The sequence below is a fragment of the Colwellia sp. SU-HH01172 genome (assembly GCF_057553355.1).
The window spans coordinates 1038089-1095759 of the sequence record NZ_BAAJMB010000001.1 but is presented as its reverse complement, the minus strand read 5'-3'; the positions used below and the strand labels follow the sequence as shown (position 1 = coordinate 1095759).

Here is a 57671-nt window from a genome sequence, read left to right as displayed (position 1 = left end):
CTTTTTCGCTTAGATAAAACGACTGAATGCCTTCTATGGCAAAAATAAACCCGACCACAAGTATTGCCGATGCGAAACCGCCAATGGCGGCAAGTAAGCACAATTGCCACGAGGTTTGTGGTAGCGCTAGGCGCTTTTTTAGTTGGGTTATTGTTTTCATAGTTGTTATTTAAACCGAGCGAACTCACAGGCTTTTTGGATATCATAATACTTTTCAAATGAATTGGTTAGCAAAAATAAATCTCAGTACCGTGGTGACACGTTTAGGCACTTTTCGTTCTGCCATTCTTCTGCTCATGATTATCATTATTTCATTGTTTTGCGGTTATCGTCTTGGCAACTTTTATCATGGTTACCAAGTGCAAACACTCGAGCAGCAAAAATCTCGACTAGATGCGCTTTATCAAAAGTTAGTCGAAAAATCACAGCGCATTAATACCTTGGAAGTAGAGCTTGAAGTTGAACGTTTGGCCAACCACAGTAGCCAAAAAACACTTAAATTGATCGAGCAAGAACACTTTCAAGTGAAAAAAGAGTTGGCATTTTATGAAAAAGTTATGGCGCCTGAAAAGCAAGCTAATGGCCTAGTTATTGACGGCGTGAGCCTAACTAAAACAGAAAGTCCAAATCATTATCGATTTCAAGTGGTCTTAGTTCAACAGTTGTTACGTAAACGTTATGCCAAGGGCTATGTTGAGCTATCGTTAACTGGCAGCCTAAACGGTAAGCCAACTAACATTTCTTTAACTAAACTTTCATCGCTCACCAAGAAAGATTTATCGTTTAGTTTTCAATACTTTCAAATTATTAGCGGTGAATTAACTTTACCTGAAAATTTTATTGCTGAAAAAATTAATGTTTCAGCTATTTTGCCTAAAGGTAAATGGCAAGAATATAATCGCATAGATGAGAGTTACCCTTGGCAACAAACATTGGAAAACATTGCGCAGAGTTCACCATAATACTTGATTAAAACAGTCAAGTTTAAGATAATTACGTTAGTTCCTTCGTATTAAGTAGAGTTTTATGTCAAATCCTGAATTACCGATTAAATTTTCTGATGCTGCAGCGACAAAAGTATTGTCGTTGATCACGGAAGAAGAAAACCCAGACCTAAAACTACGAGTATACGTCACTGGTGGCGGTTGCTCTGGCTTCCAATATGGCTTTACCTTTGATGAAAAGGTGAACGATGGAGATATGACCATAGTAAAGAAGGGCGTAACTATGGTGATTGACCCGATGAGTTTGCAATATTTAGTTGACGGAGAAGTCGATTATATTGAAGGTTTAGAAGGTAGCCGTTTCTTGGTTAATAACCCAAATGCAAGTACCACTTGTGGCTGTGGATCTTCTTTTTCGATCTAATGATTAATAATCATATCGCATAACTTATTAATAAGAAGCCGGCAAAATGTCGGCTTTTTTGATCTTAGCTATTGATACTGCTTGCAAACGCCTAATAATGCTAAACCTAGTCAGGCTCATAAGTTAGGATCTTTTTTGAATAAGCGTTAAGTGTTAACAAAGCCATTTGTATCTAACGGAGAATGTGACTATCTGAATAATAAAATTAACCTTATAAATTAATCAACCAACACTAAAGAGTCTAAAATACCTTGGCCGCTATGAATGCCGCCTTCATTCTCACTTGCAGGTTTGCTGCGAATTAAATACCCAGCATATCCACCAAGTTCAGTTGCAGGTTTGCCGTCATAATAAGCGGTAAATAATCCTATCTCGCTGACTAAGTTATCTACCTGTACTGGCTTACTATCTCTCACCGCAATTGTAGGTACGTCACGTTCATGAGGAAATAAACGTTGCATGAATGTCCATGCATCATATTCATGAGGTTTCAGTTGCGTTAATTTATCACTTATATCATCACCAAAAACACAATGCCCACCTCCTTCACCTTGGTTTTTTAGAACCCATGCTTGTTTATTTGCCTGAGTATTGAACCAAGATATGGTTTCTTGATTGATTGGTTTCATATCAGCAAGAACATTTTTCACTAAGTTTGCTTCTTCTCGTGTTAGCCCCCAACGAGTAAAGTCTTTGGGCGACATTAAGCTCAGCAGCATTTGCGTTGCTTTGCTTGTGGCAAGTTGTTGGCTAAATGTCGCATTAATCGCGACATGGTGTTGTTCGATGAATAGCCTAGTTTGGCTCAACGTTTGGCAACAAATTTTGTCATCCTGTTTTGGTGAGTAGTAATCGCTGTACTGATATCCTGCTCGTAAGTAAACGACATCAATTGCTCCTATTCCCGCTAACATTAACCGCTTATTGTGTCCCGTTGAAAGCTGAGTGCTTAGTTGTTTAAATGTACGCCTTATGGTTCGTAAACCAAGTTTTTGCAAAGCTATCTCTAATAAATGTTGGTCATAAACATTATCTTCATTCTCTTGTATTACCATCAAGAAGGTTGGTCTACGATCTTCCTCTTGCAACGTAAAAGAAGCTTTAACCTTGTTAGCCGCTTGCGAAATTGCGTAAGCCAATTGTTCTAAGCCCGCATTATCTGCTGGCGTAGATTGAGGCTCTTCTAGCCACTGTTGATATACATTAGACCATTGATGATTTATATATGCATGAAACTCTGTTGCTCGCTGTCCAAAAGGCGCCATGCCTGCAGCAATACCGTTGAACTCAATAATTTTTGCACCATGCTTGCGGTCATCCATAAAGTCAGTACGCATTAATAGCAAAGGCTTTCTTGCTGGCTTGAGTCGGTTATTCACCTCTCCATGTACTTGTTGATGCAAAGCGAGTATACGAGCAAAAAAAGGATCTGCTTGTGCTATTTCGGCAAGTGAAGTTTGCAAGAAATCATGATCTTCGGCAATGTTGTTTATCAACTTAGTGATAATTGGTGTTACTTGCTGTAGCTGCTGGAATACTTCCTGTTTCATTGATATTGGAGCTATGCTAAACGGACAATGTTTCGCGGTATTATTAGCTTGACGAAATGCTACGCCATGCATGATTGCCCATTCAATGATGTCATCTATTATTTCAGATGAAATTAAAGGCTTGGTATTACTTATCATGCTGCCTCCTAGTAAGTTTATAATGGTTAAAATATGTATGAATATAAGAAGCCAGTAGCAACTGCCATTGACACTCTTACTGTTAGAGATGCTGCAATCATTTGATTTTTAAAATAGATTTCAATAGCACAACTTCAGTTAAGCTTGTCCCAGCGCTACTAATAATTAACGCCATTACAGCACTAAGCTCCATGCCTTTTGCTGCTAATGTCACACTAAGACGGATAACAGCTTCAGCACGTATGTACAGAGGAATGCCTATTAAGGTAAACATGTTGAAGGTATCAAGTACCATTTGCTGAGAGATGTTCATAACAAATATGTTTTCCATATTTCCGGATTTATCGAATTATAGGTGTAAAATTATCTCTGTCAATATATTTCTGGTAATATCGAATTATAAAATCAAAAAAGAAATTTGTATGGAAATTGAAATTATAGCCAAAGCCTTTAAATAATTGGGGCATCCAACTAGGCCCGCTATTTTTAAACGACTCGTAAAAGTAGGTAAGCAGGTTTTTCGGTTGGGGCTGTTCCAGAATAATTAAAAGAGCCGAGCTCAACATTATCACAACATATTTCTGGATTGGCATCTATAGGCTTAGTTAAGCACAAGCGTGAAGGAAGAACACTTTCTTGTGTTGGAGAGTACGAAAAAGTTACTGTTAGTTATTTTATTTCTACAAAATGAATACTTCAAACCAAAGCTTGCATGATAAAGTTAACTCAGCTAACAAATTCCCCAATTTTTGTCGTTGAATTCATTATGCTTTGCCGCTACATAAGGTGGGTAGTTCTTTTAAAGCACCAGGCAAAAAACGGTCGAAAGGTCTAGTTTTACTTATCATGACCTAATTATAAGTAACGGGGGTAAATACTATGTGGTGTTTACGTTTTGTTGCAAAGCTAAACAAGACCTGTTGCTAATTGCACTGTATTATTAGCTGTAATATGACCAACAAGTGTCAGTTTTTTAAAAATATTTAGGAAAAATTATGAGTACCGCAAGTCAACGTCGCCAATGGTTCGCTGAGCGTCCATACATTATTGCGATTATTATTACACTACTATTGGTGTTATGGATGACCTCGGGATTGATGCAGGCTCAAGAAGTCCCCAATGAGAAAAGTGAGCACAAGGTTATCGTACCAAAAGTAAAAGTTGAAACTATGTATGGCCAAATTATTAGCGATACGGTGGCACTTTACGGGCGAACTGAACCTGACCGCGTAACAACATTGAAAGCTGAAATTTCAGGAAAAATTGCACAAGTGTTAGCTAAGCGTGGCGCTACAGTTAAACAAGGGCAAGTTATTGTAAAACTGGAAATTAATGACTTAGAGTCACAACTGGCTCAAGCAAAAGCGTTAATGAGACAGCGAGAAATTGAACATCAAGGTGCGTTAAAGTTAAGCGCTGATGGTTATCAAGGTAAAGTACAAGTTAGTAGTGCCGCAGCAAACTTAGCCGCGGTAAAAGCACAAATAAAACGACTTACTATTGATATTGCCAATACTGTGATCCGTGCGCCCTTTGATGGTGTGCTAAATACACGTTATGTCGAGCAAGGTGACTATGTGCAAAGTGGTGACAATATTGCCATGATTGCCGATTTAGACCCTCTTATTGTTCGAGCACATGTCAGTGAAAACAATATTGGCCAACTTGAGGTTGGGCAAGAAGCAAAAATTCGCTTATTAAACCAAGAAAATTTATCTGGGCAAGTGCGTTATATTGCTAGTGTTGCTGATGATGCGACCAATACTTTTAAAATTGAAATAGCCATTGCCAATAATGATAGTAAGTTACTGGCTGGCTTAAGTAGTGAAGTAAATATTGGTTTAACTGAAGTTGCCGCCATTAGAGTTTCACCAGCCCTGTTGGCACTAGATGAACAAGGTAATATTGGCGTTAAAACCGTTGAAGATAGTCATGTGAAATTCACTGCAATAAATATAGTTAAAAGTGAAAAGGATGGTATTTGGTTATCAGGCTTAGGCGAGAAAACCGACATCATCACGCTTGGGCAAGGTTTTGTTAGAGCCGGTGACAAGGTTGAAGCTATTTTCGCTAAAACAACTAGTGCAGCACTCGCAAGTAAAAGCGAATAGGGCGGAGAATTATGCTTACATTAATTGATGCAGCATTAACCCGAACACGATCGGTGTTAATGGTGTTTGCTTTGTTGCTGATTTCTGGCGCAATTACTTATGCAAATATTGCTAAAGAATCTAACCCTGATATTACTATTCCTAATATCTATGTTTCAATTGTGCACGATGGTATCTCACCAGAAGATGCCGAGCGGATGCTGATCCGTCCAATGGAAAAAGAATTAAAGTCGATAGCGGGCATCAAGGAAATGTCAGCAACGGCGAGTGAAGGTCATGCCTCTATTAATCTCGAGTTTATTGCCGGTTTAGACCCTAAAGAAGCGTTAGCGGATGTGCGTGATAAAGTCACTTTAGCGAAAGCGAAATTACCATCAGAATCAGAAGAGCCAGAAGTACATGAAGTGACTATGGCCAACCAAAACCCAGCGATTACTGTTATTTTATCGGGTGCAGTTACTGAGCGCGGTTTGATCACAATTGCTCGTGATGTTAAAGACAAAATTGAAGCGCTACAAGAGGTTTTGGAAGTTGATATTGGCGGTAATCGTGAAGACATGGTGGAAATCATTGTCGATCCGTTATTAATGGAAAGTTACGGCTTAGATCAAAACGATATCTACAATTTAGTTGAGCGCAATAACCGTCTTGTACCCGCAGGTACTATGGATACAGGTAAAGGTCGCTTTGCCATTAAAGTGCCGTCAGTTTTTGAAACCATACAAGATTTACTCGAACTACCAATTAAGGTTGATGGCGACAAAGTTATTACCTTTCAAGACGTTTCAACCGTGCGAAGAGCGTATAAAGATCCTAACTCTTTTGCTCGTTTAAATGGCGAACGCTCGGTGGCGATTGAAGTTAAAAAACGCTCCGGTGAGAATATTATTAACACGGTAGCGAAAGTTAAAGCGTTAATAGAAGTTGAGCGTCAACGTTGGCCGAATCAAGTTTTTGTTGATTATGTCGGCGACCAATCTATTGATGTGCAAGATACTTTGAATGATCTGCAAAATAATGTCCTTTCTGCGGTACTACTGGTTGTTATTGTTATTATTGCCACCTTAGGTTCAAGAACGGCATTGTTAGTTGGTTTAGCCATTCCAGGGGCATTTTTAACCGGTATTTTAGTGCTAGCCATTGCCGGTTTAACGGTGAATATCGTGGTATTGTTTGGCTTGATCATGGCGGTTGGTATGCTGGTTGACGGCGCTATTGTTGTCACTGAATTTGCCGACCGAGAACTCAACGAAGGTAAATCTAAGCGTCAAGCTTATGGTTTAGCTGCTCGACGCATGGCATGGCCTATTATTGCCTCAACCGCTACCACCTTGGCGGCATTCGCACCGTTAATGTTCTGGCCGGGTATTATGGGTGAATTTATGAAATATTTGCCGATTACTTTAATCGCGGTGCTAACAGCATCTTTAGCAATGGCATTAATATTTGTTCCGACCATAGGTAGTGTTATTGGCAAATCTCGAAAAATAAGTGGCAAAGAGCAAACACAAATCGAGCAAGCTGAACAAGGTGATTTAACACAACTAACCGGTTTTACCGGCAAATACGTTCGGGTATTAAAAACGGCAATCAATCATCCTTGGAAGATACTTGCAGGTACCTTGGCGATGTCAGTATTTGTGATGTTTATTTATGGCGCTTCGGGTTTAGGGGCAATATTCTTCCCCGAAATTGAGCCGTCCAGTGCCACCATGGTAGTACGCTCTCATGGTGACTTGTCGATAAAAGAAAAAGACGAAATTATGGTGGCGATTGAAGACCGTATTTTGGATTTAGCTGAAATTAAAACGCTATACACACGTACTGGCGGTAACGACCAAATAGGTACCTTCCAAGTTAACTTCACTAACTGGCAGTATCGACGACCGGCTGATGAAGTGGTGGCTGATATTCGCGAACGCACCAATGATCTTGCCGGTGTAGAAATCGAAGTAAGAAAAAATGAAGACGGCCCGCAAAGCGGCAAAGACTTGGTTATTGAACTCAGTTCTCGTTTTCCTGAAAAACTAAATGAGTCAGCGCGTATTATTAGCGCGGCATTGCATAATCACGATAAATTTACCGATGTCGAAGATTCTGGTTCGAAACCCGGTATCGAATGGCAATTACAAATCGATCGTAGTTTAGCGGCGACTTATGGCGCGGACGCAGCGTTGGTTGGTTCAACGGTACAAATGGTAACTAACGGTTTGAAGTTAGGTGAATATCGCCCTGATGATGTTGACGATGAGTTAGATATTCGTGTCCGCTTTCCGGAAGACAAACGTAATATTTCTCGTCTAGACACCTTGCGCTTAAAAACATCCGCCGGCTTAGTGCCAGTAAGTAGTTTCGTCGAGCGCAGTGCAGCACCGAAAATTGATAGCATTCGCCGCATGGACGGTAAGCGCGTGGTTAGCATTAAAGCGAATTTAATACCAGGTGCGCAATTAGTAAAAGAACTGCCATTATTACAAGCTCAGTTTCCTGAATTGGGTATCGACCCTTCGGTTGAAATTGCCATTAAAGGTCAGAATGAAGACCAACAAGAATCTGAAGACTTTTTAGTGAAAGCCTTTGGTATCGCTCTGTTTGTCATGGCTATCATTTTAGTGACGCAGTTTAATAGCTTCTACCAAGCTTTCTTGATCCTAAGTGCGGTTATTTTCTCAACCGTTGGTGTCTTCTTAGCATTATTTTTAGTACAAAAACCTTTTGGTATTGTGATGGGCGGCATTGGCGTTATTTCTCTGGCGGGTATTGTTGTTAATAACAACATAGTGTTAATTGATACCTACAATGTTTTACGCCGTGAAGGTTATGCCGTTGTTGATGCTATTTTAAGAACCGGCGCGCAACGTTTAAGACCAGTAATGCTAACCACAGTAACCACCATTTTAGGTTTATTGCCTATGGTGTTGCAGGTTAATTTAGACTTCTTTAATCGTACCGCGGTTGTTGGCGCACCATCAACGCAGTGGTGGAATCAGTTAGCAACTGCCATTGCGGGTGGTTTAGCATTCGCGACGGTATTAACGCTTATTTTAACGCCGTGTTTGCTCGCGCTGCGAGATATTCGTAAAGTGAAAAAGCAGGCATTGCAACAAGCTGAGCCCGTGGATATTAAAGCGATTGATTCTGCTGCCTAGCAAATTTTTGCAGTTAAAGAGCGCATAGTGAAAGCCTGTAATTGGACGTTACAGGCTTTTTTAGCACTAGCGAATGGGCGGTATTTTTACGAGAACAATAAATGAATAGCACAATATTGGTGAACGTATCTGGGAGAATTGATTGCAAGTTATTCTGCTTTTATAGATACTTAACAGCAATATTAAATTGGTTCGAAAAATAATAAGTTTAAGGGAAAGCATGACCGTAAAGTCAAAAATAATTACTAGCACTTGTCTAGCATTAGGCCTCAGTATTACTAGCTTCTTTGCTTCGGCGCAGCAATTAAATAGCGATCAGCAAGAACAATTGCAGCAGCTAAAAGATACCGCATTAAAATCGGATTTGTCTTATCAGTTAATCGAGTCGTTAACCACGGAAGTTGGTCATCGTTTAATGGGCTCAGAAGGTGACAAAAAATCGATTGTTTGGGCGGTTGATAAAATGAAGTCACTCGGTTTTGACAAAGTTTGGACCGAAGAAGTGACGGGGAGTTACTGGCTACGAGGTGACGCTGAAGCTAAAATTTTAGCACCTTATCCCCATGATGTTGTGGTGTTAGCACTTGGTGGCAGTATTGGTACATCACCAGCAGGCCTTACCGCTAATATTGCTCATTTCGAAACCTTTGCCGATTTAAAAGCAGCACCAGATAATAGTTTAAATGGCAAAATCGCTTTTGTTTCTTACCAAATGGAACGTCATATTGATGGCAAAGGCTATGGCCCTGCGGTTGGTACACGTGTTACCGGAGCCACAGTTGCTGCGCAAAAGGGTGCATCAGCGTTAGTTATGCGTTCAGTGGGCACTGACAATAACCGTACCGCTCATACCGGCGTGATGCGTTATAAAGAAGGTGTCAAGAAAATTCCAGCGGCGACTTTATCAAACCCAGATGCTGATTTATTAGTTAATCAGTTAAAGCGCGGCCAAGATGTCAGTATGTTTTTGAAAATGACAGCGAAAACGGATGCTGAAGTTATCGCCAAATCTGCCAATGTTATTGGTGAATTTACCGGTAGTGAATTACCTAATGAAATTGTTGCTTTGGGGGCACATCTTGACAGTTGGGATGTTGGCACCGGAGCGTTAGATGATGGCCTAGGTATTGGCATGGTTGTCGCTGCAGCGCATCATATTGGTCAGTTACCTCAGCGACCAAAGCGTACCATTCGGGTGATCTTATTTGCTGCTGAAGAAGTCGGTTTACTGGGCGCTAAAGAGTATGTGAAAGTGCATAAAGATAACATGGCTAATCATGCCATTGGTGCTGAGTGGGATTTTGGCATTGGCCGAATTTACAAAATGACACCAGGTGTTGGTGCGCAATCGCTGAATGCGATTCGTGAGTTAGCACAATACTTAGCACCTTTAGGAGTCGCGTTGTCGCCAGAAAACAATGCCAAAGGGCAATCAGATATGAGCGCCTTAAGTAACTTAGGTATGCCAAGCATTAATTTCTCTCCTGATGGTTCAAACTATTTTGATTATCATCACACTGAAAATGATACTTTGGATAAAGTTGAGCCGGAAGCATTAAAAGTAAACACCGCGATTTATACTATGTATGCCTACTTTGCTGCGCAAGCTGCGGTTGATTTTAGAAAGTAACCTAAGTTAGCGGGTAGCCGTCACTGGAAAATTAGCATCCGACATATATTGTCAAAAACCGCACATGCTGCCTCGGCATAGTGCGGTTTTTTCTTGTTATGAAAGGCAATAACTTCTCTTTGCTAGCCTTCCATTAATAAGAACTCGATAATTCTATTCATATCAAGGTTAAATTGACTGGCTTTCACGCCCCGAATAATAAAGTCCGCTTCGGTTGCTAGGTCAATGTCTTGTGCCATGGTGTAATTATGTTTGTCGATATTATAAAAACTTCTAACTTTTGGGTTGATCGGATCATCTTGGTTTCTACTTTCCACAATGGCTAAGCGATGAGAGTTCAGCTCCACCAAGGTACCAACAGGGTAGACACCTAAGCACTTTATAAACAGATCAACTAACCTCGGCATTAGCTTTCCTTCAACGGCTAATGTTCTTAAAATACTAAAGGCCTTGATGTGGCAATAACTGTCTCGGTAACAGCGATCAGATGTTAGTGCGTCAAAGACATCACAAATGGCAATCATGGCGCCATAGTTAGATATTTCATTTTGCTTTAGCTGCAAAGGGTAGCCTGAGCCATCAAGTCGTTCATGGTGTAAGGCCGCCACTTCAAGGCTTAATTCTGAAATATTTGCCGTTGCTTTAATAATTTTAATGGAGTGATTAACGTGTTCTTGAATAATTTTATATTCGTCAGCGTTAAGTTTTCCCCGTTTATTCAAAATAGCATCAGGCACCATTATTTTGCCAACATCATGCAGAAATGCGCCAATGGCCAGTTGCTGAATAATTTTTCGCTCAATCTTCAAAAATCGAGCGAATATGGTCATTAGGATCGAAACAGAAACTGAGTGCTCTAATAAATATTCATTTTTATTGCGAATATTGATCACACAGCTTAAGGCATCTGGATTCTTAAAAATGGCGTCGATAGTTTGCTTTGTTGCATCAATGACAGGGGCGATATTAATTTGCCGGCCTTGTTGGATATCAAGAAATATCTGTTGCTGAATTTTTTTTGACTCATTAAACAGTTTCTTGGCTTTGGTGACCTCTAAAATTACTGGACCAGGCTTTTCCATAGCTTCTGGGTGCTCAACATCACGTGCTTCGTCGATTGTTTTTGTGGTATCAACCAGCACTGATTCCACACCTTTTGTTTTAAGGCTGGAAATTACCTTGTTATTTTTAATATGACCGGCGCGTGTTAAATTGTAAGTCCCGTGTTGCTTAACAATGTCGACAACAAAGTGGCCTTTTTTTAGTTCGCTGATATTGACTTCAATGATCATAACTAAGTGTATTAGTACCGATATTATTTGGTGTTAGTTGTTGAACTATCAATCTTAAATTTAAACAATGTCCCTGTTCTTCAATGCCGCAATATAGCTGAAAAGTAATTTTAAAAGCCGTATTTACAGCCGCTAATTAAAATATAGTGTATTTAGCTGAATTAAGTGAAATTTATAATTTAAATACCATGCCAGTACTGGCCTTTTTATTCGCATATAGCTTTTGATCGGCACTTTTTAGTAGCTCATCCATACTTTGCTGGCCATCACTGGCAGCGGCACCACAACTAATAGTGATCGGTAGGCGTTTGTGCTGATATGGCATCGGATTATGCTGAAAAAATTGGCATAAACGCTCACTTGCCTGCTCAGCTTCTGGCAATGTTTGGCTAGCGAGCACCACAACAAACTCATCTCCAGCATAGCGGAAACATTTGTCATTTTCGCGCACTAGTTCTTGTAATTGAGTGGCCACATACGCGAGTACTTTATCACCACAATCATGGCCGTAGGTATCATTGATGGCTTTGAACTTATTGCAGTCTATAAATAATATTGAAAATGGCACACCATAACGGCGCTGGCGAATAAGTTCTTCACTAATGCAGACTTCCATTAAGCGTCGATTAGCTACGCCGGTTAGACGATCGTAATGTGCCATATATTCGAGTTGTTCGCGAATCAGCACGTTAGACAAACAAAGACTGACTTTTACCGCTAATTGCTCTAAATGAAATGTACCTAGTTTGCTATGAAAACGAGAAGGCGCTTTATCGGTAAACAACAAACTACCAAATAGTTTTCCTTCAAGAGATAACGGGGTTAATGCCGCCGATTTAGCGTTGAGCAGTAAGTTGTCAGGAATAATATTTTTTAACTGTTGAAAGTCATTGGTCAAAAAAGGTTTTCGAGCAACGTGCAGTTTAGCTAGTTTTTTTGCCGAAATTCGTTTGGTATTGGCTTGATGCCAATTTGATTGCAAGTTGCCGTTGATCAAATAGCTAAGCGGCGTAGGCTCTACCATAAGTAATGATATACCTGATAATTGAAATTTTTCTTGGATCAGGCCAAGCAACCTTTGCAGCAATTCTTCGCTCGATTGACAAGCGAGAACTTCTGTTTCAATTTCAAATAGTTTTCGAGCAATGTTCTCGTTAACTTTTGAATTTTCGATCAACTGGTGAATCTTTGACATCCGACACCTGCTCTGTTCAAATCTTGGCCATTGTGAGGTTTTCTATCTGATAGTGCAAGCATGTTATTAACTTTGATTTAACAGCTTGAGCACCTGAAATGGCGGGTGGTAATTGGTACTATACTTGCTTCAAATGTAACGATTGATGTTAGGTTTCTAATAACGTCAAAAATAAAACAACAAAGTATTTAAGTTATTGTTAGCTAATGACGATATAGCTAACAAGTTAGTTTGAATAAATTCACTATGCAAAGAGGCAATATGCAACGTCTAATTAGCGCTATTTTATTAGCATCGATTCAGGTTTTTACCGTGTCAGCTGCTGAATTAACGGCGGTACAAATATATAGCGACAACGTTTTGCTTGACCTAATAAAAGAAAACAAGCACTTAAGCCAAGTGGTTATAGATGATTGCCAACTAGTACAAGATATTGAAGCTCGTGCGGTAAAGTCGAAGATGCCGTCTTATCAATTTCTTTGGGGTGACATGTTGGCTTATGGTGTTTGTGTTAAGAAAGATGTCGCGCTTGGACTGCATTTTATGCAAGAGTCGGCAGATCAAGGTCTTCCCGAAGCACTAGAACAAATGGGGCGGTATTATCATATTGGTAAGTTTGTTCAGGTCGACGTAAGTCAAGCAATCACATTTTTAAAAGAATCAGCGGCATTGAGCAACTTAAAAGCGCAATTGCGACTAGCCGACATTTACCTTGCGGGTCACGGTAGCCCATTAGACTTTCCTCAGTTGTACGCGCAGCTTCATCAATCGGTAACGGATGATAAAAAAGTACATAAGAATATTGCTATGCATTTGGCAAAATTGGCGAATAAAATGCCTGAGCGGGTGGTGAATGCCGCCAAAAAAGGCAAATATTAACCGCATCAGCATTTGTTGCTCGATGAGTTGTTTTGACTTTTATATTAACCACAATACTTGCTATGTGTTGAACGAGTGCCGTTATGGCGTTTGGGGTTATAGTTAATCTGGGATATACTTAACAAAAAACCACTATTGAATAGATGTGACCGAAAACGACCCGCACCAACAGCGAGAAGCTGATAAATATGAAAAGCCAGTAGCGAGCCGCGAGCTACTATTGTCGATGATTGAAAAATCGAATACTCCGCCAACCTTTAAAGCCCTAGTTAAGCAACTTAATTATCATGATGAAGACATGTTGGTTGGCTTAAAACGTCGTTTGCGTGCCATGGAAAATAGTGGCCAAATTGTTTTCAATAAATTCAAACAATATGCTATTGCTTCACGGCGTAATGTTTTAACCGGTAAAGTGATTGGCCATCGCGACGGCTTTGGCTTTTTTGCCCCCGACAACGGTGGTAAAGATCTCTTTATTTCTTCACATGAAATGCAACGGGTTATTCATGGTGATGTCGTGGAAGCGATTTTACTTGATCGCACCGATCGTAAAGGCCGCAAAGAAGTTAAAATTCTCGATGTTATCGAACCTAGAAAATCGGCTGTTGTTGGCCGTTATTATGTTGATCACCATATTGCATGTGTTGTGCCTGATGACGCAAGAATTCAGCAAGATATTTTGATAAAACCCGACAAAAAATTCGGTGCTCGCCATGGTCAAGTGGTGATGGTGGAAATAATTCAAAGACCGACCAAACGCTCAAATGCTGTTGGTAAAGTGATTGAAGTACTGGGTGAGCATATGGCGCCGGGCATGGAAATTGAAATTGCTTTGCGTGAACATGATCTTCCGTATCAATTTTCTGCTGAAGTCAAAGCAGAAGTTTCAGCGATTGCCGATGAAGTGGAAGAGTCAGCAAAAGCGCCACGGGTTGATTTACGCGATTTACCATTAGTGACTATTGATGGTGAGGATGCCCGCGATTTTGATGATGCGGTTTATTGCCAACCTAAACCTAGCGGTGGCTGGCGTTTATGGGTAGCCATTGCCGATGTTAGTTATTATGTTCGTTCAAAAACCGCATTGGATGACGAGGCCATTGCGCGCGGTAACTCAGTGTATTTTCCTAGCCAAGTGATTCCAATGTTGCCGGAAAAACTTTCTAACGGTTTATGCTCACTAAATCCTGATGTTGACCGATTATGCATGGTTTGTGAAATGACCATTAGCGCCGCAGGTAAGTTGTCAGGTTCAAAATTCTATCCGGCGGTAATGCGCTCAAAGGCTCGTTTTACTTATAGTAAAGTGGCGACTATTTTAGGGGTTAATCCTCAGCAAACCGATGAAGAATCTCGAGAGGCATTAAGAGCGGAATACGAGCCATTAGTGGCGGATTTAGAAAACCTGAATCAAATGTATCAAACGTTAACTAAGGCAAGAGCTGAACGTGGTGCGATCGCCTTTGAAACAACCGAGTCATTATTCCTTTTTAATCAAGAGAGAAAAATAGACTCAATTATTCCGTTAGTACGTAATGACGCACATAAGATCATCGAAGAATGTATGATCCTCGCCAATGTCGCGACAGCTAAATTCATTGAAAAGCACAACAAGCCTGGATTATTTCGAGTTCACGATAAACCGAGCGAAGACAAATACAATAATTTTATGAGTTACATCAGCGAGCTCGGACTCGATATGTCGTCGATGGGTGAACGTAAAGCTCAGCCAGAGCCAACAGATTATTGTCATATTTTAGAAAAAATTGCCGGCCGAGCTGATCAAGAGCTGATCCAAACCATGTTATTGCGCTCAATGCGTCAAGCGGTATATCAAAGCGAAAATATCGGCCATTTTGGGTTAGCTTTACCATCGTATAGCCATTTTACTTCACCGATTCGTCGCTATCCTGACTTAGTGGTTCATCGTGTAATTAAATCGATACTTGATGAACAAGCGGTGAACGAAGCCAATGTTGGCGGTCATAGTTATACACCTGAAGCGGTGATCGAACTTGGTGAACATTGTTCGATGACAGAGCGACGTGCCGACGATGCCACTCGTGACGTTTCAGACTGGTTAAAATGCGAATATATGCAAGATCATGTTGGTGATACCTTTACTGGTGTTATTTCTACCGTCACCAATTTTGGCATTTTTGTTCGTTTAGCTGACTTACATATTGAAGGCTTAGTGCACATCACTTCACTTGGGCATGATTACTATCACTTTGATGATGTCCGTATGTCTTTGACCGGAGAAAATACCGGCGCTAAATACCACATTGGTGACACGCTAGAAGTACAGGTTGCAGCAGTCAACTTAGACGAAAAGAAAATTGATTTAGCATTAGCAGGTGACAACGCCGTGCTGAAACGTGCTAAACCACTGCCAAAAGGTAAAAGTGGCGATAAGCATAAGCGTGGCAAAGGCGCTAACAGCAAAACGAAGGGCGAAAGGGCCGTATTTGACGAAAAGGCTAAACCGAATAAAAAATCCACAAAGTCGGGTGCTAAAACTAAGAAGAAGTCTGATAAGTCGACAACATCAAAAGCTAGCAAGCGTAAAGCGCGTAAGAAACGTCCGGGAAAAAATGCTCGCAAGGCAGCTAAATAGCGGGCGTTAAAGGCATTAAAATAACATCAGTCAATCGAGTGAGAGAAGTTTCTGGCTCGGGGAAAATATATCTAAGAAATAGTAGCGAAAAAATTTATGGCGAAGCAAGAAGAATTGGCATTTGGTATTCATGCCGTACAAGCATTGATTGAAAGTGCACCAGAACGATTTATTGAATTATGGTTACTGAAAGGTCGTGAAGATGACCGTTTAATGCCGATCATCAATTTAGCAAAAAAATATGGTATTCCAGCACAAATGGCCAACCGCAAAGTGCTCGATGATAAAAGTGACGGCGAACAGCATCAAGGTGTTGTTGCCCGTGTAAAGCCAGGTAAAACTTTTACTGAAGCTGATTTAGATGACATTCTTAGCGCAGCAGAACGTAAGCAGCAAGCCCCATTTTTGTTGATTTTAGACGGTGTTACGGATCCTCATAATTTAGGCGCATGTTTACGTAATGCTGATGCGGCCGGCGTGCAAGCGATTATTGTTCCAAAAGACAATGCCGCTAGAGTTACCGCCACCGTTCGTAAAGTGGCTGTAGGTGCTGCGGAAAGTGTGCCATTAGTGCAAGTGACGAACTTGGCCAGAACGATGAAAACATTGCAGCAAATGGGAGTTTGGATCATTGGCACTGCAGGCGAAACCGACCATTGCTTATACGACGAGAAATTATCGGGTCCAATGGCATTAGTGATGGGGGCTGAAGGTAAAGGTATGCGCCGTTTAACTCGAGAAAACTGTGATCAATTAGTTAAGCTGCCAATGGCGGGTAATGTTTCGAGTTTGAACGTTTCGGTGGCAACCGGTATTTGTTTATTCGAAATTGTCCGTCAACGCTTGACGAACTAACTGGCCAGTTCCTGCTAGATAAACTGATCTAACCAGCTAATTAACAGTCTACTTTATTGACTGTTAATTAGCCTTTCTATATTTAAAAAATATGCAAGCCTGAAATTAATTAGCTGTTAATTTATAAGTTAATAAGCTCTGGGTTTTTTCGTTAGCAAGAGTGCAGGTTTTTAAGCTTTGTTGTGCTTGATTTAGCATATTATCGTTGTCATCTTTCATTTCAGTAATATTCTCGGCTATTTCATGAATTGCGGTACTTTGCTCTTTAATAGCATTGGCAATGTTTGCGGTCATATCCTGAATAGAGTGGACCTCTGAAATAATGTCACTGAGTGTTTGCGCTGATTTTTCCACTTGTTGGACGTTATGAATACTGCCGTCTCGACAGTGATTTACTTTTTCTACAGCACTGATGGTCATCGATTGCAGCTCTGTAATGATCTGGGTTATTTGCTCTGTTGAGGTTTGCGTTCTATTGGCCAGTGTTCTGACTTCATCGGCAACAACAGAGAAGCCTCGCCCTTGTTCACCGGCACGTGCGGCTTCTATTGCGGCATTTAATGCTAATAAATTAGTTTGCTCAGCAATACCTTTTATTTCATCGATAAAGCCATTAATGGATTGGCATTTTACTTCAAGTTGGCTAATGTCTTGTGTCGAACTGATCAGTTCATTGGTATTTTTGTTTAAAAACAAGTTTAACTCGCTGAGTTGGTTTTTACCTTTTTCTGCTTGTTGTGCTATTAAATCCGTTGTCGATGCCGTGCGTCCTGTACTATCGACTATTTCCGATACGGAAGAGTCCAATTGTACTGTTGCAGCAGACACTTGCTCATTTTTCATCGCTTGCTGATTTAAGCTGGTTTGTGTTGACTGGGCATTGTGCTCAACTGTGGCGCTGACATTTCTTAAGTCTTCAACGGCAGAGTTAATTTTATTGGTGAACTTAATAAAGTTATTAATGGCATCGATTACTTCACCAAATTCATCATCAGTTTCTTTTAGTACCTGCTTTGAAAAATCTCTTTCTACAATAATGCTTTCTATATTGGAGATTGCACTTTTTATCGGTGAAATGATGATTTTTATCAGCTTGATAATAAATATTGATAGTACTGAAGAGATGATAATAAACAGTATGAGTGAGGTCCAAAATGCATTATTTTCTTGCTGTTCAACAAAGGTATTTGTATTTTCAATTGCTTCTGCAAGCAGGGTTTCTGCGTCATGGGTTGCTAAACGCATTTTTCCACGTATGCCAGCATCTTGGGTTAAGCCTATCATTCGTTCAATATTACTAAATGCTGTCATCGCTTGTTCATAGTCGGCAATAAATTGTTGAGTATCGGCGATATGCTGAGAGTCGAATTTTAACTTAGCAACAGCATCGGTTAATTTATCTAGGTACTGAGTGTCACCACGCAGCATATAGTCTTTTTCATGCCTTCTTATCGTTAATAGGGTGACTTGTCTGTTAGGCTCATTAATTGAATTGTAAATTTCTTCTAGTTTATGGGTAGCTGTTCTTAGTTCACCATAGCGGCCAGAATTTTTATCGAGACCTTTTAACTGCATTGCTTGTACTAATTCACTAAAATGATTTCTATATTTAGTAAAATCTGCAGTTAACTCTGCAACGGGAATATCACCGCCAATATTTTCGTTTAACGCTGATAGTGCAGCTAATTCTTGCGTTAGTTGCGTAAAGTTAGCGGTATGTTTATCAAAATATTTTGGTAGCTTTCTTATCAGGAAATCTTTTTCGTTTCTTCTTAATTGTAATGCAGTGATGCCGATTTGCTGGATGGTGGATTTTGCTTGTTGAAGTTGTTTTATTTGATAGGAAAAGTAATTGGTGGTGAAGAGTAATAATAGTAATCCCAATATTACGGCTGAAAGTAGAACTAAGAGTTTATTCCTTAATGAAAGCGTCCTTGACGGCATACGTTATCTCCTACGTAATTAAATTTAAATTCCTTTTAGGCTCTGTTGCTCTGCAATTTTACTTATTACTTCAGGTTCATCTCTCTGATTACAAGACGTAAAAAGTGCATGTGATTATTCTCGGTTGTCACCTTTTCAATCTCAACAGCTCCTTGTTATTAAGCTAGAACGTCTCAGAGTTAAAAGCAATGAAAATGTTACATATGTAACATTTTCGCACAATTCTTCTTTTCATGTAACGAACAGTGATCTTGCTAGTTCATTGTTTTTATTTGATTTTATCATTACATTCGCTGTAAAGATTGTGCAGCATGGGTTTTATCAAAATGGTTATATAATGGGCTTTCTAAGTAAGTTTGTTTAGTGACCGCGCTTAAGTTATTAACGCAATAGCTGATTGAGTTAAGTTGCTTAGTCGCAAAAAAATGATATTGACCGCTAATGTAAAAATATCTATTTGTACAATTTTATGCAAAGTTCAGCTTTGTTTGCATTACCAGTAAAGTGCTATAATTTCGATAAGAATTTATGATTAGTTAATTAGTCCTGTGCCTTTTTCTTGTGAACGAAAGTGTCCTCGAAACTAAGCATATTTAATAAGGTGCATAATATGTTGGTAGTTAAATTGTTGTTAAACCGCATATTTATCATGTTATTTATATCACCAATCGTTTTAGCGCACGCTGATGAGCAGGCTATTATTTTGGTTAGCTCCAATGCACTAACCGGCCCCGCTGCGGAATTAGGTATTAAGTTAACTCAAGGGGCTGAGGTTTATTTTAATAAAATTAATCATCAAGGAGGAATTTTAGGACGCCAGATTAAGTTGAGTACTTTCGACGATGGTTATGAGCCCTTCAGGACGGTAGAGAATACCTATAAGGCGTTAGCGTCAGAACGGCCCCTTGCACTATTCAACTATGCTGGCACACCAAATGCCCACGCAATATTACCGATAATCGCCGAGCATAAGATACCCTTTTTGATGCCGTTTACCGGCGCTGAATTTTTGCGTACTCCTGTTAATCCATACGTTTTTAATCTTAGAGCCAGTTATAATCAAGAGGCAGCAGCGCAAATTGAGTATTTAGTCACCAAAGTCAAAGCCAAAAATATCGCTTTGCTGGTACAAGCTGATAAATTTGGTGCAGCCGTTGAAAAAGACTATTTGTTGGCAATGAAAAAGTACCAACTTAAGCCCGTTGTGACCACTCGCTTTCGACGAAATACCCAAGATATCGAGTTAGCATTAACAGTAATGGTTGAAAATGGCGTCGATGCAATTGCATTTGTTGGTACTTATAAGCCTTTTATTGAACTGATTAATCAAGCATATCAGCAAAACTTTAGCCCGTTTTTTACTACAGTTTCCTTTATTTCCAGTGATGATCTTTTTGCTGGTATCAAGGTACCAGCAAGAATTTTAGTCACAGAGGTTTTACCTGATCCGACTAATTGTCGATTAGCTGTTTGCCAAGAATTCTTAAACGATATTCAACCCTATAAAGATGTTATGCCAGAACATGTTGTTTTCGAGGGCTATTTAAATGCAAAGCTGTTTGTCGAGGTGGCTAAATTATGTAAGTCAGCGCTGACACGTGCTTGCTTGCTAAAAGAATTAGCTGAATTTGAAGGCGAACTTGGTGGTATGCAATTAAAGTTCACCGCGAGTCAGCATCAAGGATTAAATAATATCTATTTTTCTTTATTCGACAATAAAATGCTAAGCACTCAGTAACGCCACGTATATAACGCTATCCGTTTTATCCTCAAAAATAGGCGCTTTTATTAATGTCTTGCTATCGCAGCTTGATTTATCTACAATACGCGACCTTAATTCAGCCTGAACTTTTTGTTCCTTGCCTCAACTGGTGTTGGCTGAGCCAGATAATGAGGCTACAACCGTAAGGAGCTCGTAATGCGTCATTACGAAATCGTATTTATGGTTCACCCTGATCAGAGTGAACAAGTACCAGCTATGATTCAGCGTTACAGTGATATCATCACTAATGCTGAAGGCAACATCCACCGTCTTGAAGACTGGGGCCGTCGTCAATTAGCTTACCCAATCAATAAACTACATAAAGCACATTATGTTCTTATGAACATTGAAGCGCCACAGTCAGTTATTGATGAATTAGAAACTTCTTTCCGTTATAACGATGTAGTTATTCGTAACATGATCATGCGCACTAAAGGCGCGGTTACTGAAGCTTCAGCTATGGCTGCTGCTAAAGAAGACCGTCGTGAAGAGCGTCGCGAAGTGAAGAAAGAGGTTACTGAAGCACCAGCTGCTGAAGCGCCAAAAGCTGAAGAAGCTGCGAGCGAAGAATAAGTAACCAGTGACCAACTCTTTGCCTATGAATAATAGTCAAGAGAATTGCCTAGTGTTGACCGGCCAGGTGGCAAAGCCGCCAAAAACGTCAACCAGCCCAGCGGGTATTCAGCATTGTCAGTTTTCGATAGATCATAAGTCTATACAAAACGAAGCTGGCATGAACAGACAAGCGTTTGTTCGAATACAAGTTGTTGCAACGGGTAATGTGTCGCCAAACTTAACTCGTGATTTAATTGAAGGCTGTAATGTTAAAGTGACTGGTTTTATTAATCGTCATGAATCTAGAAACGGTAATCCGCTTTTAGTGTTACATGCCCAACACATTGAAATGATTTAATTTAGGCCATTTTATTTAACCGACATTTTTCAGTTAAAATAAAATTAGCCAATTTAGGAGAAATCCATGTCTCGTTTTTTTAGACGTCGTAAGTTCTGCCGCTTTTCAGCGGAAGGTGCTGCTGCAATCGATTATAAAGATACAGCTGTACTAAAAAACTATATCACTGAAAGTGGTAAAATTGTTCCTAGCCGTATTACTGGTACAAGTGCTAAATACCAACGTCAACTTGGTCGTGCGATCAAGCGTGCTCGTTACTTAGCATTATTACCATATACTGATTTACATAAGTAACCTAATAAGGGGTTTTGAAAATGGAAGTAATTCTTCTTGATAAAATCGCCAAATTAGGCGGCCTTGGTGACAAGGTAACAGTTAAATCTGGTTACGCTCGTAACTTTTTATTACCAAAAGGTAAAGCTGTATTTGCCTCTAAAGCAAACGTTGAGCACTTTGAAGCTCGTCGCGCTGAATTAGAGAAAAAATTAGCTGAAACTTTAGCTGCTGCTGAAGCACGTGCTGCTAAGCTAACTGAATTAGCTGAAGTTACTATCGCTTCTAAAGCGGGTGACGAAGGTAAGTTATTCGGTTCAATCGGTACTCGTGATATTGCTGATGCAATCACTGAAGCTGGCGTTGAAGTTGTTAAAGCTGAAGTACGTTTACCTTTAGGTAGCATCCGTGAAACAGGTGAATTCGATATCGTAATTCACGTGCATAACGATGTAGATGCAACAATTAAAGTTGTTGTTATTGCAGAAGCTTAATCGCGACTAGCAAAAGAATAATGAAAACCCTGAACTCTGCAAAGAGTTCAGGGTTTTTTTATACCTGCAAAGTCCGTTATGGCGTGAATGTATGATGCTTAATGTTCCTCATTCTGGCTTCATGGTACTAATACTTTAATACATTGCTGTGAAATGAGATGTTGTCTTGCGAGCTTTGTAAATATTTGACGATAAAAGTCTTAGGCATGCTATTTATCAACTACACTTGATGAAAATAGATAATGTTTATAGGGTTTAATTGGTGAAAATTCAGCAACGGAGTCTTAATGTCATCCGTAGTTAATGAGATAAAAAAAATAACACACCATAGCCTTATCAAGCTGTTTGTCGGCTTTCAGCTATTAGCTAGCATTGCTGTTGTCCTTGCTATTTATCAATATCAAAATAGCATTCATCAGCAAGTAGAGGCTAAGTTACTAACAGAAGAACAATTGTCGTCTTTCGCAACTAAGTCGTTATTTTTAGCTGGCAAAAATATTCAATTAGCACTGAAAAGAAATCCTTCTCGTCGACAATTAGTGCTCACCAATAGCCGCTGGTATTTGAGTTTTCAACACCCTATTGTTCTACTTTTCAGCTCGCCGCTTTATCTCGGTGCCAGTTTACTCTTGCTGATCGCATTCATAGTGACAAAAAAGAAATTATCCCGCATCCAGCAAAAGCAGTTGTCTGTAGTTGATACCCTTGAGAACTGGGCAAATTTGGCGATTATTCAAGGATACGCAAGCGCGATACAACAGCCCAAGTCAGCTGAAGAACACTCTGAAATAATTTCGGTTATTAAGCAGTTGCAACGGCAATTAAATGAGAGTGTCGCTAGTGATATTTCATCGGATCAGGACATTCGAGCCAGTGTTTTACTCGATCAAGAAACACGTATTGGTAATCGTGCTTTTTTTGATAACCGCCTCCAGGCTTTTTTAAAGGAAGAAGATGTTCAAGGTGCGGTGCTGTTAATTCAATTTAAAGAGCTTGAGCTTGTGCAAAGCCTGTACGGGCATCAGCAGGCAATATCATTATTATCAACACTTATTCAAGTGACGAAACAACGCTTACAAAGCCAAACAAATTACTTTCTTGCCCGTCGCAGTGATTTTGAACTTTCGGTGCTATTGCCTGGTGTATTTCTCCAGGAAGTGACGAAATTAACCGAGCGACTGTTAAAAAATCTGCAGTCAGTGGCACCGCCGGTTGGAATTAATCGTGAAGAATTTATCCATATTGGCATTAGTTATTTTGGCCATGACCAAGCACCGTATCAAATTATGTCAGAAGCCGACATGGCGCTACGTACGGCGCAGTTACAAGGGCCATCCCAATGGTTTATGTTTGAAGTTGGTGAGTTAGAACAGGTAAAAGCTAAAGGCTCGTTAAAGTGGCGAACTTTTTTAAATGCCGCTATTGCGAGTAATGCTTTTGTTATCTTCTTTCAGCCGGTTATTGCTTGTGATAATGCCAAGGTGTTGCACCATGAAGTGCTATCAAAAGTCAGGGATAAAGATGGTAGCCTAATTAGCGCGCGAGTTTTTTTACCTATGGCAGGTAAATGTGGACTGACGGTAAAAATCGATTTGCTAATTTTAGAGCAAGTTTGCCGGGTTTTAGCGTACGAAAAAGGGCAAAATGATGATTGTAGTATCAATATTTCCATAGATTCATTATTGTCGAGTGATTTTTGCGCTAATTTTGTCTCAACGCTGGCGCGCTTTCCTGAGGTGAAAGATCGACTAATCATTGAAATTAGTGAATATCAACTGGTTAATCATGTCGGCGAATTACAACCGATCCTTCAACGTTTAAGTGCTGATGGTGTGAAAATTGTTGCCGACAAAGTAGGTCAGTACGTTGTTAGTGCTCGCTATCTAAATATTTATCCAATATATGCCATGAAACTGCATCGCAGTATTGTGTTGGATATTGATAAAAAAGTGGAAAACCAAGTTTTTATTCAAAGTTTAAAAGCGTTGGCAGCGCCTCAAAACATCCCTATTTATGCTTTGGGAGTAGAGCAGCAGGCAGAATGGCGTACGTTATTACAACTTGGTGTTAAGGGCGGGCAAGGTCACTTCTTTACCGAACCGGTGGCACAGGTAGCGAAGGCCATTCATCTGCATTAAGTATTCCTCTTTCGTACATGCCAGCTAGGCCTTGTAAGCCTCCGGTATGTAATAACACGATATGATGTTTTGCTGGAAAATAACCTGACTCGATAAGATCTAATAAGGCCAAAATCATTTTCCCAGAATACACAGGTTCAAAATCGACAGCTGAAATTTGGTTGAACTCGCGTATTTTCTCTGCGTCTTGTCGACTAAATTTAGCGTAGCCGCCACAGTGATATTGATGAAAAATGGCCCAGTTGTTATATGACTTTGCCCTTGCTGGCAGTAAGTTTTTTACTTGCTTTTCTAGATAGTCTTGTTGCTTTAGCACTGAAACGCCGAGTAATTTGTGTTGCTCTTGATCGCCGAGAATGAGTCCAGCAAGTGTGCCACCACTGCCGACCGGAGTCATAATCGTATCAAATTCTGCTTGTTGGTCTAGTTCTTCAATGATTTCAGCAACACCTGTTAGTGCCAGGGTATTACTGCCACCTTCAGGCACGATAGTGTAATCAGGATATTGTTGCTGCAATTGTTGTAAATAATCTCTATCGTCACGCAGTCGATAGGTTTTACGGTCAACAAAAATCAGCTGCATACCCCAGTACTTAGCCCAGGCTAAGGTGTAGTTATTTTGGCTGCTTGCTTCACCGCGAATGATGCCAATCACAGGAATTTTCTGCTGATAACAAGCAAATGCTGTCGCGTGAATATGGTTAGAAAAGCAGCCACCAAAGGTTATTACGCCCTTGGCATTAGAACTTTTAACCTGACGTAAATTATATTTGAGTTTACGCCACTTATTGCCAGAAATAATATTGTCTATTTTATCATCACGTTTAACGGAGACCTGAAGCTTATTTTTTGCAAAGATTGGGTGATAAATTGGTTGTAGTTTTGATAACGCAGACATAAATATGGCATCTCAGAATAAGCTAAATAAAATGAAGTAATTAAAACACTTGCGTCGACATTAGAATCAGCGATAATGGTTTTATCTGGCACGTATATAAAATAATAATATCGCTTAATGTCAATTATTACACGTATCAAAAGTATTTTCTCTAAGCCAAAATCATCTGATTTCATTGGTATTGCTTTACGACAGCATTCAATCGCATTATTTGCCAAAAAAGCAACGGAAAATCAGTGTGATGCTGTTGAGGTTAAGGCCCAGTCTCTAACGAAAACTCTAGCAGATTTAGTCAATGATTTCTCATTGAAGGGACAGTGTCATCTGGTTTTGTCGAATACACATTCACAAATTGTCCAAGTCGATAGACCTAATGTTCCAGAGTCGGAAATTAGTGCAGCATTAAAATGGCAAATTAAAGACCTAGTTAACTTAGCGCCAGAAAATATGGTACTCGATTATTTTGATGGCCCAATGCTAGCTGGTGGCGTAGAGAAAATTAATGTTATTTGTGCGGCGAAAAATGACTTAGTCGAGCTCGTGACAACGTTAACCACAGACGATTTAGTCGTGGCCAGTATCACCACCGAAGAGTTTGCCTTTGCTAGTTTACTGCCCATTCAACAAGACGCGGTATTGTTTGTTTGTCAGCAACCAAATGAAGAAATAAACCTGTTAATTATTAAAAATGGTCAACTGTTTTTTAGTCGTCGTTTACGTGGCTTCGCGCAAATAGCCAATAAAAATGAAGATGAATTGGCGATGGGGGTGATAGATTCTTTAAGCTTAGAAATTCAACGTTCCACCGATTACTTCGAACGACAATTAAAGCAAGCACCGATAAAAACTATAGAAATATTAGTGCCAATAAATTCTGAAGCATTTCTTGCACGAAAGTTAGCTGAAAATACTAATGTAGAAGTTAAGTTGTTTACCATGCCGGCGAAGCTTGAAAATGAGCGCAAGAAAGCTGTTGCGATAGCAGCAACGCAGTTAAATTTTATGGAGCCTGAAAATAATGGCTAAATATTCCATCAACTTATTGCAAGCCGACTTACTTCCAGCGAAAGTTTTCTGGAGCTTAAACCGTGTCGCGAGCTTATGGTTAGCGATATTGGCGCTGATGTTACTGGCAATATTTATTGTTCAGCTACAGGTGAGCAACTTAAATGCAGAGTTTCAATCATTAAATTCGATTAATAGCAGTCAAAAAATGCAGCTACAAAATCTTGAATTGCAAGTGGCTAATAATCGAAAAGATGCACAATTATTGGCACAATTAAATACCATTAAACTCGTTATTGAAAATAAACAGCACTTGCATCAGCAGCTGACAGATCCGACACAAACCTATAGCGCTGGGTTTTCTACGGCCATGGCTGAATTAGCTGAATTACACAATAAAAATATAAGCTTGCAACGGGTTAATATTGGCAACGGCAATATGACATTTGCTGGTTTAGCGCGAACACCTGATGCGGTGCCCAACTGGTTGTCGGGTTTTGAATCATCAACATTTTTATCTGGTAAGCGGTTTATCAACTTCTCTTTGTCTGAAAATGAGCAGCATATAACGGAGTTTGTTGTTAGCTCTGCTGAAGTTAAGGGGGAATAGCAGGATGACGCAATGGCAGATATATAGCGAAAAGTTTAGTCAAACCTCTAAACGAGAGCAGTATTTGATTATTACGACAGGTTTAATTGCGATTGTTTTTATTTTATATAGCCTGTTTTTAGATGCGCCGTTACAACGGATAGCTAAATTAAATCAGCAAATATCGCAAACTCAGCTAAGTAATAAAAATAATAGCACGTCAATACAGCTGCTAGAACAAGCTATGCGTGAAGACCCTAATTTGGCGTTAAAACGAGAATTAACACAATATCAAGCAAAGTTAGGTGAAATTGATCAGCAGCTATTGCGCTTAACATCAGATTTGATTGACCCTATTCAAATGCGTTATGCCCTTATTAAGCTATTAAAACTACAAAAAGGCGTAAAGCTGCTCTCATTTGAAGTGCTTCCCGCACAAGCGGTAACGAAAGAAAAAGTTGCTAGCAGTGATGCAGAGAACAATAAAGTTGAGAGCCAGGTCGCAGTGGCTAATGCTAAACCGGCCGAGGCGAGCCAATTACGTTTGTATCGCCATGGCATCAAAATAAAATTGCAGGGGCAATACTTTCAGCTGAGAGAATATTTGACGCAGTTAGAAGGCTTATCTTGGAAGTTTTTCTGGCAAGAATTTGACTATCAATTAAAAGAATACCCAGTAAGTGAACTAGAAGTTGAGATATACAGTTTAAGTACCGCACAGGAGTTTATTGGTGTCTAAAATTTCACTAGTTTTGCTGATCTTAATGTTGCCACTCTACGTAAGTGCTCAGCAAGTTGATCCTACGCGACCGTTTGGTGCCGTGGCATCCGTTAATCATAGCGGTGAAAAAAAATCGCCGTTAGTTTTACAGTCAATCATTCAAAGTAGTGAGAGGAAAAAAGCGGTTATTAATGGTCAGGTATTAAATGTTGGTGATAGTTACAAAGGTTTTGAGTTAGTTGCCATTAACTCAAAAGGGGTGGTGTTGCATTCATCACAAGGTAAATTGGAATTGTCTTTATTTTCCGGTGTTATAGCGAATTAACAATGAAAAAAATAATGAAAAATAAAAAGCACCAAGTTCAGTTATTCTGTTGTTCTGCAGTATTAGCTTTGGTGGGTTGTCAATCAACCCCTAAACCGCCAACTGATGTAACCCAAGCGTTGGACAATGCTATTGCTGAAGCGAGCCAACCAGCACCAAAACCTTTGCAAAGTTTACCTAACTCTGTTCGACAAGAGTTGATGCAAAACGAGATTCGACAAGCCCGTAGCGGTTTATTGGCTGAAAAACGTTTACAAATAGCAGCCAGTGGCGTTGCAGCCGAACAGTTTTTTGCCGCTATTGTTGAAGACTCTCAATACAGTATCGCCGTACACCCAGATGTGTCAGGCGCAATTACCTTAAATTTAAAAGATGTGACTCTCGATGAAGCGTTAGAGGTTATTGAATCATTATACGGTTATGATATTCGTCGCCAAGGACGCGTGATTCAGGTTTATCCTGCCGGCATCCGTACAGAAACTATCCCATTAGATTATTTATATGTTAAACGTAGCGGTGTTTCTAGCACTAGCATAAATTCAGGTGGTGTTTCGGAAAACGATCCTAACAATTCAAATAGTAGTAACAGCAATAACAACAACCGAAACAACAATAATAATAACAACAGTAATAATAACGGTAACAATAATCAAAATGGCGGCAGCGGTATTAATATTTATACCGAGAATGAATCTGATTTTTGGACCGAATTGAAAGAAACATTAACGGCTTTAGTTGGTAGTGAAGGTGGCCGTTCGGTTATTGTCTCGCCTCAAGCTGGCTTAGTGACTATTCGCGCGCTACCCTCTGAAATTAATGCGGTGAAGAGCTTTGTCACTAAAACCCAAGAGCATTTGCGTCGTCAGGTGATCATTGAAGCGAAAATTATGGAAGTGACGCTAAATGATGATTATCAGCAAGGGGTAAAGTGGGACCAAGTGCTAGGTCATATTGAAAGTACAGATATCGGTTTTTCAACCTCAGGTAGCATTGCCGGCAACGCGATATCGTCAGTAATTGGTGGCACAACTAGCTTAAGTTTTCTTAACAAAGACTTTAGTGGTGTTATCGAATTATTGTCAACACAAGGCAATGTGCAAGTGCTTTCTAGTCCTCGAATTACCGCGACTAATAATCAAAAAGCCATCATTAAAGTTGGCGACGATGAATATTTTGTTACCGACGTTTCTAGTACCACCACCACAGGCACGTCAACGACAACAACACCTGAAGTTGATTTAACGCCATTTTTCTCCGGTATCGCTCTGGATGTAACGCCACAAATTGATGCGAACGGTGAAGTGATTTTACATGTTCATCCGTCTGTGACAATTACTGATGAGCAGACTAAAACTATTCGCTTAAGCGATGAAGACATTATCTTGCCGTTAGCTCAAAGTAGTGTTCGAGAGTCTGATACCATCATTCGGGCAAAGTCAGGTGAAATTGTGGTTATTGGTGGCTTAATTGAAACCCGTAAGGTCGATTTGGAATCAAAAACGCCGTTTCTTGGCGACGTACCATTTTTGGGCGAATTGTTTAAAAGCAAAAGTGAATCAGTACAAAAGAAAGAATTGGTGATTTTACTTAAGCCTATTGTTATTGGTCATGATACTTGGAAGAATCAATTACAAGATGCTCGTGCCCTTTTAAAGCAGTGGTTTCCTGAAGATTCGGATGCAAACGCAACTAGCAATTAAGTAGCACGCTATGTACCTGTATCATTTTGGCTTGCGAGAATTACCGTTTACGTTAACTCCGAACACCAATTTTTATTTAGGTCTTGAGCCTCATAATGAGGCTTTAGCTGTGTTAACTACGGCATTAAAAACTGGCGAAGGTTTTATTAAAGTTGTCGGGGAAGTCGGTACAGGCAAAACATTGATGTGTCGAAAGTTACTCAATGAAATTCCTGAACATTTTGTTACTGCCTATATTCCCAACCCTTATCTGAAGCCTGATGAATTGCGTCGTGCGGTCGCAGTCGAACTTGGCGTTAAGCAGGCACAGCGTATGTCAGTACAATTGCTCACTCAGCGCATTCAAACACGACTTTTAGAATTGCATAACCAAGGTCATTCTGTAGTACTGATTCTGGATGAAGCCCAAGCACTACCTGCTGAAAGTCTTGAAGCACTGCGACTATTTACTAATTTAGAAACTGAAACCCGTAAACTACTGCAAGTGGTGTTGTTTGCTCAACCTGAGCTTGATGAGCGATTAGCAGAAACTGGCTTTCGGCAATTGAAGCAGCGGATAACTTTTTCTTATAAGTTACGTTCGATGACAGTGCCTGAGGTTGAACATTATATCCAGCATCGATTACACGTTGCAGGTTATAAAGGCGCGAGTTTGTTTGGTCATGCGTTATCGAAAAAAATTGCTAAAGTCAGCAATGGTATCCCTAGGCTGGTGAATATACTTTGTCATAAAATGCTTATGCTTGGTTATGGCGAAGGCAGTTACCAGCTGACAAAAAAACATTTGTACAGTGCGATACAAGATACAGAAGGTATGGAAGGTTTAAAAACACGAAATACTTATTTAGCAAGTTTATTGTTTTTGCTGATGATTGTTGCTTTGTATTATATATGGAGTAATTTCGGAGCGGTATTATGAGTGTTATAAACCAGATGCTTAAGGATCTTGATAAGCGCCAGAACGAGCAGGTCGCCGGTAGCAATGTCGTGATGCCAGTAGCCGCGAAAAATTCCAATATTAAATTGGTCGCGATAATGATAATTGCCATTATTTTGCTTAATATCGCGGGGTTATTTGCCTGGCAACTATATTCTGAAAATCAAACCTTAAAATCACAAATACAACAACCTGTTGCCAGTGAAAGCCAAGCGAATATCAATGTAGAACATAGTACTGTTTCAACAGAAAAAGCACCATTGGTCGCCACTGAGGTGGAAAATAAATCCGCTACCAGAGAATTAGTGACGACATTAGAATCAACCGTGGTAGTAACGCCGAGTACCATGAAAGGAGAAAGTCAACAGCAAGTCAATAAGGCCCAAATAGCTGCAGATAATTCTACGACCAAACAAACAATTAGTGATGACAGTGAGCAGGAAAGTCACGTGGTCACTAAACACCTAGCAACTGCAAGCGAACAAAGTACGGCAGCAGTTAACCGTGTTGAAAAGCTATTAGTTAAAGCAAAACCCTCAAACATAAAGGCAGCAGATGTTACTGCGAGTCATAAACCTAGCTTAACAATTTCGCGTAGCCAATTATCACCCCAAGCTTTGGCAGAGAATAAAATTACTCAAGCCGAACAGGCGATGGAAATTAATGATCTGAACAAAGCCGAGTCGTTATTTGAGGAAGTGTTGCTGTTAATACCTGAGCACCAAACTGCAAGAAAGCAACTTGCGGCATTATGGTATGGTAAGAAAGCCTATCAAGATGCAATAAACCTGTTGTCACAAGGTATCGCATTAGCGCCACGGGCAGAAGAAATGCGCTTAATGAGTGCTCGAATATACTTTGAGCAAGGTGCTGCTATGCAAGCATTAAACGTGTTAAAACCGGTAAATGATAGTCAACAAGTTGAGTTGCAGGCGTTATTAGCCAGTATCGCCGCTGAGGCGAATGAGCATGATACAGCAATTGATGCCTATCGTAAGTTATTGTTGCTTGAGCCAAATGCAGGCCGTTGGTGGTTGGGGCTTGCGGTTTCATTGGATAGCCAAAGCCAGTTTAGTGCCGCCAGTAGCGCATATAGTCAAGCGATTGCAGCAGGTAATCTTTCAAATAACGCCATAAAATTTGCCCGTCAACGGGTATCAGAGCTAGGAGAATAATATGGCAGCACCTAAATTAAAAATGCGCCTAGGGGATCTTTTGGTCCATGAGCACATTATCAGTAACGAACAACTGATGCAGGCGCTAAACAGCCAAAAATCAACCGGACGAAAACTGGGTGATGCCCTTATTGAACTTGGTCATATTGGTGAGCGACAGTTACTTGAATTCCTGGCCCAGCAGCTTGATGTACCATTTTTAGATATAAGCCAACGCCGCATTCCAGCAGACATTGCTTTATTATTACCTGAGGTTCATGCCAGACGTTTACGCGCGTTAGTGATCGAAGATCAAGGTGATTCAGTGTTGATCGGCATGAGCGACCCTGCCGATTTAAGTGCTCTTGATCAACTTGAACAAATGTTGGCGCCTAAACGTTTGCAACTTGCGGTAGTGATGGAGTCACAATTATTTGAAGCATTTGATGGCCTATACCGCCGTACTGCTGATATTGAATCTTTCGCGAGCCAGCTGGAAGAAGAATATGATCAAAGTAGCGACTTTGATTTATCGAGTTCATTCCTAGAAGAAGGTGGTGATGCGACTGTTGGTAAATTGCTGCAATCTGTTTTTGCCGACGCAGTACAAATGCGTGCCTCCGATGTGCATATCGAACCCGATGAAAATACTTTGCGTATTCGTCAACGTATTGATGGTGTTTTACAAGAAAATATTCTCAAAGAAAACAAAATTGCTTCTGCCATGGTGCTGCGATTAAAACTGATGGCCGGTTTAGATATTTCTGAAAAACGTTTACCGCAAGATGGCCGCTTTAATTTACAAATAAATGGCCATAGCATTGATGTTCGTATGTCGACTATGCCAGTGCAACACGGTGAGTCTGTGGTAATGCGTTTGCTCGACCAATCAGCGGGACTCTTGTCGCTCGATGAAACTGGAATGCCAGCACACTTTGTTGAACGTGTCAGACATCAAATTTCTCGCCCTCACGGCATGGTGCTGGTTACCGGTCCAACTGGTAGTGGTAAAACCACGACCTTATATGCGGCGTTAAGTGAATTAAATAAAGCCAGTAAGAAAATTATTACGGTTGAAGATCCGGTCGAATATCGTTTACCTCGTATTAACCAAGTGCAAGTAAATAGCAAGATCGATCTGACTTTTTCCAGTGTTTTACGTACCGCATTACGACAAGATCCCGATATATTAATGGTCGGTGAGATGCGTGATCAAGAAACCGTCGAAATCGGCTTACGAGGTGCATTAACCGGTCATTTAGTTCTATCAACACTACACACCAATGACGCAATTACCAGTGCGCTGAGACTATTAGATATGGGCGCTGCCGGCTTTTTGGTGGGGAGTTCATTGCGCGCGATTATTGCCCAGCGTTTAGTACGTAAAGTGTGTGAAAGTTGTCGAAAAATTCATACCCCTGATCAGCAAGAACTGCTTTGGCTATCGCATTTGGTTGGTGATGACGTCAAAGGCGTTGAATTTAGCCAAGGCACCGGTTGTCAATCCTGCCAATACACAGGCTACAAAGGGCGGATAGGTGTTTTCGAATTATTAGAAATGAACGAGCCAATGATGGCAGCGTTAAAGCGTGATGACACCGAAGCATTTACTAAGCTAGCTAAACAACACCCCGACTTTAAACCGCTGGCTTTGGCTGCGTTTGATTATGCTAAGCTAGGAATAACAAGTGTCGAAGAAGTACTGCGCTTGGTTGAAACCGTAGACGTTACAGGATAGGTTAATAAATTATGCCCGCTTTTAATTATATTGGCCGAGATGCTAGTGGTAGCCAAGTAAAAGGTGCTATTGATGCTGCTAACTCTGCACTGGTTGCTGAGCAGTTGTCTCGTCAGCGTATAATTCCAATATCGATTGAAAGTGCAAAAAACAATGTTACGGGTAATAAATCTACTGACATTGATGTTAAAGACTTATTAGGTTTTAACCAAGTAACCTTAGATGATTTAATTGTTTTTTGTCGACAAATGTATGCCCTAATAAAGTCTGGCGTACCTATATTACGTGCCATCAATGGCATGGCCGAGTCGAGTACCTCGGTAAAACTGAAATCCGCATTAGTTGATATTGCCGCGCAGCTTGAAGGTGGTTTTCCGCTCTCAACCGCATTACATCAACACCCGAAATTATTTTCGCCTTTATTCATTTCTCTGGTTCATGTCGGTGAAAATACCGGTAATTTAGATGATGCATTTCTAAAACTTGCCAGTTACTTTGAGCGCGAGCAAGAAACTCGCAAGCGCATAAAAACAGCTTTACGCTATCCATCATTCGTGATGATCGCCATTGTTGCGGCTTTAGTCATTCTAAATATTTTTGTTATTCCAACATTCGCTAATATGTTTGCAAAATTAGGCGCGGACTTACCGTGGACTACGCAAATGCTTATTACTAGCTCGAACTTTTTCTTAAACTATTGGCCGCATATGTTAGTTGCTAGCGTCGCAGGCTTAGTTGCCTTACGTCATTATTTACGCACACCACGAGGTATGTATTTGTGGGACAAACGGAAATTAAAACTGCCGGTCGTTGGTGGTGTTATTGAACGTTCAGTACTTTCGCGATTCTCTCATAGCTTTTCAATTATATTGCGTGCTGGTGTACCGATGACATCTGGTCTTACTCTGGTTGCTGACGCGGTTGACAACACCTATATGCGCAAGAAAATTATTGCGATGCGCACCAGCATTGAAAGCGGTGAAAGTTTATTGCGTTCGGCTTCTACCAGCACATTGTTTACGCCTTTGGTTTTGCAGATGATCGCGGTAGGTGAAGAAACCGGTCGTGTTGATGAATTGCTAGAAGAGGTGGGTGATTACTACGAGCGAGAAGTTGATTATGAGCTGAGCACCTTAACTGCCCGTATTGAACCTATTATGATTGCCATTGTTGCGGTTATGGTTTTGGTTTTGGCACTCGGTATTTTCACACCAATGTGGGATATGATGTCAGCCTTTAAAGGTAACTAATATGCCAAATGGAATAGCGATATGACAGCACAACAAGTGGCAGATAAAACCGGGAAATCACTTAGTGAAAATTTGGTTGTTATTGTGCTTGTTGGCGTATTCATGGCAAGTTTTATTTTTTATTTTTTTAAACAAGAAGGTCAGTTAACAAGAGCAGGTTTTGAAAATGTTCGTAATGTATTTTCTGCTCGTGTTAATGCTATTCACGCCCAATGGTTTATGGATATGCAACCTCGCTTTGTCGAAATAGAGTCTAGCCTAGTACAGCCTAAGGGTGAAAAATTAAGAGTGTCGGTGAATAAGGCCGGTTGGGTTGATGTCGATAATGGTGGCTTAGTATGTCAAAAAATTTGGCACTTTGTCATGGAAACGCCACTAATGTTTATGAAGCAGCCAATCGCTGCTGTTTTGATAGAATCGCAAGGAAATCATGTTCTACGGTATTGCCAATATAGTCTGCCAAGTGGCGAATTTTTTACTTATCAAAGTGGCAAGGGAATTGTTGGAGCGTTCAACTTGGCACATAAGTTGTAGTGTTTTAATTCGGGGATATGTCAATTAAAGCGCTTGTCGTGTAAAGATTTGTTATAGAAACTGGATTTTACGCGAAATTATGACTAAGTGAGTGACTTTGCAGGCATTTCGTTGTTAGAATTAAATTATGAGCAAAAGTTAAGAGGTTGATATGAAAAAACAGTCAGGTTTTACCCTTATCGAATTAGTTATCGTTGTTGTTATTTTAGGTTTTTTAGCTGTAACCGCGATCCCTAAATTCCTCGATTTAACTGACCAAGCAAAACAAGCAAATATTGAAGGTATGGCTGGCGGCTTTGCTACGGCGATATCATTAGCACGTGCGCAATGGGAAGCGGAAGGGCGTCCAAAAGATACAAATGGCAGAAACTCGGTTAGTTATGATGGCACCGATTTAGTATTAACAACAGAAGCGACAGGCATTAGACCCGGTTATGTTGTCTCGTCAGCTGATGGACAAGATAATGGTGCAACACTAGGTGGCGGCTTTACCTCTGCAAACTGTATTGATATCTGGCAAAATATATTACAACAGCCACCGCGTGTGACTGATGCTATTGGCACATTAAATAGCGACGACACCATGGATTATTTCGCGTCAAAGTCAGGTACCGGTAGTACAACCGTTTGTCATTTCTATTTAAAAGAAACACTGAATAAGGACGGTAATAACGATTTTTCTAGTCCTGGTACTGATACCAGCACCGGAAATAGTTTTACTTATCAGCCAGCCGATAGCTCGGTTGTGGTTTACATTAATAATAATTAATTCTTGATTAATAATAAAAAGGTTCATGTTATGAAGAAGTTAGCAAATAATAGTTTTAGTCAGCAAAAAGGTTTCACCCTAATTGAGTTAGTGGTTGTTATTGTTATTTTAGGTATTTTAGCGGCAACTGCTGCACCTAAGTTTATTGATCTTACTGGCGATGCTAAAGCATCAGTTATTCAAGGTGTACAGGGCAGTGTTAATAGCGCAGTTAATATGGTGCATGCTAAAGCTTTAGTGAGCAATGAAACTGCCTCAACTGGCGAGGTTACTATTAACGGTCAGGTTTACGCCCTTGTTTATGGTTACCCAACTAGAGCCGGTGAAGGAACTCCAGCTGGTACTGCAGATAATGGCTGGGGAATTGACCAATTAATTGACTTGGAAAGTGGTACAGATATTACTTATGATTCAACAAGTGGTGATTTTGAGCACAGTGAAGGTGCTACCGCAGATAACTGTAAAGTCACCTATTCAAATGCAACAGCTTCTGGGGATGTAATTACGCCACCGACCGTAGTGCTTGATATTAGCAAGTGTTAGTGGATTGATGTTATTTATTATTTTTTAAGGAGGGCTTAGCTCTCCTTTTTTGTTTTAAATGCTTGATTGTTATATAAACTAAGTGTCGATAAATTTTTTATTTAGCGATATTATATTGATTCTCGATAGGACTTTAATTGCGTCTTTAGTTGTTATCATCTTTTAAGTTCTTAGTATTTTTTAAGTAAAGGTTAACTAGAATGAACGCCAAAGGATTTACCTTAATTGAGCTGATTGTTGTTATTGTTATACTTGGCATTTTGGCAGCAACGGCGGCACCTAAATTCATTAATTTGAAGGCTGATGCTCAAACTGCCGTGTTGCAAGGAGTGAAAGCGTCAATAGAAAGTGCTGCTGCCTTAGTGCATAGTAAATCTATTGTTGCAGGTAATCAGGGTGAAGCAGAAGCAAGCGTTACATTGAGTGATGGCGCTCTCGATATTGCTTATGGCTACCCTATTGCGCCGAGCCCATTTGATGCTAGCGGCCCTGATGATTATTGGCAAAGGCTAATTGATATCGACGGTGATGTTTTTGTTATTCGTGCGGCAACGGATGGAAAATTAATTTTTTATTCCAGTGATCAAGGTTCTATTTTTAGTTCAAATGCTGATTGTGTTGTGGTTTATGAACCACCTAATGGCGTTAATATCAGGCCAGAAGTTACCGTAAATGAATGTATTTAAGGCCATGTACATAACTTAGATTAAAGTGTGGAGTTATCCATAGATGATTGGATATTCAAATAAATTCGCTAATAGACAGCAATCAAAAGCACTAAATTCCAAACGAGCTGCGGGCTTTACCTTAGTGGAGTTAGTTATTGTTATTATCATCTTAGGTATCCTTTCTGTCACCGTTGCTCCCAAGTTCTTTTCTTCAAAAGGCTTTTCTGAATATGCTTATCGCGCCGATGTTATTGCAAAGCTGCGCTTGATTCAAACTCGTGCCATGCAGCAAGTCAATGTGCTGTGTCATCGGGTTAACATTACCGAAGATAAACTTGGCAAAGTAACCTGCGGTACGCTGTCTGAATTTTCCGATCAAAGCATACAAAGAGCGACAGTGGTTACGATTGAAAGTGGCGACAACGTGACATTTAGCCCGGTCGGGCTTACCTTTACTTTTGATCACCTAGGTCGACCTCAGGACTGCAATAACCCTTGTGACATAACCATTACTGGAGAACAGAGTTTAGTGGTTAGAATTGAAAATGAGGGCTATATTCATGCATTATAAAGGCTCCTCACATCAGCAATATTCACACGGTAAAGGCAAGCAAGTGGGCTTCACGCTTATTGAAACCATTGTTGGTATTGTGCTGTTATCGATTGTCTTTTCAATTTTTACAACCCTTATTTATCCTCTCTCCAAGCAAAGTGCTGAGCAAGTTCACCAGATAAGAGCGGCTGAATTGGGTCAGTCAATGATAAATGAAATTCTGGGTAAAGCATTTGATGAAAACTCAGATATGTCGGGTGGCTTGGTTCGTTGTGGTGACGATATCAACAAGGATGGCGAAATTAAAGCCGCTGATGGAGAGCAAGCCTGTTCTTTGGTTATGGCTAATGAAGAACTTGGTCAACGCGAACTCTATGACGATGTTGATGATTATCATGGCTTAACTGTTATTGAAAGTTCGTTGGGAGATAGTGACTCGTTAGAGAATATTTATACGGGCTTTCAAGTTAATGTTGATGTCATAAATGATAGTGATTACGACGGTGATAGTGATGGTGATGACAATAACTTTACCGCAAAACTTATTACCATAACCATAACCACCCCGCAGCAATTCGACTTTGTTTTCTCGGTTTATAAGGCAAACTTCTAATGCGGTTTTCTTTTAAAAAACAGCAAGGTTTTACATTAATCGAGTTAATTACCGTTATTGTCATCTTAGGTGTTATTGCAACTAGCATAACCACCTTTCTTCGTTACGGAGCACAAAGCTATACTGATGCGGCCGATCGTGAAGAGTTAATTTCAACCGCTCGTTTTGTTATTGAAAGGCTTAACCGTGAAGTACGGCATGCTTTGCCCAATAGTGCTCGAGAGCTTAATGGTAGTGGTAAGCAGTGTTTGGAGTTTACGCCAATCGCTCGTAGTGCCATCTATGTTGACATTCCTGTGGCACCAGAAGCCGCCAGTAACACGGTTACTTTAGCGCCATTTGCTAGTAGCCTTGTTACTAATAGTTCGCAGGTGAGTGTATATGCCCTCAACAGTGAAGATATTTATAATAATGCTAATGATGTTATCGCGAGTTTTGATCCGAGTGCCGCCATTTCACCGTTATTGACTGTTGACGATCTTGATGTCGACGACAATAATCCACCACCTACAGTGGTATTGACCTTGAATGCGGCAACACAGTTTCGTGCAGACTCTCCAACTAAGCGTTTGTATTTTATAGAAACGGCAGTGAGTTATTGCCTAGAAAACGGTAATTTATATCGGTATCAAAATTATGCCCGTTCTGCTCTTGATGATACGCCAATATTTGATACTAATAATCGAAGCTTAATGGCAGAACACCTTGAAAATACTACATTGCCATTTAGCGTGGTAGAAGCAACACTGCAACGAAATGCCTTGGTTTTAGTGCGACTAGAGTTTTTTCTAAATCTGGAAACAATTGTCTTTAATAATGAAATACAGGTGCCAAATGTCCCATGAGCATGCCGGTTATTTAGCGAATTTGCCTTGCAAAATGCAAAGCAATAGTAATAAACATCGAGGTAGCGCGCTAGTGATTGCCATTTTTGTTATTATCGTGATGTCTTTACTAGGAGCCGCGCTTGTTAATATGATGGCTTCTAGCCAAGAGAACGTTGCCTTTGAAGTTCTAGGAACAAGAGCTTACGCATCGGCCCAAACTGGTGCTCAATGGCAGTTGGCGCAATTATTTCCGGTTGGCTTAGCAAGTGCCACCTCTAGGACTTGTGCCGATGTCAGCCAAAATGCTCCAGCAATTGCTCACATACCTGGCTTGATTGGTTGTGAAGTTAAAGCACTTACATGTAATGATTTTCTCTTTGAAGATGTTCGCTATTATACCGTTACAAGCGTTGGCGAATGTCAGCTTGATAGTGAAGTCACTTCAAGGATTATTGAAGTAGAAGCTCGAAGTTTATAAGGTATTGTTGCTAACACCTTATTTACATTAATGTTTGTAGGCTGTTAGTTTTTTTTACAATTCAATAAAACACAATAATGATGATTGTTTAAGTTATTGTATTGCAAAGGTAAATTTATTTGGCATGTAGTTTGCTTTAACTGTTTTACTGTACTGCTGTCGTTTTTCATTAGTTGAGATATTATGATGATTAAGTTTACATTAAAATTATTACTTCCTTTCTTGCTATTAGTTTCTAGCTCTGCTTTTGCCGGCTTAATTACGTCTGATTTAACCGAAGATGATTATATTACCTATAACGGTATTGACTGGGCATGGGCCTCTCCTATTAATGTAACGCCATATTATAGCAATCTTTTGATGGCGCCAGAATTTCACGATGGTTGGAGATATGCGACAGAAGAAGAGCTTAATATTCTTCGTACAGAACTAACAATTGCTGATTTTACCCGTACCGATGCTTTTGGTGTTACATACTATGTTGAAGCAGTAGAATACTGGAACACTGAATTAACAAGTGTTGATATTGATGTTGACGACTTTAATAGCGGAAAAATTAATAGCATGTTGACTTTGAATATGCCGACAGAGTGGGACTTCGAAACTTTTTATGTTCGAGCTACAAATGTGAACGCTAATGTTCCAGAGCCGACAACTTTATTTATATTTGCTGCTGGATTACTTGGATTTGCAATTCGTAAACGCTCAGCAAAATAAATATAATTATTGATTAATGAAACCCCGCACTATGCGGGGTTTTTTATTGCTTGTCTTTTAGTAAATGAAATAAATTGAGCAAAAGATGTGAGGAATAAGCATAACATTCAATGGCTTTTGAAGTATGATATGCTCACTTAGGTTTTTTTAATCATTTTTCTAAGCGTTCGTTTCAAGGGCTGAAGGTAGTAATTATGAATTTGTCTAAATTTATTGTCGCCTGCGCTGGCATATTATTCTTAATACTTTCTCATCAACTTTTTGCTGCAGAATGTTCAGCAGTATTCCCTGATGCTATTGCGACACATGGTAATGGTGTAGGCAATAGTCAGATAAATTTTGGTTACAATGCCCGTCTTATCAATAACCCCGATACCGTATTATCAACAAGAAGTGTAAGTCACAACTCTGGTTCAAATATCGATAGTTGTGGTAGTGCTGATTGCACAGCGTCAAATAATTCGGCAGAAACGGTAAGTGTAAACTTTAGGCGTGGTAACGGCAGCGTTAATTATAACCCTCCAAGTAATCAAACTACTACCTTTGGTACTAGCGGAGTTAATAATTATCGAAATATAAATGCTCGCTCTAATGCAACGCTACAATTTAGTGATAGTTTTGACGTGTATTTTTTTGAAAACCTTTCTTTAGGATCTAACAATACGCTAAACCTTTCAGCCGGGAAAACTTATTATTTTCGTCGGTTTTCCACAAGTTCTGGCACAAGTATTAATGTCGTAGGTGCAGGTACCGCTAATGTATTTATAGATTCAAATGTAAGTTTTACATCAACGACTCTTGCTAACTCGACAGGTGTAAATCAAGGTGGTGATGCGAGTAAGTTAGTTATGCACGTTGATGGTAATGTTACTTTTGGAAGTAATTCAACTTATACCGGTGCGTTATACGCCAGGAACATTGACTTTATTTCTGCTAGTTACTTATTTGGAGTAGCTTCAGGGAGAAAAGTGAATATTAATAGTAACTCTATTCTAACCTATGACAATAGCGTATTTGATGCCGATTTTGGCGACTTATGTGATAGCACTCCATCGGCTACAGTTATGGCTAATTTCCAATTTGATGAATGTGCTTATACTGGCACGGGTAACGAAGTAATAGATCAACTCGGTAACTATTCAGGTACCAGCCATAATAGCTTAAACACTTCTGATGATGCTCAAATAGAAAAGGCGCTCGGTATTTCATCTGCTCAACATCATGTGCAAGTGAGTATTCCTTTACCTGAGACATTCAGTGTTTCCACTTGGTTTAAAAAGCCGACAGATAGTTCTGGTAATCGCTATTTTATTTTAGGGGCCATGGCGAGCGGAGGTGATTTACTGTATATCGATCGTGATAATGGCTGGCGTTGGGGTATATATGACGCAGGAGCAGGAACATCGTTAGATGGTAGTTATAGCGTTAGCAATTTAGATAATAATTGGCACTATATGGCAGTAGTTTACAAGGATGAACAAAGCCATTTATACATTGATGGTAGCTTTGTTGAAACCATTAACTTAGCGCCATCAGGTACATTGAAATACATTGGCACATCATTCGATGACTTTGGAACTAGCACACCGCAAGGCTTTAGAGCGCCATTAGATGAATTTATTGTTTTCGATGGTGCACTTACTGCGGATGAAATTAGCTCGATTTATAATTATCAAAATACTGGCAACAATTATGACGGTGGCACAAGAGCGAGTGTTCAATGTGCGCAACTTATTGCGCAATTTTCGATGGATGAACTATCTTGGGAAGGCATGTCTGGAGTAGTTATTGATGAGTTGGGAAGTTACAATGCAAATGCTATCAATGGACCTGTAACGTCAGATGTAAATCGTGCTATCTCGGATAATCCTGGCACATGTGGTTATGGTGTCTTCGATGGTGTGAATGACTATGTTGAACTGCCGAGTTCATTCGAAAATTTACAGGATAGTTTTACCATTACGGCGTGGATTAATCCAAGTAACTTAGATAGCGGCTCTAGAATATTCGCCGATGATGAAAACAATCAAGGCGGTTACGCCTTAAGTTTGGGGGACCAAAGAAATGGTAATGGGCATTTACGCTTTTATTCCCGCCACGTTAACCCTGTCTCTTTAGATACCTATGCAGGCGAAATACCGACAGATACCTGGAGTTTTGTTACTGCCGTACATGATAGTGTTGCAAAAACACGGCGAATATATATCAATGGTGTCGAACGAGCTAGTGGTACGTATACCGGCAATTGGGGGACTGATACTGGGCCTGCTTCTATTGGTGGTGAGACGGATGATGGTGAAATCAATAATCGCTTTACCGGTTCAATTGATGAAGTGCATGTTTTTAAAGGCGCGCTGACAGCTACTGAAATCAACGAAGTGTATGCAAAAACTCATGCCTGTGCAGAACCCGTTATTCATCATTATGAAATTGTACATGATGGCAATGGCCTAACTTGTGCCGCTGAGCCAATTACTATCAAAGCCTGCACCAATAGTGATTGTTCGAGCCTAAGTACTGAGTCAGTATCATTAGATTTTAATGTTAATGGTGTCCGAAAAGATCCTGTTACCTTTATTGGCAGTACTGATTTAAATAACCCTACATTTAGCTTTAATCACACGACCGCTGAAACTGTTACTTTGTCTATTGCGAATGCAACGGTTAATGCCAGTAGCGCGTTTGAATGTTCGGGTTTTGGTAGTAGCTGTGAGATGACTTTTGCACAGGCAGGTTTTAGGTTTTTGTATGAAACGGATGACAATGAAATCGTGCCCTACCAAATCGCAGGAACAACATTTCCACAAGCATTAAAATTGCAAGCTGTACGTGACAATAATGGTGTTTGTGAAGGTATTTTTACAGGCAATGTAGATGTTGATTTATCTCAGCAAAATATTACGCCTGATGCTACTTTTAATGCCGGTTTAACATTTGAGGTAGCTGGCAGTGGTATTGCTAAATATTCAAGCTTTACTAACAACGTAAGTTTGAATTTTGATAGTGATAGTATTGCAACGATACCTACACCAAGATATTTAGATGTTGGCCAAATACGTTTACATGCTAGTTATTCAGATGAGGATATCTTGCTGGTCGGCAGTAGTAATGACTTTTGGGTGAAACCGGCACAATTTAGTATTAGTGCCAACAATGACGACGGTAGTTTAAATGGCCTTGATGTTGACGCTACCACCACACACAACGCTTGGGATAAGTTTTCTTTCATTGTCGAAGCACAGAACAGTCAGGGCGGCAGAGTTGAAAATTATCGCCAGAGCGACGGGCAGCTGCAGTTAAAAGTATCTAGAATTGCACCAGTGCTCAATGGCACAGTCGATGGAACGCTTGAATATGCTGCCGGCGCAACTCGTGATAGTGAGATAATCGATAGTACCGATGACCATTTTGAAGATGCGACCCTGACAAGCTTTTATGCTGACTTAAATGAATTTGGTCGCTCATATTATGATGCCGCCAAGTTTTCTGAAGTGGGCATCATCAGTGTTGATATACAGGATGTAGATTATGGTGGCCTAGGAAATGTTGATGGACTGGTCGAATCCACAGATGTGACAATAGGTCGTTTTACTCCGGCTTATTTTAAACAAACAGTTAGAGCTGATGATAATGGCAAATTGGATGCTTATCATAGTGCCGACGGCACGTGTGCGATTGCTAAGTGGGCATATACAGGCCAGCGTACTGATGATGGTAAAGGCACAATCGCTTATAGTCTAGCACCGAGAATCGCAATAACAGCCTATAATGCTGGCAACAAGATCACAAAAAACTATACCTTAGGCGAACCTGAGGGCTTTATGAAGCTTGAAGCTTCAGGTATTGGTATCACCTTACCCACCCAGGATGATGTAATGGCGCGTGTTGATAATGGGACTAATGTCGCTATTACGGCATATATGGAGGAGGGTAGATTAGATGCGAGTACTGATGATGATGGAGATTTAGTGCCCGGTGAGTGGCTTTATATTTTTTCTGACAATGACCATTTTAGTTATGATCGTGATGACAGCAGTTATTTAGCGCCTTTTAATGCCCAGATCCCCTTCGTTACAGAAAGTGTTGAAGATGCTGACGGCGTTTTACTTAGTACGGATGCTGATGCCGTCGAAACCTTAGTAATGTCATCTGATGTGGAAATTCGTTTTGCTCGCATGGTGTTAGAAAATGCTTTTGGTTCAGAAAATAGTGAGCTAAGAGCGCCACTCTTTGTAGAAACCTATAACGGCACAGACTTTGAAATTAATGCAGATGAAAACTGTATGGAAGTATTCATAGAAGATAAAAAGCCGGGAGATAAGTATTCAGGAAATATGAGTTTGTGGGACTACCGTTTAATTGATATTGATACTGATGCTATACAGGTTGGTGACACTGATGCCAGCATTGCTGCTGGAGACTTTGTATCGGGAATACAAAATAATTTGTTTTTTGGCGCACCTAATACTCAAGGAACCATGGAGTGGGAGTATGAAGTACCAAGCTGGTTGAAATTTAGGTGGGATACATTAGATGGGGATAATGATGGTAATTTTTATGATGATAACCCTACTGCCATTTTAAATTTCGGCCTTTACCGCGGCAACGATCGAATTATCTCTTGGCGTGAAGTGAATAATTAATATCACGCATGTGTTTTGGCGCTAATGGTTAAAAATTTTATTATTTTGAATTTTTCTCTCAGAAATCATAAATTTTCAAGATATTTTTGCTATTCAAGCAACACAAGCGCTATAGTCTGCGGTATGATAGCCAGCTATTAGCACTATTTTTAATATACAGGTCATTTCTGGCTTGTATGCACGAAGAATAATAATCCGGCAATTTGTTGCCTAGGTGATGTTTAAAGGACATTTCGACAATATGTTTAAGAAATTACGCGGCATGTTTTCTAACGATTTATCAATCGACTTAGGAACAGCAAATACCCTGATTTATGTAAAAGACCAAGGCATTGTATTAAACGAGCCTTCTGTTGTAGCTATTCGTCAAGATCGTGCCGGTGGCTCTAAAAGTGTTGCTGCAGTAGGTGCGGCGGCGAAACAAATGTTAGGTCGTACACCAGGTAATATTGAAGCAATTCGTCCAATGAAAGATGGTGTTATTGCTAACTTCTTTGTTACTGAAAAAATGTTGCAGTATTTTATTAAGCAAGTGCACAGCAATAACTTTTTGCGCCCAAGCCCTCGGGTATTAGTTTGTGTGCCTTGTGGCTCTACACAAGTTGAACGTCGTGCGATTCGAGAATCTGCCTTAGGTGCTGGTGCTCGTGAAGTGTATTTAATTGATGAGCCGATGGCGGCGGCAATTGGTGCAGGTATGCCGGTATCAGAAGCAACCGGTTCTATGGTGGTTGATATTGGTGGTGGTACCACTGAAGTCGGTATTATCTCATTAAACGGTGTGGTGTATTCTTCTTCTGTTCGTATTGGTGGCGATAAGTTTGACGACGCCATTATCAACTATGTTCGCCGTAACTTTGGTAGCTTAATAGGTGAAGCAACTGCTGAACGTATTAAGCATGAAATTGGTTCAGCTTATCCTGGTGAAGAATTGGTGGAAATTGAAGTTCGCGGCCGTAACTTAGCGGAAGGTGTACCTCGTAGTTTCACGTTAAATAGCAATGAAATATTAGAAGCATTACAAGAGCCGTTAACTGGTATTGTTAGTGCCATAATGGTTGCACTTGAGCAATCGCCACCGGAATTAGCCTCTGATATTTCAGAGCGCGGTATGATTTTAACGGGTGGTGGTGCATTGCTGAAAGACCTTGACCGTTTGTTAATGGAAGAAACTGGTATTCCAGTAGTGATTGCTGATGATCCTCTTACCTGTGTTGCGCGTGGCGGTGGTAAGGCTATCGAAATGATTGATATGCATGGTGGCGACCTGTTCTCTTACGAATAATGATTAGTTCGCGCAATGAATCCTATATTTAAGCATGGACCCTCTCCACAGCACCGACTCGTCTTGGTGCTGTTTTGTTCTGCCTTGCTGATCTTCTTTGATCATAAAATGAATAGCTTCGAATCCGTTCGAGGCTTTTTGCAATCTATGGTTAGCCCATTGCAATATTTGGCAACAACGCCAAAGCAAATGATGAATTGGGCGGCAGAGAATATTGTCACTCGTCGTCAATTAATCGCAGATAATCAGCAATATAAGATTAATGAATTAATTTTTCATGAACAGGCGCTGCAATTAGATATTATTAAAAAAGAAAATGAACGTTTAAGGGCATTGCTTGCTTCACCTTTGCGTTATGACGCCAAAAAAATGGTGGCAGAAATTCTGGCGGTTGATAGTGATCCCTACACGCACCAAGTTGTGATTAACCGAGGGGCCAATGACGGGGTTTATGAAGGCCAGGCCGTTATTGACGATGAGGGCATTGTCGGGCAAATTCTCCATGTCGGTACTACGAGTAGTCGAGTGCTGCTGATCACAGATGTCACTCATGCCGTGCCAGTTAGAATAAGTCGCAATGGTGTGCGCTTAATTGCAAATGGTGTTGGTGTGATTGATCGCTTAACCCTAAATCATGTGCCTCATAGCACGGATATTCGTTTTAATGATGTACTAGTTACCTCTGGCTTAGGTGGTAAATTCCCAGAGGGATACCCGGTTGCAAAAGTCACTTCGGTTATTCAAGACGAGTCTCATGCTTTTGCACGTATTGAAAGTCAGCCGGTGGCAAAAATAGATCGATTGCGCTATGTGTTGCTATTGTGGCCAGAGCAGTCGGAAGTTAACGTTATTAATACTACTACAGCCAAACCTGAACAGAATAACGCAACGATTAAAGGTAACGATGAATGACCTTTTCTAGTCGCTTTATTATATTTTTAACTTTCTTGGTTGCGTTAATTGCCAGCATTATGCCGCTACCACTAAGTGTCGACGCATTTCGTCCTGACTGGGTACTCGTGGTGCTGCTTTATTGGTGTTTGGCATTGCCGAGTCGAGTGAATGTTATATCAGCTTGGGTAATGGGTATTATTCTTGATGTTTTATTGGGCTCGACATTAGGTGTTCATGCCCTCGCGATGGCAATAGCTGTATACATCATTGCAGAGAACTTTCAAAAAATTCGCAATTTTTCTGTTTGGCAACAGGCGATGATTGTTGGCGTACTTTCAGCGCTTTATCACTTAGTTGTTTTTTGGTTACAGCGGTTTTTGACTGATGCGATATTTTTACCTAGCTATTTATATCCAGTGATCACGACAATTATTCTTTGGCCTTGGGCCTTTTTACTATTACGTAAAATCAGACGAAACTTTCGAATCAAATAACATGTCTAATACTTTGATCTTGGCGTCTCAATCTCCTCGCCGAAAAGAACTGCTGCAACAACTTGGTTATGACTTTCAATGTTTACCTGCCGATATTGATGAAAGCATTCTTGCAAAAGAAACAGCTGAACACTATGTGTCACGTTTAGCCCTAGAGAAAGCACAAGTTATTGCTCAGGCTAATCGTAACCAGGTGGTGCTTGGCTCTGACACAAGTGTGATCTTTGGAGAGCGTATTTTAGGCAAACCAGCGTCGCTTAGCGATTGTCTCGCTATACTTAATATGTTGTCAGGGAATACGCATCAAGTTGTTACTGCTATTGCTGCAGTAAAAGAGCAACGCAGTGAAGTGGTACTGGTGACTACCGAGGTTGATTTTAAAATATTAAGCGAACAAGAAATAATAAGATATTGGCAGACCGGTGAGCCACAAGATAAAGCGGGCTCCTACGGCATCCAAGGCATTGCTGGACAATTTGTGAAACAAATTCGTGGTAGTTATTCAGCGGTGGTCGGGTTACCGTTATATGAAACCGCGCAGTTGCTATCGAGCTTTGGCGTGAAATCGTCAATGAGACAAGACTAAATAGGAATCGACATGAGCGGTGAGTTACTGATTAATGTTACCCCCAGTGAAACCAGAGTTGCACTAATCGAGAATGGCTCACTACAAGAAGTTCATGTAGAACGGGAAGCTCGTCGTGGTTTAGTGGGGAATATTTATCTCGGTAAAATTATTCGCGTACTTCCCGGTATGCAAGCGGCTTTCGTGGATATTAATTTAGGCAAAGCGGCATTCTTGCACGCTTCAGATATTAATTCCAAATTGATCTTAAAAGACGATAATGGCAACCATGATCAGGTTCCCGATATTCGCAGCTTAGTGCACGAAGGCCAATATATTGTTGTTCAAGTTGTCAAAGACCCTATTGGCACCAAAGGGGCAAGATTAACCACAGATATTACGGTGGCAGCGCGATTTTTAGTGCTGATGCCCAATGCAAGTCATGCGGGCATTTCCCAACGCATTGAAGATCCAGCAGAGCGAAATCGTTTGAAATCCATTGTAACGCCTTATTGTGGTGATGATCATGGCTTTATTGTTCGCACTGCGGCTGAAGGTGCCGGCATTGAAGAGCTACAACATGATGCCGAGTTTTTACGCCGTGTTTGGGCAAAAGTTATTGAACGTAAAGAGCGTAAGCAAACTAAAGACCCTATTTATCAAGATTTGTCGTTGGCATTTCGTGTATTACGCGATTTTGTTGGCGTATCGTTAGAAAGAATTCGAATTGACTCCAAGTTGACTTTTGAACAGCTGGTGGAGTTTACCACTGAATTTGTTCCTAATTTAACTCCTGTGCTTGAGTATTATCCAGGTGAACGACCAATTTTCGACTTATTCGATGTTGAGAGTGAAATTCAACGTTCGTTGCATCGTAAAATAGAGCTAAAGTCAGGTGGCTATTTGATTATTGATCAAACAGAAGCCATGACCACTATCGATATAAATACTGGGGCGTTTGTTGGTCATCGTAATTTAGAAGAAACCATTTTTAATACCAATATTGAAGCAACCCAAGCGATTGCTCGACAGCTCAGGCTAAGAAACTTGGGTGGCATTATTATTGTCGATTTTATTGATATGAATGATAAGGATCACCAACGTCGTGTTTTACATAGCTTAGATGTGGCTATGGCGCGCGATAACGTTAAATATAGTTTGTCAGGATTTTCGGCTCTTGGTTTAGTTGAGATGACGCGTAAACGTACTCGAGAAAGCTTAGAACATATTTTATGCGGTGAATGTGAAGTGTGTCACGGTCGGGGTTATGTCAAAACGGTTGAAACGGTATGTTTCGAAATACTACGAGAGATTGTTCGGGTTAATCGCGCCTATGATGCCGATAAGTTTATTGTTTATGCCTCGTCGTCGGTGAGTGAATCGTTAATAAATGATGAATATCATAACTTGGCGGAACTGGAAGTTTTTATTGGCAAGCAAATTAAGATACAAACTGAAAACATGTATAATCAAGAGCAGTTTGATGTGGTGATGATGTAGTCATCGCCATGGTAACAGTTAAAGCAAGTTTTGGAGTGACTATAGGTTTGGTTAAAACGTAATGAGTGTTTCGTTAGTATTAAATAGATGGCTTAAGCGTCTGTATAAATTATTAGCTATTTTGCTGGTGGTTTTTGCGGTGTTAATCAGCACTTTGCGTTTATTTTTACCTTATGCTCATAATTATCGTGAAAATGTTGAAAATTATCTCAACACGACTTATAACGCAAACATCTCTATTGGCGCATTAACAATGGGCTGGCAAAAGTCAGGGCCTACGCTCGTAGCTCAACAAGTTGAGTTGCTATCACGTGATGATGCCAAAATATTTGTCAACAGTTTAGAAGTAGAATTAGATTTTTGGCGTAGTTTGCGAACCAGACAAATTGTTACTCAAGATTTTGCTATTGCTGGTGCAGAACTTGAGTTTGAGCAAGTATTAACATCAAACACTGAAAGTGCAACCGAAGATCAAGCTCCTGATGCCACGGCGGAAGATAGTGACTTAGTCGATAATTTATCTTCAATTCTACTCGAACAAATATCGCGCTTTTCGATTCGTGATAGTCATGTTATTTATCGTACTGTCGCCGGTGTGCGTGCCTTTACAATTAATGAGATGCATTGGCTGAATGTAGATGATAGCCATAAAGCCAAGGGCACGGTTATCGTTGATGGTCTTAGCTCTAACAATTTAAAAGTGCTGCTCGACTTTCAAGGAAGTGAGTTTGATAAACTGACCGGCCAAGCGTACCTTGAAGCTAATGAAATCAACATAACGCCTTGGTTAGGAAGGGTATTAGCGCTTGACGATGAAAACACTCACTCGTCGATAAATTTTAGTACTTGGCTAAATGTGACAGCGGGTAAGCCGGAATTTATTCAACTGGCACTTGGTAACAATAAAATTAGTTGGCAACACAACAACAGTGAGCAAACGTTTGAGATCGACGGTGGTGATATTCAAATAAAAACCTTTGATGAACTCATTTATAACGTTGCCACGTCACCGATTACAATAAAACGTAATGGTAACGAAACCAATCAAATGTCGCTGTTAGCTAATGTTGATACTAACAGAGTTAATGGTTATGTGAGCGGTATAGAGTTAGCAAGTTTTTCAGGCGTTTTCCCCCTTCTATTTAATGACCAAGCGATTGAGAGTTTACTTGTCGATTTAGCACCAACCGGACGAATTGATGATATTCATTTCTTCGGTAGTAAAAGCGATATGGCAATTAGTGCGAACTTTACTGATGTTGATGGCCAGTTTAGTCATGGAATTCCGGGCATAGATAATCTTAGTGGTGAATTAATTTACCAAAATAACAAACTGCATATCGCCATCGAAGCGAATGATGGTGCGCTTGATTTCGGCAAACATTTTAAGTGGCCAATTCCATATAGCCGATTACGTAGTGATATTTATGCGCAATTTTTATCGGATAGTTGGCAATTCTCAGCCGAAAATGTTGAATTTTCATCTCCTGAACTTACTCTAACCGCCGATGTTAAAGTTGTCGGTGAACAAGAAAAACCCGTGACTATGGCACTATTGGCCAGCGTTAGCCAAGGTAATGCAAAATTTGCAGAGCATTATTATCCGCATTTATTAATGGGAGAAGACCTGTTTAATTATCTCGATAATGCCGTTGTTGATGGCAAAGTCGAACAGGCACTGGTATTAGTTAATGGGCCGCTGCATAGCTTTCCTTTTAATAATCATGAAGGTATTTTTGTTGTTGATGCCGAATTGTCTGATAGCAGCTTTGTATTCGATCCTGAATGGCCTGCTATTGAAAACTTTGCCGCAAACTTAAATTTTACTAATAACAGTATGCTAATTACCGGAAGAGGTGGCTCGCTTAGCGGTATAGATGTAACCGGTGTTGAGGCTGCTATCGTTGATTTATCGGACCAGCAAGTGTTAACGGTTGACGCTAGCTTTAGCGAAACTCAGCCAGCATTAGTCAAAAAATTGATGGACGCAAGCCCAATGAAAAGCTCGATTGGCTTGACACTCGAACAAGTGGTGGTTGAAGAAGCCATTAGCGGTGATTTTTCTTTAATTTTACCATTAAATAATCCAGAAGACGTAATTGCCAAAGGTCATGTCGACTTTAATAATAATAAAGTCGCTTTGCAGGCACCGAGCATGGACTTTGTAAACGTTAATGGTCGCCTTGATTATCACAATGACTTGATCACCGCCTCAGGCATAGAGCTTGATTGGCGCGGTTTACCTTTAGTGCTTAATGTTTTCGCAAAACAAAACAGCGATCAATATCTCGTTGATATTGAAACGCTTGGGCAATGGCAAGACCAGCAGTGGCAAGCACAAGTGCCTGATGAGTTAGTAAAATATGCTCAAGGAACGCTAGATTGGCAAGGGCAATTAGCACTGAATATTAGCGATGAAAACTTTAGTTATGACTATCGCGTAAGCTCTATGATGAATGAAGTTGATTTAGCGATACCTGCACCATTTAACAAAACTGCTGGACAGTCATTAGCCGTAACAATTCATGCCTTTGGTAATGAAACTAATAGCACGATAAATGCCGATATTGGTGATAAGGTCGATTTTTACGGCTTATTAGATCATCAACAAACAAGCTTTTCTTTAGCGCATTTAGTGCTAGGTAAACAGCAATTGTGGTTGCCTACTAAAGGCTTCCATATTACTGCTGATTTAGAGCGTGCAGACTATGAACAATGGCAACCATTAGTATTAGATATTTTTGCGGCAGTAGAGGCGTCCAACACAGTTGATGATAGCGCAATGCCGCTAACAAATAGTACCGCTCAAGAAACGCCTTCGTTACCTTTGTTACCGGCGCCGAGCCGGATAAATGGCCAAGTTAAAAACTTACTGGCCTATGGGCAAAACTTTCATAATATCGACTTTGATTTTACCCCAGAGCCCAATTGGTGGTTACTCAATGTTAATGCGAAAGAGGCACGTGCAAGTGCTAAATTCTATCCAGATTGGCATCAGCAAGGTATTGATTTAGAGATCGACTTCTTGCACTTGACCAATCAGCAGGAAGAACTCGCTGGGAAAGCGTTAGATGTTGCAAACACTGAAGCAACACCATTAGCTAACGAAATTAGTCATGAGCAGAGCCAAACAGCGATAGCGGAAGCGAGCTCAATGGTAAATGAGCAGCTAGTTAATGTTGTTGAAGGCGAGCAAGTTTTGCCAGATATTGATGCGCTGTTTAATGCTGAAATATTTACCAATATACCTGTGATGAAAGTGAAATGTGAAAGTTGTAAATATGGCTTATATGACTTTGGCGATGTTTCATTTACCGTTGAACGTGAAAATGAAAACACACTATTGCTGAATAAATTTACCGCTAAACGTGGCAAAACCAATATGGCATTTGATGCCAAGTGGCAACTGGAAAACGCTAATTCAGTTACCAGCATTAAAGGCAATTTAAATACTGATAATGTGGCTCGCGAAGTTGAGAACATTGGCTATGCCTCTATTGTCAAAGATAGTGGTGTCGCGATAACTTATGACGTGAGTTGGCAAGGCGGTCCACATGATTTTGCTATGGCAACCTTTGATGGCGATCTAGCTGCTAGGTTTGATGATGGCTATTTAGCCGATGTTGATGATAAAGGCGTGCGAATTTTATCTTTGTTAAGCTTACAGTCCTTGGTTCGTAAGCTCAGTTTTGATTTTAGAGATATTTTTAGTGACGGTATGTTCTATAGTGAACTTAAAGGCAGTTTTACCGTTAAAGATGGTGTTGCTTATACTGACAATGTGCGTATGAAAGGCACTGCCGGTGATTTAACCATTGTTGGGAATACTAATTTAAATAGCAATGAGCTTGATTACCGGATGTCCTATAAGCCGAACTTAACCTCAAGCTTACCTGTACTGGCTTGGATTGCGACACTTAATCCGGTGACTTTTTTAGCTGGTGTTGCTTTAGATGAAGTGATCACGTCGTCGGTTATTGCAGAAATTAACTTTGAAGTGTCTGGGAATTTAGACGAACCACAATTTAAGCAAGTAAGTCGCAAGAATCAAAACATCAGCGTTGGCCGTTCTACTCCTCCTAAAATCGTCGATAATATTCCCGATAACAGCAATACCTCAGAAAAGCTGCCAAAGCAAAAGCTACCAGACAAAGATAAAATTGATGGATAGCGCTGGCAGTGAAAATGTGATGCAACTTTGTGCTATTCAAATGTGCTCTAGCACTAATATCGATGACAACTTTTCGGACATTGAAGAACAGCTTGCCACGCTAGCGCAAGATAAACAGCAGCTTGTGGTGCTACCAGAATGTTGCTTGTTTTTTGGCGGTACAGATAAAGCGCAATTACTATTGGCTGAAACTGAGCAAAAAAATCAACGTTTAAAATCAACATTGGCCGCTATGGCCAAGCGATTTAATGTCTTCTTAGTTGCTGGAAGCATTCCTATTCAGTCAACCATAGCGGGTAAATTTACCAACACTAGCATTGTTTTTTCGCCTGAAGGGAAAGAATTAGGTAGTTATGATAAAATGCACTTATTTGATGTTGCAGTAGATGACAAAGAAAAAAGTTACTGTGAGTCACGTTATGTATTGGCTGGTGAACATATTAGCGTTGTCGATATAGCTGAGGTCAAACTTGGGCTATCAATTTGTTATGATCTTCGTTTTCCTGAGTTATTTAGACAATTGGCACAGCAAGGCGCAAAAATAATTAGTGTACCTAGTGCTTTTACGCGAGTAACTGGGGCTGCGCATTGGCAAACGTTATTACAGGCAAGGGCCATTGAAAATCAGGTTTATATCATTGCCGCAGGGCAAGAAGGCGTGCATTTGAATGGCCGCGAAACCTGGGGACATAGTGTTATTATCAGTCCTTGGGGAGAAATATTAGCGCAGCGCGATATCGGCAAAGGTATTATCTGTGCCGATTATAATGAGCAAGAATTACTAAAGGTACGCAAGGCTATGCCTGTTGCGGAACATAATCGTTTTAATAATAAGTTGAAGTCGTATGAATAGTGTTGAGCAAGAGCTCTTAGCCAATAGTGAAATTGATGAAAGCATATTAAAGAGTACGTTAGATAGCATTTATCAACGTAAAGTAGATTTAGCTGATTTATATTTTCAGTCAAGTAGCCATGAGTCTTGGATGCTTGAAGACGGGATTGTTAAAGAAGGTTCATATAATATCGAACGTGGTGTTGGTGTTCGTGCCATATCGGGTGAAAAAACTGGTTTTGCGTACTCTGATGATATTACCCCTCTAGCGTTGAAAAAGGCGGCAGAAGCGGCAAAAGGGATTGCTAATGCGGAAAAATCAGCAAAAGTACAAGTTTTTGATGGCAAAAAAATTCAGCAAAACAACGCGCAGTATCAAGCAATAGATCCACTAGCAAGTTTACCTCAAGAGCAGAAAATAACCTTATTGCATGAAGTAGAAGCACATGCGCGAAGTGTTGATAAACGGGTTAAGCAAGTGATTGTAAACTTGTCAGGTGTATATGAGAAAGTATTGGTGGCGGCAAGCGATGGTACGTATGCCACTGATATCCGTCCGTTAGTACGACTAAATTGTTCGGTACTTGTTGAAGAAAATGGCAAGCGAGAGCGAGCTACGTCAGGTGGTGGTGCACGTACCGACTATAGCTATTTTTTCGAGTTAACACATAATAAACCGCGCTATTTAGCGTATGCAGAAGAAGCTGTTCGACAGGCGTTGGTTAACCTTGTTGCTATTGATTCTCCTGCTGGGTTATTGCCAGTTGTGCTTGGTGCAGGTTGGCCGGGTGTATTATTACATGAAGCCGTGGGGCACGGTTTAGAAGGCGACTTTAATCGCAAAGGCTCATCTGCATTCTCAGGGAAAGTCGGGCAGCAAGTAACATCTGAGCTTTGTACCATAGTTGATGACGGCACCATGGCAAATCGTCGAGGTTCAGTAAGTATCGATGATGAGGGCACGTCAGGGCAATATAATGTCTTAATCGAAAAAGGTGTGCTGAAAGGTTATATGCAAGATAAGCATAACGCCGAATTGATGGGAGTAAAGCCAACGGGTAATGGTCGACGTGAGTCTTATGCGCATTTGCCGATGCCACGTATGACAAACACCTATATGTTAGGCGGTGAACATCAGCCGGAAGATATTATTAAGTCAGTGAAAAAAGGTATTTATGCGCCTAACTTTGCTGGCGGGCAAGTGGATATTACTTCGGGTAAATTCGTCTTCACTAGCTCAGAAGCTTATTTAATCGAAAATGGCGAAATAACCTCACCGATTAAAGGGGCGACCTTAATTGGCAGCGGCCCAGAGGCGATGCAAAAAGTGAGTATGGTCGGTAACGACTTGAAGCTTGATGCTGGGGTTGGTGTTTGTGGTAAAGATGGTCAAAGTGTACCTGTAGGCGTTGGTCAACCAACCTTGAAAATTGATGAAATGACCGTTGGCGGCACGCAGTAAATCGTGTTTTAAGCTAGATGTTGATGATAAAAAAAGCCCGGTTGGGCTTTTTTTGTTTTTAATGGCTTAACAGCTTTGATTCTACTTCAAACGAATGCCATTCGGCTCTATGGTAATTTTACCTTTCTTCATTAAATTGCCGACCGTGGCTTTAAAGGTTTTTTTACTGACCCCTAAGGTACGCTTGATCAGCTCAGGGTCACTTTTATCATGCAAAGGACTAAAGCCATCATGCTCAGCAATGTGAGCTAATAATTTATCGCTAAAGTCTTTAACTTTGCCTTCACCTGGACGGCTAAGTGAAAGATCAATACGACCATCTTCACGCACTTGTTTAATATAACCGGTTATTTTTTTGCCAATACGTAGCGGTTTAAATATTTCATTGTCGTAGAGTAGGCCCCAATGTAAATCGTTAATAATCGCTTTAAAACCAAGATCGGTTTTAGTGCCAATAGTTAATTTTACTTTGTCCCATTTTTGATACTGTGCAGGCCAAATATCAATAAACTTATCGAGTTTGCTTGAAGCGACTAAACGGTCTGTTTTTAAATCAAGAAAGATACGAACTAAATAATACTTTCCTACTTCCATTTCGGTATGTTGCTGGTTGTATGGCACTAGTAAATCTTTTGGTAAGCCCCAATCTAGAAACGCGCCCATTTTATTGACTTGTACTACTTTCAATGAAGCAAATTGATCAACTTCCGCTAATGGTTTTTCGGTTGTTGCAACTAGCCGATCTGCGGTGTCTAAGTATATGAATACTTTAATTTCGCTACCAATCTGGCAGTTTTCAGGAATAAAGCGGTTAGGTAATAAAATCTCGCCTAACTCGCCAGCATTTAAATAGGCGCCGCTATCATTAATTGCTACAACTGGAAGGGTATTATATTTGCCGATACTTGCCATGTGGATTCTTGGGGTCAGTTAACTTGCGGCTATAATAACCGATTTGGCGACAAGTTAACTATAACTTTCAATACTGGGCGGGCTTTTATTTGCTGTTACTGTGTTTTGATTGGATATTTAATTTGCTTTGAATATATTCACTGTGTCGTAAATGTAATAAGTCGGCAATTTTTCGAATAATATGCTCTTCAATACTGGCAAGCTCGCCATCGGCATAAGCCACTTGCCATAAAAGATCTAGCATTTTAAGCCTTTGTTCTAGGCTATAGTTTTGGTTGATTTTAGAGGTGAATTGATAAAAGTCAGTGGCACTCTCGCATAACAATAGTGCGTGGTTAATGATCTCTTTTACTTCCAACTCTGACAGCTGAAATTGCGTTGAGATAATGTCGTTTAGCTTGCTTTGTTCATTGGCATCTAGTTGCCCATCGGCGAGCATAACCTCGCAAAGTAGAACACTACAGGCGATTTCTAAACTAATTTCATTCTTTAGACTATCTTCTGTCTCGCCTAAAGACTGAAAAAAAGCGCTAATTTTTGATAACATAAATATCTCCTTAACGATTTCTTAATAGTAATGTATTTT

The 57671-nt window shown here is 40.3% G+C and carries 49 protein-coding genes and 1 pseudogene (1 of these 50 cut by a window edge); 41 read left to right on the top strand and 9 right to left on the bottom strand.

Features of this window, described 5'->3' with window-relative positions; all coding sequences use genetic code 11:
- Positions 1-160 carry the 5' portion of a chloride channel protein gene (locus AC27JP_RS04805; protein ID WP_487112572.1) on the bottom strand. 1529 nt of this gene lie to the left of the window's left edge, so 160 of the gene's 1689 nt are visible here — the first part of the coding sequence; the start codon lies at positions 158-160; its stop codon lies beyond the left edge, outside the window.
- A gap of 58 nt (positions 161-218) precedes the next feature.
- On the opposite strand from AC27JP_RS04805, the gene AC27JP_RS04800 reads away from it, so the two are divergent.
- The gene (locus tag AC27JP_RS04800) at positions 219-962 is read left to right on the top strand and encodes a DUF6776 family protein (RefSeq protein ID WP_487112570.1); all 744 of its coding nucleotides are present in this window, start codon (positions 219-221) and stop codon (positions 960-962) included.
- Positions 963-1026: 64 nt separating this feature from the next.
- Positions 1027-1368, top strand: coding sequence for an iron-sulfur cluster insertion protein ErpA (gene erpA, locus AC27JP_RS04795; RefSeq protein ID WP_487112568.1), 342 nt, complete (start codon positions 1027-1029; stop codon positions 1366-1368).
- Between the two features lie 218 nt (positions 1369-1586).
- Here the strand turns inward: erpA and AC27JP_RS04790 are convergent, their stop codons facing one another.
- Both AC27JP_RS04790 and AC27JP_RS04785 read right to left on the bottom strand, forming a co-directional pair.
- Positions 1587-3056 carry a glutathione synthase gene (locus tag AC27JP_RS04790; protein ID WP_487112567.1) on the bottom strand — a complete coding sequence of 490 codons (1470 nt, stop codon included), beginning with the start codon at positions 3054-3056 and terminating at the stop codon, positions 1587-1589.
- 26 nt (positions 3057-3082) lie between these two features.
- Positions 3083-3321 (bottom strand): annotated as a pseudogene (locus AC27JP_RS04785) (permease); the annotation flags it as partial.
- A gap of 730 nt (positions 3322-4051) precedes the next feature.
- On the opposite strand from AC27JP_RS04785, the gene AC27JP_RS04780 reads away from it, so the two are divergent.
- The 3 genes from AC27JP_RS04780 to AC27JP_RS04770 all read left to right on the top strand — a co-directional run bounded on the left by AC27JP_RS04780 (position 4052) and on the right by AC27JP_RS04770 (position 9946).
- Entirely contained in the window at positions 4052-5167 is a 1116-nt protein-coding gene (locus AC27JP_RS04780; protein WP_487112566.1) for an efflux RND transporter periplasmic adaptor subunit, read from the top strand.
- Positions 5168-5178: 11 nt separating this feature from the next.
- Positions 5179-8316, top strand: a complete 3138-nt coding sequence (locus tag AC27JP_RS04775) for an efflux RND transporter permease subunit (protein WP_487112564.1) — start codon at positions 5179-5181, stop codon at positions 8314-8316.
- 220 nt (positions 8317-8536) lie between these two features.
- Entirely contained in the window at positions 8537-9946 is a 1410-nt protein-coding gene (locus AC27JP_RS04770; protein WP_487112562.1) for a M20/M25/M40 family metallo-hydrolase, read from the top strand.
- Between the two features lie 122 nt (positions 9947-10068).
- On the opposite strand, the gene AC27JP_RS04765 is transcribed toward AC27JP_RS04770, so the two are convergent.
- Complete coding sequence (locus AC27JP_RS04765; RefSeq protein ID WP_487112560.1) at positions 10069-11238, bottom strand: cyclic di-GMP phosphodiesterase; 1170 nt, start codon at positions 11236-11238, stop codon at positions 10069-10071.
- A 172-nt stretch (positions 11239-11410) separates the two neighbouring features.
- Positions 11411-12433, bottom strand: a complete 1023-nt coding sequence (locus AC27JP_RS04760) for a sensor domain-containing diguanylate cyclase (RefSeq protein WP_487112558.1) — start codon at positions 12431-12433, stop codon at positions 11411-11413.
- 261 nt (positions 12434-12694) lie between these two features.
- On the opposite strand from AC27JP_RS04760, the gene AC27JP_RS04755 reads away from it, so the two are divergent.
- The 3 genes from AC27JP_RS04755 to rlmB all read left to right on the top strand — a co-directional run bounded on the left by AC27JP_RS04755 (position 12695) and on the right by rlmB (position 16784).
- Positions 12695-13312: a tetratricopeptide repeat protein gene (locus tag AC27JP_RS04755; protein ID WP_487112556.1), complete on the top strand. Its 618-nt coding sequence runs from the start codon at positions 12695-12697 to the stop codon at positions 13310-13312.
- A gap of 145 nt (positions 13313-13457) precedes the next feature.
- Positions 13458-15929: a ribonuclease R gene (gene rnr, locus AC27JP_RS04750; RefSeq protein ID WP_487112554.1), complete on the top strand. Its 2472-nt coding sequence runs from the start codon at positions 13458-13460 to the stop codon at positions 15927-15929.
- A gap of 96 nt (positions 15930-16025) precedes the next feature.
- Positions 16026-16784, top strand: a complete 759-nt coding sequence (rlmB, locus tag AC27JP_RS04745) for a 23S rRNA (guanosine(2251)-2'-O)-methyltransferase RlmB (protein ID WP_487112553.1) — start codon at positions 16026-16028, stop codon at positions 16782-16784.
- A 105-nt stretch (positions 16785-16889) separates the two neighbouring features.
- On the opposite strand, the gene AC27JP_RS04740 is transcribed toward rlmB, so the two are convergent.
- Positions 16890-18728 carry a methyl-accepting chemotaxis protein gene (locus tag AC27JP_RS04740; protein WP_487112552.1) on the bottom strand — a complete coding sequence of 613 codons (1839 nt, stop codon included), beginning with the start codon at positions 18726-18728 and terminating at the stop codon, positions 16890-16892.
- A gap of 610 nt (positions 18729-19338) precedes the next feature.
- Here AC27JP_RS04740 and AC27JP_RS04735 point away from each other — a divergent pair.
- The 6 genes from AC27JP_RS04735 (at position 19339) to AC27JP_RS04710 (ending at position 24308) form a co-directional block, all read left to right on the top strand.
- Positions 19339-20466: an ABC transporter substrate-binding protein gene (locus AC27JP_RS04735; protein ID WP_487112550.1), complete on the top strand. Its 1128-nt coding sequence runs from the start codon at positions 19339-19341 to the stop codon at positions 20464-20466.
- Between the two features lie 180 nt (positions 20467-20646).
- Positions 20647-21063, top strand: a complete 417-nt coding sequence (gene rpsF / locus AC27JP_RS04730) for a 30S ribosomal protein S6 (protein ID WP_487078709.1) — start codon at positions 20647-20649, stop codon at positions 21061-21063.
- Between the two features lie 25 nt (positions 21064-21088).
- Entirely contained in the window at positions 21089-21403 is a 315-nt protein-coding gene (gene priB, locus AC27JP_RS04725; RefSeq protein ID WP_487113459.1) for a primosomal replication protein N, read from the top strand.
- A gap of 66 nt (positions 21404-21469) precedes the next feature.
- Positions 21470-21697, top strand: a complete 228-nt coding sequence (gene rpsR, locus AC27JP_RS04720) for a 30S ribosomal protein S18 (RefSeq protein ID WP_077283912.1) — start codon at positions 21470-21472, stop codon at positions 21695-21697.
- Between the two features lie 20 nt (positions 21698-21717).
- Positions 21718-22170 carry a 50S ribosomal protein L9 gene (gene rplI / locus AC27JP_RS04715; RefSeq protein ID WP_487112548.1) on the top strand — a complete coding sequence of 151 codons (453 nt, stop codon included), beginning with the start codon at positions 21718-21720 and terminating at the stop codon, positions 22168-22170.
- Positions 22171-22457: 287 nt separating this feature from the next.
- Positions 22458-24308 (top strand): EAL domain-containing protein, encoded by a 1851-nt coding sequence (locus AC27JP_RS04710; protein ID WP_487112546.1) that lies wholly within the window; start codon positions 22458-22460, stop codon positions 24306-24308.
- Here AC27JP_RS04710 and AC27JP_RS04705 read toward each other — a convergent pair.
- Positions 24262-25206: a 1-aminocyclopropane-1-carboxylate deaminase/D-cysteine desulfhydrase gene (locus AC27JP_RS04705; protein WP_487112544.1), complete on the bottom strand. Its 945-nt coding sequence runs from the start codon at positions 25204-25206 to the stop codon at positions 24262-24264. The two genes, AC27JP_RS04710 and AC27JP_RS04705, sit on opposite strands and share 47 nt — an antisense overlap.
- A gap of 117 nt (positions 25207-25323) precedes the next feature.
- Here AC27JP_RS04705 and AC27JP_RS04700 point away from each other — a divergent pair, with 117 nt between their 5' ends.
- The 27 genes from AC27JP_RS04700 to tldD all read left to right on the top strand — a co-directional run bounded on the left by AC27JP_RS04700 (position 25324) and on the right by tldD (position 56173).
- Positions 25324-26232: a hypothetical protein gene (locus AC27JP_RS04700; protein WP_487112542.1), complete on the top strand. Its 909-nt coding sequence runs from the start codon at positions 25324-25326 to the stop codon at positions 26230-26232.
- On the top strand, positions 26225-26821 hold the full coding sequence (locus AC27JP_RS04695; RefSeq protein WP_487112540.1) for a PilN domain-containing protein: 597 nt from the start codon (positions 26225-26227) through the stop codon (positions 26819-26821). The genes AC27JP_RS04700 and AC27JP_RS04695 overlap by 8 nt, the downstream gene beginning before the upstream one ends.
- A 4-nt stretch (positions 26822-26825) precedes the next feature.
- The gene (locus tag AC27JP_RS04690) at positions 26826-27539 is read left to right on the top strand and encodes a hypothetical protein (RefSeq protein ID WP_487112538.1); all 714 of its coding nucleotides are present in this window, start codon (positions 26826-26828) and stop codon (positions 27537-27539) included.
- On the top strand, positions 27532-27846 hold the full coding sequence (locus tag AC27JP_RS04685) for a hypothetical protein (RefSeq protein ID WP_487112536.1): 315 nt from the start codon (positions 27532-27534) through the stop codon (positions 27844-27846). The genes AC27JP_RS04690 and AC27JP_RS04685 overlap by 8 nt, the downstream gene beginning before the upstream one ends.
- Positions 27847-27860: 14 nt before the next feature.
- Positions 27861-29546, top strand: coding sequence for a pilus (MSHA type) biogenesis protein MshL (gene mshL, locus AC27JP_RS04680; protein WP_487112535.1), 1686 nt, complete (start codon positions 27861-27863; stop codon positions 29544-29546).
- Between the two features lie 10 nt (positions 29547-29556).
- Complete coding sequence (locus tag AC27JP_RS04675; protein WP_487112533.1) at positions 29557-30465, top strand: ExeA family protein; 909 nt, start codon at positions 29557-29559, stop codon at positions 30463-30465.
- The gene (locus AC27JP_RS04670; RefSeq protein ID WP_487112531.1) at positions 30462-31658 is read left to right on the top strand and encodes a tetratricopeptide repeat protein; all 1197 of its coding nucleotides are present in this window, start codon (positions 30462-30464) and stop codon (positions 31656-31658) included. The genes AC27JP_RS04675 and AC27JP_RS04670 overlap by 4 nt, the downstream gene beginning before the upstream one ends.
- Position 31659: 1 nt before the next feature.
- On the top strand, positions 31660-33375 hold the full coding sequence (locus tag AC27JP_RS04665) for a GspE/PulE family protein (RefSeq protein WP_487112530.1): 1716 nt from the start codon (positions 31660-31662) through the stop codon (positions 33373-33375).
- An 11-nt stretch (positions 33376-33386) separates the two neighbouring features.
- Positions 33387-34625: a type II secretion system F family protein gene (locus AC27JP_RS04660; RefSeq protein ID WP_487112528.1), complete on the top strand. Its 1239-nt coding sequence runs from the start codon at positions 33387-33389 to the stop codon at positions 34623-34625.
- Between the two features lie 21 nt (positions 34626-34646).
- Positions 34647-35159, top strand: coding sequence for a hypothetical protein (locus AC27JP_RS04655; RefSeq protein WP_487112526.1), 513 nt, complete (start codon positions 34647-34649; stop codon positions 35157-35159).
- Positions 35160-35310: 151 nt separating this feature from the next.
- On the top strand, positions 35311-35928 hold the full coding sequence (locus AC27JP_RS04650; protein WP_487112524.1) for a prepilin-type N-terminal cleavage/methylation domain-containing protein: 618 nt from the start codon (positions 35311-35313) through the stop codon (positions 35926-35928).
- Between the two features lie 30 nt (positions 35929-35958).
- On the top strand, positions 35959-36471 hold the full coding sequence (locus AC27JP_RS04645) for a type II secretion system protein (RefSeq protein ID WP_487112522.1): 513 nt from the start codon (positions 35959-35961) through the stop codon (positions 36469-36471).
- A 200-nt stretch (positions 36472-36671) separates the two neighbouring features.
- Complete coding sequence (locus AC27JP_RS04640) at positions 36672-37157, top strand: type II secretion system protein (protein ID WP_487112520.1); 486 nt, start codon at positions 36672-36674, stop codon at positions 37155-37157.
- A gap of 43 nt (positions 37158-37200) precedes the next feature.
- Positions 37201-37710, top strand: coding sequence for a prepilin-type N-terminal cleavage/methylation domain-containing protein (locus AC27JP_RS04635; protein ID WP_487112519.1), 510 nt, complete (start codon positions 37201-37203; stop codon positions 37708-37710).
- Positions 37700-38305 (top strand): type IV pilus modification PilV family protein, encoded by a 606-nt coding sequence (locus AC27JP_RS04630; RefSeq protein WP_487112517.1) that lies wholly within the window; start codon positions 37700-37702, stop codon positions 38303-38305. Before AC27JP_RS04635 ends, AC27JP_RS04630 begins: the two co-directional genes overlap by 11 nt.
- Complete coding sequence (locus tag AC27JP_RS04625) at positions 38305-39150, top strand: prepilin-type N-terminal cleavage/methylation domain-containing protein (RefSeq protein ID WP_487112515.1); 846 nt, start codon at positions 38305-38307, stop codon at positions 39148-39150. Before AC27JP_RS04630 ends, AC27JP_RS04625 begins: the two co-directional genes overlap by 1 nt.
- A complete protein-coding gene (locus AC27JP_RS04620; protein WP_487112513.1) occupies positions 39140-39610 on the top strand; it encodes an MSHA biogenesis protein MshP in 471 nt (156 codons plus the stop codon). Before AC27JP_RS04625 ends, AC27JP_RS04620 begins: the two co-directional genes overlap by 11 nt.
- A 183-nt stretch (positions 39611-39793) precedes the next feature.
- The gene (locus tag AC27JP_RS04615) at positions 39794-40327 is read left to right on the top strand and encodes a PEP-CTERM sorting domain-containing protein (protein ID WP_487112512.1); all 534 of its coding nucleotides are present in this window, start codon (positions 39794-39796) and stop codon (positions 40325-40327) included.
- A gap of 194 nt (positions 40328-40521) precedes the next feature.
- Positions 40522-44970 (top strand): DUF6701 domain-containing protein, encoded by a 4449-nt coding sequence (locus AC27JP_RS04610; RefSeq protein ID WP_487112510.1) that lies wholly within the window; start codon positions 40522-40524, stop codon positions 44968-44970.
- A gap of 241 nt (positions 44971-45211) precedes the next feature.
- Positions 45212-46255, top strand: a complete 1044-nt coding sequence (locus AC27JP_RS04605) for a rod shape-determining protein (protein ID WP_487112508.1) — start codon at positions 45212-45214, stop codon at positions 46253-46255.
- A 15-nt stretch (positions 46256-46270) separates the two neighbouring features.
- Entirely contained in the window at positions 46271-47167 is an 897-nt protein-coding gene (mreC, locus tag AC27JP_RS04600) for a rod shape-determining protein MreC (protein WP_487112506.1), read from the top strand.
- Positions 47164-47643 carry a rod shape-determining protein MreD gene (gene mreD / locus AC27JP_RS04595; RefSeq protein WP_487112504.1) on the top strand — a complete coding sequence of 160 codons (480 nt, stop codon included), beginning with the start codon at positions 47164-47166 and terminating at the stop codon, positions 47641-47643. Before mreC ends, mreD begins: the two co-directional genes overlap by 4 nt.
- A gap of 1 nt (position 47644) precedes the next feature.
- The gene (locus tag AC27JP_RS04590; RefSeq protein WP_487112502.1) at positions 47645-48229 is read left to right on the top strand and encodes a Maf family protein; all 585 of its coding nucleotides are present in this window, start codon (positions 47645-47647) and stop codon (positions 48227-48229) included.
- 12 nt (positions 48230-48241) lie between these two features.
- Positions 48242-49708 (top strand): ribonuclease G, encoded by a 1467-nt coding sequence (gene rng, locus AC27JP_RS04585; protein WP_487112500.1) that lies wholly within the window; start codon positions 48242-48244, stop codon positions 49706-49708.
- Positions 49709-49769: 61 nt separating this feature from the next.
- On the top strand, positions 49770-53879 hold the full coding sequence (locus tag AC27JP_RS04580; protein WP_487112498.1) for a YhdP family protein: 4110 nt from the start codon (positions 49770-49772) through the stop codon (positions 53877-53879).
- A gap of 19 nt (positions 53880-53898) precedes the next feature.
- Positions 53899-54732, top strand: coding sequence for a carbon-nitrogen hydrolase family protein (locus AC27JP_RS04575; RefSeq protein ID WP_487113457.1), 834 nt, complete (start codon positions 53899-53901; stop codon positions 54730-54732).
- On the top strand, positions 54725-56173 hold the full coding sequence (tldD, locus tag AC27JP_RS04570; RefSeq protein WP_487112496.1) for a metalloprotease TldD: 1449 nt from the start codon (positions 54725-54727) through the stop codon (positions 56171-56173). Before AC27JP_RS04575 ends, tldD begins: the two co-directional genes overlap by 8 nt.
- A gap of 81 nt (positions 56174-56254) precedes the next feature.
- Here tldD and AC27JP_RS04565 read toward each other — a convergent pair whose 3' ends face one another.
- Positions 56255-57085, bottom strand: coding sequence for a CvfB family protein (locus AC27JP_RS04565; RefSeq protein WP_487112494.1), 831 nt, complete (start codon positions 57083-57085; stop codon positions 56255-56257).
- Positions 57086-57170: 85 nt separating this feature from the next.
- Complete coding sequence (locus tag AC27JP_RS04560; RefSeq protein ID WP_487112492.1) at positions 57171-57632, bottom strand: tellurite resistance TerB family protein; 462 nt, start codon at positions 57630-57632, stop codon at positions 57171-57173.
- Between the last annotated feature and the right edge of the window lie 39 nt (positions 57633-57671).

Excerpts from the sequence above, each read along its gene's own strand:
- AC27JP_RS04655 (WP_487112526.1), top strand. The coding sequence starts at position 34,647 with ATGACAGCACAACAAGTGGCAGATAAAACCGGGAAATCACTTAGTGAA.
- AC27JP_RS04700 (WP_487112542.1), top strand. The coding sequence starts at position 25,324 with ATGTCAATTATTACACGTATCAAAAGTATTTTCTCTAAGCCAAAATCA.
- mreC (WP_487112506.1), top strand. The coding sequence starts at position 46,271 with ATGAATCCTATATTTAAGCATGGACCCTCTCCACAGCACCGACTCGTC.
- AC27JP_RS04705 (WP_487112544.1), bottom strand. The coding sequence starts at position 25,206 with ATGTCTGCGTTATCAAAACTACAACCAATTTATCACCCAATCTTTGCA.
- AC27JP_RS04800 (WP_487112570.1), top strand. The coding sequence starts at position 219 with ATGAATTGGTTAGCAAAAATAAATCTCAGTACCGTGGTGACACGTTTA.
- tldD (WP_487112496.1), top strand. The coding sequence starts at position 54,725 with ATGAATAGTGTTGAGCAAGAGCTCTTAGCCAATAGTGAAATTGATGAA.
- AC27JP_RS04690 (WP_487112538.1), top strand. The coding sequence starts at position 26,826 with ATGACGCAATGGCAGATATATAGCGAAAAGTTTAGTCAAACCTCTAAA.
- AC27JP_RS04650 (WP_487112524.1), top strand. The coding sequence starts at position 35,311 with ATGAAAAAACAGTCAGGTTTTACCCTTATCGAATTAGTTATCGTTGTT.
- rpsR (WP_077283912.1), top strand. The coding sequence starts at position 21,470 with ATGTCTCGTTTTTTTAGACGTCGTAAGTTCTGCCGCTTTTCAGCGGAA.
- priB (WP_487113459.1), top strand. The coding sequence starts at position 21,089 with ATGAATAATAGTCAAGAGAATTGCCTAGTGTTGACCGGCCAGGTGGCA.
- AC27JP_RS04615 (WP_487112512.1), top strand. The coding sequence starts at position 39,794 with ATGATGATTAAGTTTACATTAAAATTATTACTTCCTTTCTTGCTATTA.
- AC27JP_RS04765 (WP_487112560.1), bottom strand. The coding sequence starts at position 11,238 with ATGATCATTGAAGTCAATATCAGCGAACTAAAAAAAGGCCACTTTGTT.
- AC27JP_RS04630 (WP_487112517.1), top strand. The coding sequence starts at position 37,700 with ATGCATTATAAAGGCTCCTCACATCAGCAATATTCACACGGTAAAGGC.
- AC27JP_RS04605 (WP_487112508.1), top strand. The coding sequence starts at position 45,212 with ATGTTTAAGAAATTACGCGGCATGTTTTCTAACGATTTATCAATCGAC.
- AC27JP_RS04780 (WP_487112566.1), top strand. The coding sequence starts at position 4,052 with ATGAGTACCGCAAGTCAACGTCGCCAATGGTTCGCTGAGCGTCCATAC.
- rplI (WP_487112548.1), top strand. The coding sequence starts at position 21,718 with ATGGAAGTAATTCTTCTTGATAAAATCGCCAAATTAGGCGGCCTTGGT.
- AC27JP_RS04635 (WP_487112519.1), top strand. The coding sequence starts at position 37,201 with ATGATTGGATATTCAAATAAATTCGCTAATAGACAGCAATCAAAAGCA.
- mreD (WP_487112504.1), top strand. The coding sequence starts at position 47,164 with ATGACCTTTTCTAGTCGCTTTATTATATTTTTAACTTTCTTGGTTGCG.
- AC27JP_RS04710 (WP_487112546.1), top strand. The coding sequence starts at position 22,458 with ATGTCATCCGTAGTTAATGAGATAAAAAAAATAACACACCATAGCCTT.
- rpsF (WP_487078709.1), top strand. The coding sequence starts at position 20,647 with ATGCGTCATTACGAAATCGTATTTATGGTTCACCCTGATCAGAGTGAA.
- rng (WP_487112500.1), top strand. The coding sequence starts at position 48,242 with ATGAGCGGTGAGTTACTGATTAATGTTACCCCCAGTGAAACCAGAGTT.
- AC27JP_RS04640 (WP_487112520.1), top strand. The coding sequence starts at position 36,672 with ATGAACGCCAAAGGATTTACCTTAATTGAGCTGATTGTTGTTATTGTT.
- AC27JP_RS04735 (WP_487112550.1), top strand. The coding sequence starts at position 19,339 with ATGTTGGTAGTTAAATTGTTGTTAAACCGCATATTTATCATGTTATTT.
- AC27JP_RS04645 (WP_487112522.1), top strand. The coding sequence starts at position 35,959 with ATGAAGAAGTTAGCAAATAATAGTTTTAGTCAGCAAAAAGGTTTCACC.
- AC27JP_RS04560 (WP_487112492.1), bottom strand. The coding sequence starts at position 57,632 with ATGTTATCAAAAATTAGCGCTTTTTTTCAGTCTTTAGGCGAGACAGAA.
- AC27JP_RS04590 (WP_487112502.1), top strand. The coding sequence starts at position 47,645 with ATGTCTAATACTTTGATCTTGGCGTCTCAATCTCCTCGCCGAAAAGAA.
- AC27JP_RS04660 (WP_487112528.1), top strand. The coding sequence starts at position 33,387 with ATGCCCGCTTTTAATTATATTGGCCGAGATGCTAGTGGTAGCCAAGTA.
- AC27JP_RS04775 (WP_487112564.1), top strand. The coding sequence starts at position 5,179 with ATGCTTACATTAATTGATGCAGCATTAACCCGAACACGATCGGTGTTA.
- AC27JP_RS04565 (WP_487112494.1), bottom strand. The coding sequence starts at position 57,085 with ATGGCAAGTATCGGCAAATATAATACCCTTCCAGTTGTAGCAATTAAT.
- AC27JP_RS04695 (WP_487112540.1), top strand. The coding sequence starts at position 26,225 with ATGGCTAAATATTCCATCAACTTATTGCAAGCCGACTTACTTCCAGCG.
- AC27JP_RS04610 (WP_487112510.1), top strand. The coding sequence starts at position 40,522 with ATGAATTTGTCTAAATTTATTGTCGCCTGCGCTGGCATATTATTCTTA.
- AC27JP_RS04740 (WP_487112552.1), bottom strand. The coding sequence starts at position 18,728 with ATGCCGTCAAGGACGCTTTCATTAAGGAATAAACTCTTAGTTCTACTT.
- rlmB (WP_487112553.1), top strand. The coding sequence starts at position 16,026 with ATGGCGAAGCAAGAAGAATTGGCATTTGGTATTCATGCCGTACAAGCA.
- AC27JP_RS04675 (WP_487112533.1), top strand. The coding sequence starts at position 29,557 with ATGTACCTGTATCATTTTGGCTTGCGAGAATTACCGTTTACGTTAACT.
- AC27JP_RS04670 (WP_487112531.1), top strand. The coding sequence starts at position 30,462 with ATGAGTGTTATAAACCAGATGCTTAAGGATCTTGATAAGCGCCAGAAC.
- AC27JP_RS04575 (WP_487113457.1), top strand. The coding sequence starts at position 53,899 with ATGCAACTTTGTGCTATTCAAATGTGCTCTAGCACTAATATCGATGAC.
- erpA (WP_487112568.1), top strand. The coding sequence starts at position 1,027 with ATGTCAAATCCTGAATTACCGATTAAATTTTCTGATGCTGCAGCGACA.
- AC27JP_RS04770 (WP_487112562.1), top strand. The coding sequence starts at position 8,537 with ATGACCGTAAAGTCAAAAATAATTACTAGCACTTGTCTAGCATTAGGC.
- AC27JP_RS04760 (WP_487112558.1), bottom strand. The coding sequence starts at position 12,433 with ATGTCAAAGATTCACCAGTTGATCGAAAATTCAAAAGTTAACGAGAAC.
- AC27JP_RS04620 (WP_487112513.1), top strand. The coding sequence starts at position 39,140 with ATGTCCCATGAGCATGCCGGTTATTTAGCGAATTTGCCTTGCAAAATG.
- AC27JP_RS04580 (WP_487112498.1), top strand. The coding sequence starts at position 49,770 with ATGAGTGTTTCGTTAGTATTAAATAGATGGCTTAAGCGTCTGTATAAA.
- mshL (WP_487112535.1), top strand. The coding sequence starts at position 27,861 with ATGAAAAATAAAAAGCACCAAGTTCAGTTATTCTGTTGTTCTGCAGTA.
- AC27JP_RS04755 (WP_487112556.1), top strand. The coding sequence starts at position 12,695 with ATGCAACGTCTAATTAGCGCTATTTTATTAGCATCGATTCAGGTTTTT.
- AC27JP_RS04625 (WP_487112515.1), top strand. The coding sequence starts at position 38,305 with ATGCGGTTTTCTTTTAAAAAACAGCAAGGTTTTACATTAATCGAGTTA.
- AC27JP_RS04665 (WP_487112530.1), top strand. The coding sequence starts at position 31,660 with ATGGCAGCACCTAAATTAAAAATGCGCCTAGGGGATCTTTTGGTCCAT.
- AC27JP_RS04790 (WP_487112567.1), bottom strand. The coding sequence starts at position 3,056 with ATGATAAGTAATACCAAGCCTTTAATTTCATCTGAAATAATAGATGAC.